Annotated in this window: 48 protein-coding genes, 4 tRNA genes and 1 other RNA gene; 19 read left to right on the forward strand and 34 right to left on the reverse strand. The window is 28.6% G+C overall.

What is annotated here, in order from left to right; translation table 11 throughout:
* Positions 1 to 33 precede the first annotated feature (33 nt).
* The 10 genes from BUA62_RS02565 to BUA62_RS02605 all read left to right on the forward strand — a co-directional run bounded on the left by BUA62_RS02565 (position 34) and on the right by BUA62_RS02605 (position 9,283).
* Entirely contained in the window at positions 34 to 378 is a 345-nt protein-coding gene (locus BUA62_RS02565) for a hypothetical protein (RefSeq protein ID WP_072863153.1), read from the forward strand.
* Positions 379 to 407: 29 nt separating this feature from the next.
* Complete coding sequence (locus BUA62_RS02570; RefSeq protein ID WP_143148307.1) at positions 408 to 1,475, forward strand: hypothetical protein; 1,068 nt, start codon at positions 408 to 410, stop codon at positions 1,473 to 1,475.
* A 41-nt stretch (positions 1,476 to 1,516) separates the two neighbouring features.
* Positions 1,517 to 5,926 carry a hypothetical protein gene (locus tag BUA62_RS02575; RefSeq protein WP_072863157.1) on the forward strand — a complete coding sequence of 1,470 codons (4,410 nt, stop codon included), beginning with the start codon at positions 1,517 to 1,519 and terminating at the stop codon, positions 5,924 to 5,926.
* A gap of 17 nt (positions 5,927 to 5,943) precedes the next feature.
* On the forward strand, positions 5,944 to 6,093 hold the full coding sequence (locus BUA62_RS11450) for a hypothetical protein (protein ID WP_159429490.1): 150 nt from the start codon (positions 5,944 to 5,946) through the stop codon (positions 6,091 to 6,093).
* Between the two features lie 41 nt (positions 6,094 to 6,134).
* The gene (locus tag BUA62_RS02580) at positions 6,135 to 6,896 is read left to right on the forward strand and encodes a metallophosphoesterase (protein ID WP_047265193.1); all 762 of its coding nucleotides are present in this window, start codon (positions 6,135 to 6,137) and stop codon (positions 6,894 to 6,896) included.
* Positions 6,897 to 6,900: 4 nt separating this feature from the next.
* Positions 6,901 to 7,191 (forward strand): hypothetical protein, encoded by a 291-nt coding sequence (locus tag BUA62_RS02585; protein WP_047265194.1) that lies wholly within the window; start codon positions 6,901 to 6,903, stop codon positions 7,189 to 7,191.
* Positions 7,192 to 7,196: 5 nt separating this feature from the next.
* Positions 7,197 to 7,577, forward strand: a complete 381-nt coding sequence (locus tag BUA62_RS02590) for a hypothetical protein (protein ID WP_072863159.1) — start codon at positions 7,197 to 7,199, stop codon at positions 7,575 to 7,577.
* 556 nt (positions 7,578 to 8,133) lie between these two features.
* Positions 8,134 to 8,433, forward strand: coding sequence for a phage holin, LLH family (locus tag BUA62_RS02595; protein ID WP_072863161.1), 300 nt, complete (start codon positions 8,134 to 8,136; stop codon positions 8,431 to 8,433).
* Positions 8,433 to 8,723 (forward strand): hypothetical protein, encoded by a 291-nt coding sequence (locus tag BUA62_RS02600; protein ID WP_072863163.1) that lies wholly within the window; start codon positions 8,433 to 8,435, stop codon positions 8,721 to 8,723. Before BUA62_RS02595 ends, BUA62_RS02600 begins: the two co-directional genes overlap by 1 nt.
* Entirely contained in the window at positions 8,720 to 9,283 is a 564-nt protein-coding gene (locus BUA62_RS02605) for a hypothetical protein (protein WP_072863165.1), read from the forward strand. The genes BUA62_RS02600 and BUA62_RS02605 overlap by 4 nt, the downstream gene beginning before the upstream one ends.
* A gap of 66 nt (positions 9,284 to 9,349) precedes the next feature.
* Here BUA62_RS02605 and BUA62_RS02610 read toward each other — a convergent pair.
* The 3 genes from BUA62_RS02610 to BUA62_RS02620 form a co-directional block, all read right to left on the reverse strand.
* Positions 9,350 to 9,424: transfer RNA gene (locus tag BUA62_RS02610), tRNA-Glu, on the reverse strand.
* Between the two features lie 43 nt (positions 9,425 to 9,467).
* Complete coding sequence (locus BUA62_RS02615) at positions 9,468 to 10,328, reverse strand: sugar transferase (RefSeq protein ID WP_072863167.1); 861 nt, start codon at positions 10,326 to 10,328, stop codon at positions 9,468 to 9,470.
* A 52-nt stretch (positions 10,329 to 10,380) separates the two neighbouring features.
* On the reverse strand, positions 10,381 to 10,905 hold the full coding sequence (locus tag BUA62_RS02620) for a DUF402 domain-containing protein (protein ID WP_072863169.1): 525 nt from the start codon (positions 10,903 to 10,905) through the stop codon (positions 10,381 to 10,383).
* A gap of 130 nt (positions 10,906 to 11,035) precedes the next feature.
* Here BUA62_RS02620 and BUA62_RS02625 point away from each other — a divergent pair, with 130 nt between their 5' ends.
* From BUA62_RS02625 to murB, 3 genes are read left to right on the forward strand one after another with little or no spacing between them, the layout of a single operon-like run.
* Complete coding sequence (locus BUA62_RS02625) at positions 11,036 to 12,655, forward strand: DNA repair protein RecN (RefSeq protein ID WP_072863171.1); 1,620 nt, start codon at positions 11,036 to 11,038, stop codon at positions 12,653 to 12,655.
* The gene (locus tag BUA62_RS02630) at positions 12,652 to 13,266 is read left to right on the forward strand and encodes a HEAT repeat domain-containing protein (RefSeq protein WP_072863173.1); all 615 of its coding nucleotides are present in this window, start codon (positions 12,652 to 12,654) and stop codon (positions 13,264 to 13,266) included. Before BUA62_RS02625 ends, BUA62_RS02630 begins: the two co-directional genes overlap by 4 nt.
* A complete protein-coding gene (gene murB / locus BUA62_RS02635; RefSeq protein ID WP_234970268.1) occupies positions 13,263 to 14,162 on the forward strand; it encodes a UDP-N-acetylmuramate dehydrogenase in 900 nt (299 codons plus the stop codon). The genes BUA62_RS02630 and murB overlap by 4 nt, the downstream gene beginning before the upstream one ends.
* Positions 14,163 to 14,211: 49 nt before the next feature.
* Here murB and BUA62_RS02640 read toward each other — a convergent pair whose 3' ends face one another.
* Positions 14,212 to 14,922, reverse strand: a complete 711-nt coding sequence (locus BUA62_RS02640; protein ID WP_072863175.1) for a tetratricopeptide repeat protein — start codon at positions 14,920 to 14,922, stop codon at positions 14,212 to 14,214.
* A gap of 140 nt (positions 14,923 to 15,062) precedes the next feature.
* Between BUA62_RS02640 and BUA62_RS02645 the strand changes: the two genes are divergently transcribed.
* Positions 15,063 to 15,494, forward strand: a complete 432-nt coding sequence (locus BUA62_RS02645; RefSeq protein ID WP_072863177.1) for a Fur family transcriptional regulator — start codon at positions 15,063 to 15,065, stop codon at positions 15,492 to 15,494.
* Positions 15,495 to 15,666: 172 nt separating this feature from the next.
* On the opposite strand, the gene rnr is transcribed toward BUA62_RS02645, so the two are convergent.
* Both rnr and dnaB read right to left on the reverse strand, forming a co-directional pair.
* A complete protein-coding gene (gene rnr / locus BUA62_RS02650; RefSeq protein WP_234970269.1) occupies positions 15,667 to 17,859 on the reverse strand; it encodes a ribonuclease R in 2,193 nt (730 codons plus the stop codon).
* Positions 17,860 to 17,872: 13 nt separating this feature from the next.
* Positions 17,873 to 19,267 (reverse strand): replicative DNA helicase, encoded by a 1,395-nt coding sequence (gene dnaB, locus BUA62_RS02655; protein WP_084670665.1) that lies wholly within the window; start codon positions 19,265 to 19,267, stop codon positions 17,873 to 17,875.
* Positions 19,268 to 19,349: 82 nt separating this feature from the next.
* Between dnaB and BUA62_RS02660 the strand changes: the two genes are divergently transcribed.
* On the forward strand, positions 19,350 to 19,541 hold the full coding sequence (locus BUA62_RS02660) for a hypothetical protein (protein WP_072863181.1): 192 nt from the start codon (positions 19,350 to 19,352) through the stop codon (positions 19,539 to 19,541).
* Between the two features lie 81 nt (positions 19,542 to 19,622).
* A complete protein-coding gene (locus BUA62_RS02665) occupies positions 19,623 to 20,093 on the forward strand; it encodes a QueT transporter family protein (RefSeq protein ID WP_407656605.1) in 471 nt (156 codons plus the stop codon).
* Positions 20,094 to 20,148: 55 nt separating this feature from the next.
* On the opposite strand, the gene BUA62_RS02670 is transcribed toward BUA62_RS02665, so the two are convergent.
* The 15 genes from BUA62_RS02670 to BUA62_RS02740 form a co-directional block, all read right to left on the reverse strand.
* Positions 20,149 to 20,877 (reverse strand): ABC transporter ATP-binding protein, encoded by a 729-nt coding sequence (locus tag BUA62_RS02670; protein ID WP_072863185.1) that lies wholly within the window; start codon positions 20,875 to 20,877, stop codon positions 20,149 to 20,151.
* Positions 20,861 to 21,703 (reverse strand): ABC transporter ATP-binding protein, encoded by an 843-nt coding sequence (locus BUA62_RS02675; RefSeq protein ID WP_072863187.1) that lies wholly within the window; start codon positions 21,701 to 21,703, stop codon positions 20,861 to 20,863. Before BUA62_RS02675 ends, BUA62_RS02670 begins: the two co-directional genes overlap by 17 nt.
* The gene (locus BUA62_RS02680; RefSeq protein WP_072863188.1) at positions 21,700 to 22,788 is read right to left on the reverse strand and encodes a branched-chain amino acid ABC transporter permease; all 1,089 of its coding nucleotides are present in this window, start codon (positions 22,786 to 22,788) and stop codon (positions 21,700 to 21,702) included. The genes BUA62_RS02675 and BUA62_RS02680 overlap by 4 nt, the downstream gene beginning before the upstream one ends.
* A 4-nt stretch (positions 22,789 to 22,792) precedes the next feature.
* A complete protein-coding gene (locus tag BUA62_RS02685; RefSeq protein ID WP_407656607.1) occupies positions 22,793 to 23,659 on the reverse strand; it encodes a branched-chain amino acid ABC transporter permease in 867 nt (288 codons plus the stop codon).
* A gap of 104 nt (positions 23,660 to 23,763) precedes the next feature.
* Positions 23,764 to 24,870, reverse strand: coding sequence for an ABC transporter substrate-binding protein (locus BUA62_RS02690; RefSeq protein WP_072863192.1), 1,107 nt, complete (start codon positions 24,868 to 24,870; stop codon positions 23,764 to 23,766).
* A gap of 213 nt (positions 24,871 to 25,083) precedes the next feature.
* Complete coding sequence (locus tag BUA62_RS02695; protein ID WP_072863193.1) at positions 25,084 to 26,091, reverse strand: 6-phosphofructokinase; 1,008 nt, start codon at positions 26,089 to 26,091, stop codon at positions 25,084 to 25,086.
* 12 nt (positions 26,092 to 26,103) lie between these two features.
* Positions 26,104 to 28,083 carry a sodium-translocating pyrophosphatase gene (locus BUA62_RS02700; RefSeq protein WP_072863195.1) on the reverse strand — a complete coding sequence of 660 codons (1,980 nt, stop codon included), beginning with the start codon at positions 28,081 to 28,083 and terminating at the stop codon, positions 26,104 to 26,106.
* Between the two features lie 122 nt (positions 28,084 to 28,205).
* Positions 28,206 to 28,637 (reverse strand): hypothetical protein, encoded by a 432-nt coding sequence (locus tag BUA62_RS02705; RefSeq protein ID WP_072863197.1) that lies wholly within the window; start codon positions 28,635 to 28,637, stop codon positions 28,206 to 28,208.
* On the reverse strand, positions 28,634 to 29,209 hold the full coding sequence (gene pth / locus BUA62_RS02710; protein WP_072863199.1) for an aminoacyl-tRNA hydrolase: 576 nt from the start codon (positions 29,207 to 29,209) through the stop codon (positions 28,634 to 28,636). Before pth ends, BUA62_RS02705 begins: the two co-directional genes overlap by 4 nt.
* A 3-nt stretch (positions 29,210 to 29,212) precedes the next feature.
* Positions 29,213 to 29,845 (reverse strand): 50S ribosomal protein L25, encoded by a 633-nt coding sequence (locus tag BUA62_RS02715; RefSeq protein WP_072863202.1) that lies wholly within the window; start codon positions 29,843 to 29,845, stop codon positions 29,213 to 29,215.
* Positions 29,846 to 29,874: 29 nt separating this feature from the next.
* The gene (locus BUA62_RS02720) at positions 29,875 to 30,831 is read right to left on the reverse strand and encodes a ribose-phosphate pyrophosphokinase (RefSeq protein WP_072863204.1); all 957 of its coding nucleotides are present in this window, start codon (positions 30,829 to 30,831) and stop codon (positions 29,875 to 29,877) included.
* Between the two features lie 4 nt (positions 30,832 to 30,835).
* Positions 30,836 to 32,185: a bifunctional UDP-N-acetylglucosamine diphosphorylase/glucosamine-1-phosphate N-acetyltransferase GlmU gene (gene glmU, locus BUA62_RS02725; protein WP_072863206.1), complete on the reverse strand. Its 1,350-nt coding sequence runs from the start codon at positions 32,183 to 32,185 to the stop codon at positions 30,836 to 30,838.
* A gap of 96 nt (positions 32,186 to 32,281) precedes the next feature.
* On the reverse strand, positions 32,282 to 32,839 hold the full coding sequence (gene ruvA / locus BUA62_RS02730) for a Holliday junction branch migration protein RuvA (protein WP_072863208.1): 558 nt from the start codon (positions 32,837 to 32,839) through the stop codon (positions 32,282 to 32,284).
* On the reverse strand, positions 32,839 to 34,155 hold the full coding sequence (locus tag BUA62_RS02735; protein ID WP_072863211.1) for a bifunctional folylpolyglutamate synthase/dihydrofolate synthase: 1,317 nt from the start codon (positions 34,153 to 34,155) through the stop codon (positions 32,839 to 32,841). Before BUA62_RS02735 ends, ruvA begins: the two co-directional genes overlap by 1 nt.
* 1 nt (position 34,156) lies before the next feature.
* Positions 34,157 to 36,781 (reverse strand): valine--tRNA ligase, encoded by a 2,625-nt coding sequence (locus BUA62_RS02740; RefSeq protein ID WP_072863240.1) that lies wholly within the window; start codon positions 36,779 to 36,781, stop codon positions 34,157 to 34,159.
* A gap of 337 nt (positions 36,782 to 37,118) precedes the next feature.
* On the opposite strand from BUA62_RS02740, the gene BUA62_RS02745 reads away from it, so the two are divergent.
* Both BUA62_RS02745 and BUA62_RS02750 read left to right on the forward strand, forming a co-directional pair.
* Entirely contained in the window at positions 37,119 to 37,316 is a 198-nt protein-coding gene (locus BUA62_RS02745) for a hypothetical protein (RefSeq protein ID WP_072863213.1), read from the forward strand.
* A 9-nt stretch (positions 37,317 to 37,325) separates the two neighbouring features.
* Positions 37,326 to 38,126 (forward strand): DUF4895 domain-containing protein, encoded by an 801-nt coding sequence (locus tag BUA62_RS02750; protein ID WP_072863216.1) that lies wholly within the window; start codon positions 37,326 to 37,328, stop codon positions 38,124 to 38,126.
* Between the two features lie 32 nt (positions 38,127 to 38,158).
* On the opposite strand, the gene rplT is transcribed toward BUA62_RS02750, so the two are convergent.
* The 13 genes from rplT to BUA62_RS02815 all read right to left on the reverse strand — a co-directional run bounded on the left by rplT (position 38,159) and on the right by BUA62_RS02815 (position 46,641).
* Positions 38,159 to 38,515, reverse strand: a complete 357-nt coding sequence (gene rplT, locus BUA62_RS02755) for a 50S ribosomal protein L20 (protein WP_072863218.1) — start codon at positions 38,513 to 38,515, stop codon at positions 38,159 to 38,161.
* A 27-nt stretch (positions 38,516 to 38,542) separates the two neighbouring features.
* A complete protein-coding gene (locus BUA62_RS02760) occupies positions 38,543 to 38,737 on the reverse strand; it encodes a large ribosomal subunit protein bL35 (protein ID WP_072863221.1) in 195 nt (64 codons plus the stop codon).
* Between the two features lie 17 nt (positions 38,738 to 38,754).
* A complete protein-coding gene (infC, locus tag BUA62_RS02765; RefSeq protein ID WP_234970270.1) occupies positions 38,755 to 39,312 on the reverse strand; it encodes a translation initiation factor IF-3 in 558 nt (185 codons plus the stop codon).
* Between the two features lie 173 nt (positions 39,313 to 39,485).
* Positions 39,486 to 39,561 (reverse strand) — tRNA-Lys (locus BUA62_RS02770).
* An 11-nt stretch (positions 39,562 to 39,572) separates the two neighbouring features.
* Positions 39,573 to 39,648: transfer RNA gene (locus tag BUA62_RS02775), tRNA-Trp, on the reverse strand.
* A gap of 10 nt (positions 39,649 to 39,658) precedes the next feature.
* Positions 39,659 to 39,732: transfer RNA gene (locus BUA62_RS02780), tRNA-Gln, on the reverse strand.
* 51 nt (positions 39,733 to 39,783) lie between these two features.
* Complete coding sequence (locus BUA62_RS02785; RefSeq protein ID WP_072863224.1) at positions 39,784 to 40,584, reverse strand: ATP-binding cassette domain-containing protein; 801 nt, start codon at positions 40,582 to 40,584, stop codon at positions 39,784 to 39,786.
* Positions 40,575 to 41,354, reverse strand: a complete 780-nt coding sequence (locus BUA62_RS02790; RefSeq protein ID WP_072863226.1) for an energy-coupling factor ABC transporter ATP-binding protein — start codon at positions 41,352 to 41,354, stop codon at positions 40,575 to 40,577. The genes BUA62_RS02785 and BUA62_RS02790 overlap by 10 nt, the downstream gene beginning before the upstream one ends.
* A complete protein-coding gene (locus tag BUA62_RS02795) occupies positions 41,354 to 42,076 on the reverse strand; it encodes a methyltransferase (RefSeq protein WP_084670666.1) in 723 nt (240 codons plus the stop codon). Before BUA62_RS02795 ends, BUA62_RS02790 begins: the two co-directional genes overlap by 1 nt.
* A 1-nt stretch (position 42,077) precedes the next feature.
* Complete coding sequence (locus BUA62_RS02800; protein ID WP_072863228.1) at positions 42,078 to 42,740, reverse strand: hypothetical protein; 663 nt, start codon at positions 42,738 to 42,740, stop codon at positions 42,078 to 42,080.
* A 21-nt stretch (positions 42,741 to 42,761) separates the two neighbouring features.
* Positions 42,762 to 42,861: signal recognition particle sRNA small type (gene ffs, locus BUA62_RS02805), an RNA gene on the reverse strand.
* Between the two features lie 43 nt (positions 42,862 to 42,904).
* Positions 42,905 to 44,230 carry a type I glutamate--ammonia ligase gene (glnA, locus tag BUA62_RS02810; protein WP_072863230.1) on the reverse strand — a complete coding sequence of 442 codons (1,326 nt, stop codon included), beginning with the start codon at positions 44,228 to 44,230 and terminating at the stop codon, positions 42,905 to 42,907.
* 92 nt (positions 44,231 to 44,322) lie between these two features.
* A complete protein-coding gene (locus BUA62_RS02815; RefSeq protein WP_072863232.1) occupies positions 44,323 to 46,641 on the reverse strand; it encodes a methyl-accepting chemotaxis protein in 2,319 nt (772 codons plus the stop codon).
* 284 nt (positions 46,642 to 46,925) lie between these two features.
* Here BUA62_RS02815 and BUA62_RS02820 point away from each other — a divergent pair, with 284 nt between their 5' ends.
* Positions 46,926 to 48,458: a hypothetical protein gene (locus BUA62_RS02820; protein ID WP_072863234.1), complete on the forward strand. Its 1,533-nt coding sequence runs from the start codon at positions 46,926 to 46,928 to the stop codon at positions 48,456 to 48,458.
* Positions 48,459 to 48,550 lie beyond the last annotated feature (92 nt).

Genomic DNA, 48,550 nt, shown 5'->3' on the forward strand with positions numbered 1-48,550 from the left:
GCTCTTTTTTTATTTAATTATGGAGGTGAAAATATGGCAAAAAGTGAAACAAGACCAAGCGAAATACAAATTATAAGTGTTATGGATGATGTTAGAAAAGGAAAAGTGAAAGTAAAATATGTATTCAATTACAATATTACAGAAGTGCAAGAAGAGGTAACAGAATTTGATGCAGCCGGCAATGAAATACAAGTAACAAAAATAATGTATGAATACGAACAATTTATATTTGAAAGTGAATTTGATTTGTTGTTTAAAAATATAATACCGCAGATTTTAAAGACTATGTATGAAGAAAAGAAAATGGAAATATTGAATAACATTGCTTTAGCAAGCACAGAATTACCAAAAGAAATAAGTATCGGTGGTGGTGAATAATGGGATTAGTAAAAACAGATTATGGATTGGTGCATAACACAGACGGTAGTTTATGTGTAACGGTTAGACCTGACGATATACCTTTCGAAGGCGTGAAAAGTTTTGCAGTAGAAGAAGGGACGACGAATTTGGTAAATCCAGATTTAACGACATGGACTATGAGTCATGGCGGAACTATTACCATGTTACCTGAAACATATATGGGTATGCCTGTTTATGAATTCAGATGCCCAGTTGGAACTATGATGTCAGTATATCAAACTTTTACACATTTAATCAATGAAAATTTTACAGGGACTATTTATTACAAGAAAATTTCAGGAGATAGAAGTTTTGCACTATATTTTAGGCAAGCTATTTTTGGAACACAATATAAGAACATTGCGCTTACAAATACAGAATGGACACGAGCAGAATTGAATTATCAATTCACAACTGATGATACTTGTATGTTTTTGATTTATCAACCAGTAGCTACTAATACACAAGAAATAATATATCATTTTGCAATGCCACAATTAGAAAAAAAACCCTTCGCAACCTCGTTCGTGGATGGAACGAGAGCGGATGGCAGATTTATAATACCATTTAATTATGACAAATTTGTAATTATGGCAACAGCAAAAATGACTCCAGGTTCTTTATCAACATCGTCATCATTGTATAAACGTATATTTGGGTTATATGGTGGCGATGGCACTAGTCCAACCGCTCGTTTTGAAGTTTTGAATAACCCTACTTTATTATCAAATTATGTTCATTTTGCTAATGGCACAACACAAGGCGTATATTTTACACGAGATTTTTCTATCACTGAATATGTTAACTATATTTGGACTTATGATGGTTTTGTTAGCAAAGTGTATATTAATGGTATTTTGAAACTTACTATGAATGTGACTATTGATTTTACTCCTTCTAAATTATTTATTGGATATCTTGGTTATTATTCTGAAAATTATTATCTTGGTAATGGTTTATATTCTAATATTTACATCGGCAACTACGACGCTAACATTTGGACTGATGCATTCATCCAAGAACTATATAATGCCAAAAAACCTTTCTCAGTCCCAGCGAAATTACCTATAATCTAATTTTAGGGGGCTTTTGCTCCCTTTCAAGTGAGGTGAAATAAATGTTTGAAGCACTTAATATAGATACAAATTTTCTAAGTTACTACAGACACAAAACAAAATACAAAAAAATATTGTTTTACGCAAAGATTGACGGCGTAAATTGGTATGATTTGAGCGATTACGTGCAAAATGTAAAAACAAATAACAAAATACAATTACTTAATAATGCGGTAATAGATACAACAACAATAACGGTAAAAAATGAGAATAACGCTTTTACTTCCACACAATATAATGACGCATTTGACCCAGTGGTCGGAAAAATAAACGGCACAATAAATGATGGATATTTAAATAAAGTATGGGAAGTTAAAATATTAGTTGAAGTAACCGATGGAATAAATACAATTCAAATACCGATTTTTCACGGTTGGAAAACACAAAGGGCTATAAAAGAAAAACATAAAAAAGCGAAAATAGAATTAAAGGATATATTATGGATAACAACACAAAAGAAAATAGAATATCCGTTACTTTACACACAAATGACACCAAACGCTATAATCTCTGATTTACTTAATAGATGTGGATTAGATACTAGCTATCAAGATTTGCAAAGTTTAACGACTGTATTCGATGTATTTATTGCAGAAAAAGATAGAACGTATTGGCAAGTTATACAAAAAATAGTAGAAGCAACGGCGGGGAGAATAAGCACAACACCAGAGGGAAAAGTAATATACAGAACAAGAATTGAAAACTTTATTGAGCCAAGTCCTGTTATAACAATTAACCAGGAAGATTTCAAAAATTATAATCTTTCAAATCAAAAAAAATATAACAGAATAAAATTAGAAAGTGAAGGTTTTGAAATAGGAGCAATAACCGAAGCGGTAATTGATACAGACTTGCAAGGAGATAATGCGATAATTGCAGCAACAAAACAAGGAAGATTTGAGCTTGAATATACGAGCGATTATATCAAAAACCCTGATACAACAGTATTTTTAACAGTATATCAAGGCGAAACTTTGGTTTCAGATGGAGAAGCTTTCACAGCTGGAAGTGATAATGGATTAATTAGATTAGATGAATTAACCGCATATCCAGACAAGTTAATTTTAAAAATAACAAATCTTTCATCGACTGTAAGTTATAGAATAGCACACGTTAAATTTAATGCAATACCAATCAAAAAAATAAGCTTAAATAATGTAATAAGACCTAACCTTACAAATGAACCTGATGCGGAAATCAGTTTAAAATCTCATTATTCATCTGAGGCAATGCTTTCAAATGTCGCTGATGTAGTAGAAAATAATTTGAGTAAAGAAATTAACTTTAATCTACAAATGAATGAATTTTACCCTGACGTTTTTGCTGGAAATCTTGTTAATCTTTCTATTGCTGCAAAAGGTATTTCAAGCGGTGTTTTCATTATCGACAAAGTGGAACATTCACTTGAAGCAAACAAATTCGAAACGAAATTGAATGTCGTAGAATGGAAAAATATAAACTTTGATATATCAAACAAAGAAATAACACAACAAATAGTTTCAAAAGAAATACAAAAACCTAATGTTGTAAAGACTGTAGAAGAAATTTCTGGGGCAGTGCAAAAGCTTCAGGCTCAAACGCAAGCAGTAGATGACAGAACAAACTTTTTGGATAGAGCAGAACCCTCAGCACCTACGAATCTTGCATTATCTACAATTAATGAAAATGGATTAAGCTTTATAAAAGCATCATGGGATGCAAATACAGAAACGGATCTTATAGGTTACGAATTGGCTTGGAGTTACGACGGTATTGATTGGAATTATATCAAAACATCAGAAACTCTTGTGAAGTTTGAAGTAGCAGGTAATAAAACAGTTTACGCAAAAGTTAGAGCATTAGATGCAGAAGGAAAAAAATCGGTATGGAGTGCAGTGCAACAAATAACAAGCGCAAAAGATGAAATGCCGCCAGCAATACCAACAGGTTTAATTGCAACTGGATTATTTCAAAAAATACAATTAAAGTGGAATGAAAACACAGAAGATGATTTCAAAGAATATGAGTTACAAGTTGCAACCGATAATACTTTTACATTGAATGTTGAAAATATCAAAATTTCGGCAACTAATTTTGTTTATGCTGGAAATACAAACACTACTTATTATTTTAGGATAAGAGCAATTGACGAAAGTGGAAATATTAGTGCATGGAGTGCAGCAGTTAGTGGAACTACAGCAAAAGTGTATGATTCAGATTTAGAAAGCCAAAGACTTACAGATGCAGAAAATGCAATAAATCAAAACGCAACAGATATTGCAACTTTGAATAATAGCACAATACCAAATCTACAGACTGATATACAAAATAATAGAACAGATATAGATAGCTTGAATAATACAACAATACCAACCTTGCAAAATGATATATCTAATAATCAAATACAAATTGATGATTTGAATAATAACACAATACCGGAATTGAATGAAAAACTTTCATACAAAGCAATAGCATTACCAGCAGGTGCAATAGGGTATTGGACTACATCTTTGCTTGATGATGTGAATAATATAAAACCGGTTGGGTATGATTATGTAAATCTAAAAAGTATTATTCAAGTAGTAGAAGATAATATACCAAACGGAACAATAACAGAAACTAAAATAGCTGATAATTCTATTTCTACGCCAAAACTTCAAGCGAATTCTATATCTTCTGATAAAATAATTGCAGGAGCTATAACAACGGCAAAAATAGCAGCTGGAGCAGTAACAGCAAATGAAATTGCTGCGAATTCTATAACAGCAACGCATATTCAAACAGATGCAATTACAGCAGAAAAAATTTCAGTAGGGGCAGTAATAGCGGAAAAGATAGCAACAGGAGCTATATTAGCAGAAAAGATAGCAACAGGAGCAATTACAACAGCAAAAATAGCAGCTGGAGCAATAACAGCAAATGAAATAGCAACAAGTGCAATAACAGCTAATAAAATAGCAGTAGGAGCTGTTACAGCGGATAAAATTTCTGTAAGTGCGGTAACTGCAGAAAAAATAGCAGCAAGTGCTATAACTTCAGATAAAATCGCAACAGGAGCTATAACGGCGGGAAAGGTTGCAGCTAACGCAATAACTGCAAATGAAATAGCGGCAGGTGCGATCACAGCGGATAAAATAGGAACAAATGAGATAATTACAAATACAGCTAATATAAAAATTGGAATAATACAAGAAGCACATATCGCAGATGCTGCAATTGCAGAAGCGAAAATACAAAATGCAGCAATTACAAATGCAAAAATAGCGGATTTAGCAGTAGATGATGCAAAAATAGCAAATTTAAATGCGAGTAAAATTACGACAGGTTTTTTGGATGCGGATAGAATAGAAGCAGGAAGCATTACAGCGGATAAATTAATAATGCAACCAGCTTTCGGACTTCCAAAAGGTGCTATTGCTTATTTTACAAATAGTCTTGTAGATGAAATTAATCAAATTATGCCAGTTGGATATACAGAAGTTAATCTTGCACCAACAATCACACTAACGCCAGAAAATGCGCCAGCGGGAAGTATAATTGGTGATTTGATGGTAGCAGATAAAATATATGCAAATCATTTAAATGTTAGTGAATTATCGGCAATTACGGCAAATGTAGGCACATTAAATACAGGAGTTTTGCAAAATTCTACAGGAACTACAAAATTAGATTTGACAAATGGGACGTTACAATTAGGATATGATGGAACAAATGACACTAATTATTTTAAATACGATGGAATAAATTTAGAAATAGTAGGAGCAACACTAAAATTGAGTAGTGAAAAAGGGGAAATACATTTTGTCGATTCAAATATAAATTTATTTGATAGTAATTATACTGGTTGGAATTCGATAACATTTGAAAATAATATTAACACACAAAGATTAAGAAGTAGTTTGTTATTCGAAACTAATAAAACAGTTTTTAGACAAGAAATATTTGATAGTGCGGACTATGTAAATATGTTAGCAGAATTTAGATTAGAAAACCCAATTCAAGCAAAAATTAGAATTATTGACTGGTATGAAAACATAAATCAGTGGATACCTACAATTTTTTTAAATTTAACTTCATTTAAAGTATATTCTTTTTCAGATTTAAATAATGATACTCCGTCACCTTTGTGGTTTGAAGTAAAAAAAGATGAAGGAATAAAATTACAGAACAATATAACTTCAGACCCAACAACAAGTGAAAATGGGCAATTATATTACAATTCATCTTTAGGAGATATAAAACTTAGAACAAAAAATTATTGGACGAAACTAAATAAACATTGGACTTTTTCATCAAAACCAGCTGCGGATCCAGGAATTTCTATAGGTGATTCTTTCTCATGGGGAACTCGCTTTTTTATAAAAACTGGAGATACAACATATGTTATACCAAACACTGGAATTTACGGAAGTTGGAGCTTATTACCAACATAATTATAAGGAGGTGCAGTATGAATAAGAAAGACAAAATTCAAATCAAGGTTATGGCTATGAATATGCATATGGAGGAAATTATAGAATTTTTGAATGAATTATTAGCAGAAAATGAAAATCTAAAAAAACAAATTAAAGAGTTACAAAAGCAAAATAATCATAATTAAAGAACCCTTCGGGGTTCTTTTTTTTATATGGAGGTGGAATTTTGGAAGTTGCAACATATGAATATAAAAAAGATTTTATTGATATTATTCCAGTTGGTGATCTTCATATTGGAAGTGAAAACTCTGATATCCATGATGTAATAAAAGCATTAGAAAAAGAAGAAGGTAAAATCATATTTCTTGGTGATCTCATTGATAATGCAATAGTTAATTCTTTAGGAGACGTGTATTCGCAAAAAGATAACCCACAAGGTACATTGAAGCAAATTAGTAGTTTATTTGACAAATTCAAAGATAGAATACTAGGAGTGGTAGGAGGGAACCATGAAAGAAGAACATGGAGAAAAGTTGGTGTTGATCCAATAGCATTATTATGTCAAGAAAAAAACATACCTTATACAGATGATCTTATGGTTATAGATATTAATTTAAAAAATGGTAAAAAATTAGTTGGACAAAAAAACAGAATTAATTACAAAATAGCTTGTCATCATGGTTCTTCAGGCGGAAGATTTCCTGAAAGAAGTATGAGGCAACATCGTTATTTTTTTGATGTAATATCCGGAGTAGATATTTACCTAACAGGACATACTCATATTCCAGAAATGCATAAATTCTCTATATTTGAATATGATTCGAAAAATAAAAAAATCAGAAAAAAAGACATAGTTGGTATAACTGTTCCATCTTGGACAGATGAAAAATATGCGGTGCAAAAGTTACTTGCACCGACAGCAAGAGGAATGTTTAAAATAAGATTGTTTGCAAACAAAACGCAAAAAATAGAAGTTTTAGCGAGGTGAAACTATGCATTATGAAAATTGTCCTTACGAAAAAAGAATAGAGCAACTTGAAAAAGAAATGAAAGATAGAATGCAACAGGATGCAATTCAAGAAACAATATTAAAAATAATAAATGAGCGTTTCGATAAATTAGAAAATAAAATAGATGGAATAGACGGAGAACTTCATAATGGTCTTATTCCCAAAAAAGCAAGTCAATGGTTTTATAGTTCGGTTGGAAAATGGGTATTGGGGTTAATAGGTACAAATGTAATTACGATCATAATTTTATTATACAAGGTTTTTCAGAGGTGATGTAAATGAATTGGGAAGATTATAGAGCAAAGCTTATTATCGCAGTTATGGGAGAAGCTGAAAGTTGTAGTTTTTTTGAAAAATATCTAATTGCTTGTGTTGGTTGGAATAGATGGTTTCACCAGAAAAAATATAATTTTAATACGTTAGAAAAAGATTTTCTTGGATACAGAAGAGAAATTATAATAAATGAAGTTTCAAGAGAGAAAATGGAAGAAAGTATAAAGGCAGTGGATCGAGCATTTATAGAACTCAATGCAGGTAATAAAAAATATAATGATCTTTTCTTTTTTAATTTATCTGGTAGAAAACCGAGTACAATTTTTAAAGTTGAACCTGTGATTTTTGATAAAGTTGTACATACTTTTTTCAGAATAATCGATTAAAGAATGAGAAATTGAAATGAAATATTTTCTTAAAACGCATAACACTCTGTAAGGGTGTTATTTTTTATTTTATATGTAAATTATCACATTTAGTATTAAAAACATCAGGAAACGCAAAATATTGTATGTGGTATGCATTTTTAGGGAAATTAATATAAAAAATAAGAGATTTTAGTTAGAAAATGAAAAATATTCAACATGGAAAAATAATTTCGTCAGGTCAAAATAACACTTAGTATAAAAATATATTGGAAAATTATAATGTTACCGAAAAATAAAAAGCTAATGGCAGATTCTGCCGTTAGCTTAGAAAAAAAAGTAGAATTTTGCAGGATCCAAAATGGAGGGTGCAAATTTAAAAATTATACAGCCAACATGCAAAAAATATCCAAATAAAAGTGACCGGAATAATATTCCGGTCATTAGCGAAATGATAAGACGTTTAGACAATGATGAATACAAATTTGTAAAAACCTACAAAATGTCGGTTTTGAAATTCCAGTATGAGGCTTGAGAAAGCCTCTTTTTTTATTACATTTTAGAAAGGAGTGAAATTATGGAAATTATTGTGTATGTATTAGTAGGTGTTGCATTTCTCTTAGGGAATTTATTACTACATTCAAAAAAGATGGAGAGCAAAATTAAAATTGTCAGAAAAATTGTTACACATGTCGTGGAATATGTAGAACAAATTGGAAATTTAAAAAATTTGCATGGAGAACAAAAGAAAAAACTTGCAATGAATTTGGCCAAAAAAACTTTATCAGAAATGCATATAAAAATATCTGACAATCTATTAGACACAATAATTGAAAGTATAGTATTTTACCTTAATCTTCAGAAAGGAGTGAAATAATGGATTTGAAAGACTGGAAAGTATGGTTAGTAATAGTTGCTGGAATTTTTGCTTTCTTATTACCTTTTGGAATAAAAACATTGCAATATCAAGAGCAAAGTACTTCACAAGTTCAGGAGTATTTAAACCAAGAAGAAGATCAGATTATTGATGTTATCATATATGATAACAATTATGAAGATGCAAAAAATCTTTTGACCATAAAATATCCGGGATATATAATAGAAGATTATGTTTATCTCGAAGGAAAGAAAGCATATCTTTTTAGATTAAAGAAGGTGGAAAAATGAAATTAGAAATAGGAGATGTTTTATTATTGCCAACAAAGAAAGTTAAAACATACAAAATTATAGCGTCTATTTTGGGACAAAATATAGCTAAATTAATAAAGAATATAACTGATCAAGATTATTTGCACGCAGAAATGTATATAGGAAATGGATATATTATGGCTGCATGGCTAAATGGCGTTCATATTGCAAAATATCCATTAGAAATACTTAGGCATTTCGATGTTTATAGACATAGAAATAAAAGAGTAAAAACAATAATAAGAGAAAAAATAAAAGAAGATTTAAAGGCATTTGTGAATGGAGAAACTACAAAATATATAGCAAGACCTTATGATCTACAAAGTTTAATATTAAATTCTATTTCAGAAATAATTGGAATAGTTGCTGATGAAGAAAAGTTTGAAGATTCATTAAATTTCGATAATCCGAATGCTTACATATGTAGTGAATTAATAGCAAGGATTTATCACGATGCTGGAGTTGATATAAAACAAAATCTTGAATTTGTTAGTCCAGATGATATAGCCAAAAGTGAAGAAATGATAAAGATATTGTAAATAAAAAAGAACTGCTCTGGATCTATCAGAGCAGTTCGTTCTATAAGTAAAAATACTTATATTGATTGGTAGCCCCACGGGGAATCGAACCCCGACTCTCGGACTGAGAATCCGATGGACTAGCCGTTATCCTATGGGGCCAAAAACAAATATATTATATCATAAAAAATTACATTTGTAAATATCATAATGAACCATTATCTTTAAAAATTGTTAAAAATGTTAAGAATATTATTTTTAAATCAAGTAAATAATTCTTGTTTTTTACATAGTAAAGATCGTATTCTGTTTTAATTTTATAATCTTCTAAGGTTGTTGTATATTTATATTTTACTTGTGCCCAACCTGTAATTCCAGGATTTACATATAATCTGTAATTGTAAAAATCTATATTTTCTTCACACATTTGATGAAATGTAAGCATTTCAGGTCTTGGTCCTATAAAATTCATGTTGCCAATTAATACGTTTATAAATTGAGGTATTTCATCTAAGCGTGTTTTTCTTAAAAACTTTCCAAATGAATGAATATTATCATTATGAATTGTTCTAAATTTATACATTAAAAATTTCTTTTTGTTTTTTCCCATTCTAATTTGTTTGAAAATAACTGGTTTTCCTATAGTAAAATAGTTTATTATAGAAATGATGATAAATAAAGGTAAGGAAAATATCAAGAAAAATAAAGCCAAAAAAATATCAAAAAAACGTTTTTCTTCTTTTTTTAGAAAAAATTCTGAATAATAATATTCAAACTTTTCAAACACACTCAAAGGAATTCTTTGTAGGTATTTTTCAACTAATTCAGGAAGTATTTCAATAACAATGCCTTGTTTTTTTAGACTTTCTAATTCCTTTTTAACATAATGTTCTAAGTTAGGATCAGCTATTAATACTCTGTCATGATATTTTATTTTTTCCAAAAAAGCTTCAGGACTTGGATTTAAAAAGTCCCCAAAGATAATTTTGCCTTTTGATTTTTTTTCTATTTCATATATAATAGTTTCAAATTCTTCTTTTTTTCCTATTACTAGATATTTTATCATTCTTCTCACCTGAAAAGTTTTATTCAATAGATATTTATATAACTTAATATGATTATCCTAAATCGATTAACCACATAATTGCATCTTTACTTGTTTCTTGGGTTAAAGTTTCAATTAAACCTATACTTTCAAATTTGTTTATTAATATAGTTTCTTCTTTTAGAATATTATAAAAATCAGCTTTATTTATATTTTTTATTTCAAATTCTTCAATTAACTCATCAATATCAAAAATTCTAAATGTGTTATCTTTTTTTATAATAATATCTAATTCTAAATCTTTGAATTCAATTATATTACCGTTTTTTGAATATTTTCCAAAATCTATATAAATAAGGTAATCTTTAATGTGAGAATCTTCTGTAGTGAGGAAAGAGGTAAGCATTATCATTTTATCAGGAAGGAGTAATCTTTTGATTTTTTTTATTGAATTGTGTCTATCTAAAATAATCCATTTTCTTTCAAGACCGAAAGAATTATTAAAATTATAAATATAATCTATATTTACTTTAACTTTTCTAGTAGGGGATACCAAATATTCTTTTTTGTTTTTTAAATCAAATTTATAATTTTTCATGATTTTTCCCTTTCTGGTTAGATTAAAAATATTATAACATATATCGAATATTGGGTCAAATAAAAAATGATTTTTATTTTTAAAGAAAATGATGTAAAATATAAATAGAAAGAAAATGTGGAGGTGCCATATGATACATTCATTGGCGATTAAAAATTTCGGTTTATTTAAAGAAGTAAGTATAGATTTTTCTGAAGGTATTAATGTAATAACTGGTGAATCTGGTGCTGGTAAATCGATGTTAATAAAAGCTTTAATTTCTTTGATAAGTGGAAATATACCGAAAAATTTAAGGAATAAAAATGGGTCTATTTCCGCATATATAACAGTTAATGATGAAATAAAAAAGGAATTAAAGGAATTTCTTGATATATCAAAAGAAAATGAAATAGTTTTAAGTGTAAATTTTAATGAAAAAAGATCGGTTTTTAGAGCGAATGGTATGATCATACCAAAATCAATTTTAGAAAAAATTGGTTCATATATAATGGAAGTCCATACTCAGGATTCTCAGGTTTTATTAAGAAATCCTAAATATCATAATCATCTTGTATATAAAATTTTTAAAGAAAATTTGGAAGAGTTAATTATTCAATATGAAGAAAATTATAAAAAATATATAGAATTAAAGGAAAAATTAAATAAAGTCCCATCAGATCCTTCTGAGTTGTACAGAAAAATAGATATTTTAAATTTTCAAATAGAAGAAATAGAAAGAATTGATCCCAAAGAGAATGAGGATGAGATATTAAAAAATGAGTATAAAAAATTAAGTAATATTGAGGAAATAAAAAGTAAATTAGAAAAATCAATGGCAATTTTAAAAGATAACGAAGAAAATATTGATGTTTTTATTGGAGAAATAATAGAAGATTTATCAGATATTTCAAGTTATGGATATAGTGAGGATTTAAATATAGCCATTTCTATTCAAGATATGATAAATGAATTGTATAGCACTTTAGAATCAAAATTATATGATCTTGAATTAGATCCTGAAAGATTAGAAGAAGTGTCTCAAAGGCTAAATGATATTATGAATCTTAAAAGAAAATATGGACCAACGTTAGAAGATGTTTTTTTAAATCTTGAAAAATTTAGAAACGAATTAAATGAGTTAAACGATTTGGAAAAAATATTGAGTGAGATAAATCCTTTAATAGAAAAAGAAAGGGCAGTGTTGTTTAAGATTGGTGATGAAATAAAGAAAAAAGGCGAAAAGGTTTTAAAAAATATTGAAGAAAAAATAAAAAAAGAATTATATGCATTAAATATGCAATATGCAGAAATAAAGTTTGAATTTAACAAACTTGATGAACCCAAAAAATTTGGTGTATATAATATCAGATTATTAGCTAAAACAACGCCACAATCGGCTTTTATGCCTTTGGAAAAAATAGCTTCTGGAGGTGAATTATCCCGGATAATATTAGCAATTGAAAAAATATTAGGTGAAATACATTTAGTTGAAACTATGTTATTTGATGAAATAGATTCTGGCGTTGGGCAAAGAATTGCAGATGTTATTGGGAAGAAATTAAAAGAATTTTCAGAAATAAAACAATTAATAGTTATCACTCATATGCCTCAAGTTGCGCATTATGCGGATAAACATTTTAAGATATTCAAATTGGAGGATAATAGTGGAGTATATTCACAAATTGCTGAATTAAATAGTAATGATAGATTAAAAGAAATCAAGGAAATGTATGGTGAAATAGTGTTTGATAAAGAGGGTGGAATAAAATGAGAAGAGAAGATGTAATACAAAGAGTAATAGAAGAAAAAGGAGTTGAAGCGATTCCTGTTTTAATAAACATGATGGAAGATAGTGATGCAGATACATATTCTTTAATTACTGATATTATTGATGTTTTAGGTTCTGAAGCAAAAAGATATTTGTTTGATGAATTTTTGAAAAGGTTTGAAAAAAATAATTTTGATGATGTTGTTATGTTGTATTTAATAGATGTTCTTTCGGAAATGGAATGTCAAGAGTTAAAACCATATCTTGAAAGAATGATGAATTTGTATTCTGATGAAAGGGCTTTTCCTATTATATTGGAAGCTTTGTTAAGAATAACTAAAGACGAAAAATATATAGATATATTAGCTACATTTTTAGATGATACCGGAGATATTCAAGAACTAGCAATAATGGCGTTAGCAGAATTACCAACCAGAAAAGGACTTAAATATTTATTGAACAAATATTTAGAAAATATTTCCAAATCTGAAAAAGCTTTGATTTTAGATTCGATACAAAAGATAATATTTAAGAATAGAGAATTGTTTGAAGAAGTAAAAAAACATCCTGCTGGCGAAGAAATATCTGAAATGTTGGAGTGGATGTTGAAGTGAATTTGGATCAAAAATATTTATATACTATTGGTTGTAATGTTCTCATAAATGAACCTATGAGTGCACATACAACCTTTAAAATTGGTGGTAAAGCGCCATATTTTATTATACCTAAAACTAAAAATGTATTTATTGAAGTTTTAAAATATCTTTCCAATAATACAATACCTTTTCGTATAATTGGTGGTGGAGCTAATTTAATTATAAAAGATGAAGAATTAGATTTTGTAGTAGTTAGTACAGAATATTTAACGGGATATAAATTTGATGGGGAAATACTTTATGCCGAAGTAGGTATTCCTTTTTCTAGATTATCATATCTTGCTATGGAAAATAATTTATCAGGTTTAGAATTTGCTGCAGGTATTCCAGGTAGTTTGGGAGGAGCTTTATTTATGAACGCGGGTGCTTATGGTGGGCAAATTAGTGATGTTGTAGAAGAGGTAGAGGTTTTCGATTTAAATGAGAAAAAAAATATAAATTTAAGAAAAGAACAATTAAGTTTTGATTATAGAAAAAGTATATTTCAAAAAAGAAGATACATTTCTTTAAGTGCTAAATTAAAATTGTTTAGAAATAAGAGAGAAAAAATAGAGGAAAAAATAAAAGAATTTTCTATTAGAAGATGGGAAAAACAACCATTAGAATATCCAAGCGCAGGGAGTATTTTTAAAAGGCCAAAGCCAGATTTTTATGTTGGAACAACTATTGAAAAACTTGGATTAAAAGGGTGTTCTGTTGGAGATGCGGAAGTTTCAAAGAAACATGCTGGGTTTATTATAAATAAAGGTAATGCAAAATTTAAAGAAGTTTTTAAATTGATTGAATATATAAAAGATGTTGTTAGGAAAAAATATAATATAGATTTAGAGGTAGAACCAGAAATATGGGAATAAATTATAAAAGACAGAAATCCACAAGTGGATTTCTGTCTTTTATAATTTGTTATTTTAAATTTTCAAGTTCTTTTTTTGATAGTTCTTTGGATTCTTTTCCTTGTTCAACCCAATCAGGATGTAGAGGCATTTTAATTACTTTATTAAACATTTCTTTTGCTTTGTCATATTTTTTCCAGGTTTTGTATAAAATACCTAATTCATAATATGCATTAACATAATTTGGTTCGATTGCAGCAGCTTTTAATAAAAACTCTTCAGATTTTTTATAATTATTTAATGGCCAAGGTACATCTCTATATCTCATTCCCATAGCAATATAAGCTGTATATAGTTTAGGATCTAATTTGATAGCTTTAGAAATATGTTCATCAAAATCACCAAGCATAAATAAGCTTGAAACAATGCCTTTGTATTGAGCAAGCCTACCAATTGCAGCGCCTAATGCATAGTGTGCATATCCGTTGTTTGGATCCATCTCCACAGCTTTCTTTCCTATTTCTACAGCCTTTTCATAAATTTGTTCTTTTTTATCTTTTTCAACACCCCAGTTAGCATATTCTGTCAATGCATTGCAGTATATAGCAAGAACAGAAGCATCATCTGTATAAGAGCTCAATGTTTCTAATAATTTTTTCATATCATCTGTTTTGTGATAACTGTTTATAATTTTAAATTCAGTATAAAGTTTTGTAAATGTTTGCCCGAAGATAATCGAAAAAACAAAAAGAAGTAGTAAAATAATAATGATTTTTTTCATTTAATCCCTCCCGTAATAAATTTATACTACAATTATATCACAAAAATGAAAATATTGTATCAAGACTTGATTTTTATTGAAAAATGGTATAAAATTAAAATAGAATTAAAATCAATTTAAATATGGAAGGAAGTGATTATATGACTGTTGAAAAAAAGATTGAATATATTAGTGAAATACTGAGAGAAAAGAATATTTCCCCATCTTTGCAACGAATACAAATTTATAAATACCTTATGGAAAATCATGTTCATCCAAATGTTGATATGATTTATAAAGTGCTTGTAAAAACTATTCCAACTTTATCAAAAACCACAGTTTATAACACATTAAAACTATTTCAAGAAAAAGGATTAGTCTCTGTTATAACTATTGAGGAAAATGAAGCAAGGTTTGATATTAACACACATTTACATGGACATTTTAAATGTATTAATTGTGGAAAAATTTTTGATTTTGAAATTAAAGAGCTAAAAATAGAATCTAATCTTGAAAAGGAAAATAAAATTGTAGATCAGCAACTTTATATTAGAGGATATTGTAAAGATTGTCTGAAAAAAATGGAAAAATAAAACTCTGCGTGAGCAGAGTTTTTTTTGTTACAATTTTTTGTTTTTGTAATATCAAGTGTTACTTTTTTGTATTTTTATGGTATAATATGTAATGAAAAGGATAAAAATACCTAGGGGGGTATAGGGGCCGCCGCATCGGTAACGAATGCCGTGCGGCTCTTTTTTATATTTTTTATCTTTTTTTATTTTTTTTGTTTTTCTTTATTTTAATTTTTGCATTTGGATATTTTTCTTTTAATTTTTTAACTTCTTCGTCTTCTTTTTCTATTATTTCAAAATCAATCTCAATAGTTAGTTTATTAGCGTTTATGACTTTTGCTTTTAGTTTATCCCCGAGTTTATATATTTTTTTTGTCCTTTCTCCAATTAAAACATTTTGTTTTTCATTATATATATAATAATCATCCATTGAAGAAACATGAATTAATCCCTGTATGAATTTGTCAGGTATTTCAACAAACATTCCAAATTTAGTAATATTAGTTATATACACTTCAAATGTTTTACCTATATGATTCATTATATACTCAACCTTTTTCATATCAGTCAAATCCCATTCTGCTTCATTAGCAACTCTCTCTCGTTTTGAACTATGTGAAGCTATTTCTGGCAATAATTCAGTATATTTTTCAATTTCTTTTCTTTTTAATGTTCCTTTATTTTTAAGATATTTTTTTAAAAGTCTATGAACAATTAAATCTGGATATCTTCTAATAGGTGAAGTGAAATGTGTGTAATTTTGAGAAGCTAAACCAAAATGTCCAACATTTAAATCTGAATATATAGCTCTTTTTAATGATCTAACTAACAATTTTTGAATGCTTTTTCTTAATGGATGATCTTTTAGATGCTCTAACATATCTTGTAATAATTTTGGATGAATATTTTTAGGGAATTTGTATTTTAAACCCATTATTTCTAGATAATTTTTTAATTGCAATAGCATATCTGGATCAGGTTCTTCGTGAATTCTATATATAAATGGTAAACCTTGTGAATCGAAAATTGAAGCTATGGTTTCATTTGCTTTAATCATAAATTCTTCGATTATTACTTCTGATATACCTCTTTCAATTGGAACTATATCTTTAACATTCCCATTTTCATCGAATATAAATTGTACTTCTCCACCTTCTATATCAAGAATAGCGCCTCTTCGTCTTCTGTTTTCTCTAATTATTTCCATCAATTCTTTCATTAATTCCAGATTAGGTCGTAACCAACCAATTTCTTTTTCAAGTTTTTCATCCATGTCATTATTTAATAATTTATTTACTTTGTTATAGGTTAATCGTTTTTTACTATTGATTACACCGTTGTATACATTGAAATTTACAACTTCGCCGTTTTTATCTATTTCCATTAACAATGACATGGTTAATCTATCTTCACCTTCAACTAAGGAACATATCCAGTCGGAAAGTTCATGAGGTAACATTGGAATGACAGTATCAATTAAATAAACACTAGTACCTCTTTTGAATGCTTCTTTATCCAAATTAGAGTTTTCTTTTACATAATGTGAAACGTCAGCAATATGAACACCTAATAGATAATTTCCATTTTTTAATTTTTTTACTTGAACAGCATCATCAAAATCCTTTGCATTATCTCCATCTATTGTTACTATAATTTCATTTCTGAAATCTTTTCTTCCCTTTAAGTCTTTACTTTGAACTTCTTGAGGGATTGCTAAAGCTTCTTTCATAACATTTTCAGGAAAAACACCAGGCTCTGGTAAATCATGTTTAATTATTACTATAGGTAAATCTACCTTAGGATCATTAACATTTCCAATAATCTTTGTTATTTTAACTTCTGGATTTTTTTGTGTATATTTTATTATTTCAGCCTCAACTATTTGACCAGGTTTTGCTTTGTTGAAGTTTTCAGGTGAAACATAAAAATCCGTATTTATTTTTTGATCTATTGGCAAAACAAAGCCAAATAATTTTTTTTGTTCAAAAATTCCAACAACTTTTGTTATACCTCTTTTTAAAACTCTTAAAACTTTTCCTTTTGGTAAATCTCTCCAGTTACCTATTATTTCTATTAATACAATGTCTTTATGCATGGCATCTTTAACATGTTCTAAAGTGATTGCAATTTCTTCACCTTTTTTAGTAGTTACAAATGCCATGCTTCCTCTTCTGGTAAATTCTATTATACCAATTTTCATGTTTTTTCCAAGTGTACAAAGTTTATTTTTGGAATTTTTATATATTTCTCCATCTTCTTGTAATTCTTTTAATATTTCTCTTATTATCTTTTTTTCTTCCTTTTTTTTAGCTTTTAGCTTTTCATATAATTCTTTTTGTAAAAGTGGTTTTTTTTCTATTAATTTTAAAATTTTTTCTTTTGTCATATTTTTTTTCCTCCTAATATGTCTCTTTATGTATAGTATCTTTTTCATAAAACAACGTTACTTTTGGGTCGAACATAAGCTTGACAGTTCCTACAGGACCATTTCGTTGTTTTCCAATAATTAATTCAGATTCATGTGGGTGATTTAAAATTAAATTTTCATTATTTTTATCTTTATTATCACTTTCCTTTTTTCTTTTATAGTAAGCATCTCTATATAAAAACATAACCATATCAGCATCTTGTTCTATAGCTCCTGATTCTCTTAAGTCGCTTAATCTAGGTCTTTTGTCTTCTCTTTGTTCAACAGCCCTTGATAGCTGAGAAAGTGCTACAATAACAACATTAAGTTCTCTAGCGAGGAGTTTTAAAGAACGTGAGATTTCTGAGATTTCTTGTTGCCTGCTTTCTGATGATCTCCCTTTTGATGACATCAATTGCAAATAGTCAATAAAAATTGCTTCAATCCCATATTCTCTTTTCATTCTTCTGGCTTTGGCCCGTAATGTTCTAGGATCTAAACCAGGTTCATCATCAACCACAATTTTTGATTGTGATAATTTATGAGCAGCATTAACTAATTTATTCCAATCTTCGTTGTTTAACATACCTGTTCTAACTTTTTGTAAATCGACTTGAGCTTCTGCACATAAAATTCTTTGAACCAATTGTTCTTTAGACATTTCTAAATTGAACATAGCTATAGGTATTTTGTATTTTAGAGCCAAGTTGCTTGCAACATTTAAAGCAAAAGCTGTTTTTCCCATAGAAGGTCTGGCAGCTATTATTATTAAATCTGATTTATGGAATCCAGAAGTTAACCTGTCTAAAGAAATAAATCCAGTTGGAAGACCAGTAACAAGAGCATTTGGTTCAACTGAAGCTCGTTTTTTTAATTCATCTAATTTCTCGAAAACATCATGAACTATATTTGGAACAGAATCGTATGTTCTGGTAGCCCTTGATTCTGCAATTTCAAAAATTTTTTTCTCAGCAAAATCCAATATTTCTTCTGCTTCACCTATGGTTCTTGTAGCTTCAACAATTTCGGTACTTGCAGTGACTAAGCTTCTTAAAAGTGATTTATCTTTTATAATTTTTGCATAATATAATGCATTTGCAGGAGTTGGTACAACTTCGGCTAAATAAATGAGTTTATCTTCACCTCCGGCTTTTTCTAATAATTTAGCATTCCTTAAATTCTCCATTACAGATATAGCATCAACAGGTAATCCTCTATCAAATAATTCTTCTATTATTCTGAATATTATTTGATGTTGTTGATTATAGAAGTCATTAGACCTAATCTCTTCTAATATATCAGGTAAAATTTGTGGATCTAAAAATATACTACCTAATAGAGCTTCTTCAGCTTCTGTATTATGTGGGGGAGTCAATTCTTTATTCAATTTTAATACCTCCTTTTACAACTCATGATATAATTATAATACTTTAATGTAAAAATTCAAAGGATATATGGGAGGCGGATATATGCTGGCAAATATTTTCTTTTTTTCAGGAGTAATATTTATTTTGAATGGGATATATTTATTTAATTTTTCTGTGAAAGAAACAAGAAAAGGATATATGAAAAATGAAGAAAAGATAAGGAAAAGCGATAAGCAAGCATTTGTCTCAATTGCAATAGGTATTATATTATTTTTTATAACTTCATTATTTTAACATAATTTTTTTTCTTTAATAATAATATTAGGTTATAATACGCTTTGGCGGTCGCGGCACCCGCCTTAACAAAACAAGGAGGTGGTTTTTTTGAAAACTAAAAACATGGTATTGGCAGGAGTGGTAGCAGCGTTGTATGTAGCTTTGACAGTTATTTTACAGCCAATTAGTTATGGCCCTATGCAAGTTAGAGTATCTGAAGCTTTAACTGTGTTACCATTTTTAAACCCTGTTTTTGTTCCAGCGTTGTATGTTGGTGCGATATTGGCGAATATTTTTGGTGGATTTGGTGCAATTGATATTTTTCTTGGTAGTGCATTGACTTTATTAGCAGCATATCTTACTTATAAAATGCCAAATAAGTATTTAGCTCCATTACCTCCAGTAATAGTTAATTCTTTTGGGGTTTCTGCTTATGTTGCACCTTTAGCAAATGTTCCATATTGGCCAACAGTATTTTGGATTGGAATAGGGGAATTAATTGCATGTTATATACTTGGTTTGCCGCTATTAATAATTTTAGAAAAAAGAGGAATTTTACAAAAAAAATGACAGTAGCTCCCATTTTGGGAGCTACTGCTTTATGCAAACGGAGTATGACGGCGTATTATGCCATACCTAAATAAGCTTTTTGAACATTTTCATCTTTTAATAATAAATCAGAATCGTTTTCGAGGATAATATTTCCTGTTTCTAATACATAACCATAGTGTGAAATTTTTAAAGCCTGTGCAGCATTTTGTTCTATTAATAATATAGTTCCACCATTTTCGTTGATTACTTTAATAATATCAAAAACTTCTGAGACTAAAACGGGAGCTAATCCTAAAGAAGGTTCATCTAACATTATTAAATCAGGTTTACTCATTAGAGCTCTACTGATAGCAAGCATTTGTTGTTCTCCACCAGATAATGTTCCGCCTAGTTGTTTTAATCTTTCTTTTAATCTTGGGAATAAATTATATACCCAGTTTAAATCTCTTTCAATTTCTTCTTTATTTGTTCTGTTATAAGCACCCATCATCAAATTCTCATAAACTGTAAGATTAGGGAAAATCCTACGACCTTCAGGAACTAAAGCAATTCCCATTTTATTGATTTCATGTGGAGGTTTTCCCGCAATATTGTTGTTTTTATATACAATTTCTCCATTTTTTGGTTTTACCATACCTGCAATTGCTGAGAGAGTAGATGTTTTCCCTGCGCCATTAGCGCCAATTAAAGTTACTATTTTTCCTTTTGGAACTTTAATGTTTATTCCTTTTACAGCATGTATAGCTCCATAAAATATATTTAAATTTTTTATCTCAAGAACAATATCATTCTGCTTTTGCATCTTTCCACTCCTCTCCGAGGTATGCTTCTATGACTCTTGGATTTTTTTGAATTTCTTCAGGTATTCCTTCTGCTATAATTGCACCGTAATCTAAAACTAAAATTCTTTCACATACCCCCATAACAACCTTCATATCATGTTCTATTAATAGTATAGATAGTTCAAAATCATCTCTAATTTGCTTTATAAATTTCATTAATTCTTCTGATTCTTGAGGATTCATTCCTGCAGCGGGTTCATCTAATAATAAGACTTTAGGATGTGTAGCTAAAGCTCTGGCAATTTCTAATTTTCTTTGCAATCCATAAGGTAAAGAAGAAGCTTTTTCTTCTGCTAAATCTAATAACCCTACCTTTTCTAAGAGCGATAAACCTTCTTTAATCATTTCTTTTTCTTTTTTCAAATAACCAATTTTTGTTAAAGCTCTTATATACCATAAAAATGAACTACCTTTAGTTTTTTTTCCATGTTTCTTTAATATTTTATCAACATCTGTATTGGATAACATATGATGTTGTGCGACTATAACATTTTCTAAAACAGTCATGTCTTGGAAAAGCCTTATGTTTTGAAATGTTCTGGATATCCCAAGATGTGTTATTTCATGAGGCTTAAAAGGGGTAATATCTATACCATCAAATATTACTTTACCTTTAGTTGGTATATAAATTCCGGTTATAACATTAAATGCGGTAGTTTTACCAGCGCCATTAGGGCCGATTAATCCCAATAATTCGCCTTCATATAATTGGTTGTGAAAATCATCTACAGCGATTAATCCTCCAAATTGCATTGTAATATGATTCATTTCAAGGATTTTTTTCATTTGGTTTCACCTTCTTTTTTCATATATATATCGACTAATGATTGTTTCTTAACTTTTATACCAAATAACTTTAAAAGCTTTTCCCAAGAAAATTCAGCTCTACCCATAATACCTTTTTGCCAGAATATCATAATGAAGATAAATATAGCAGATATTACCAACATTCTCATTCCAGGGATACCAGGGACACGTATTCCAAAAAAGTTAAACGGTTCTTCTAAAGATCGTAAATATTCAAACATTAATGCAAATACACCTGCTCCTATTATGGAACCAGTAATACTTCCTAAACCACCAAGTACAACCATAATTAAAACATAGAATGTTAATAAAGGACCGAATGTAGTAATTCTTGGATCTATAGTTGTTAACCAGTGAGCATATAAAGAACCTGATATACCAGCAAAAAAAGCACCAAAAACAAAGGCCATTAATTCATGTTTAAATACATTAATTCCCATAGATTCTGCGGCAATAGAATCTTCTCTAATAGCAATTAATGCACGACCATAAGAACTTTTGATTAAACTAATTATCGCAATTAAAGTTACTAAAAGCCAGCCCCAGGACCAATAAAGATTAGTATAATTTGGAAGACCTTTTAACCCTAAAGGTCCGTTGGTAACGCTTATAACATTATTTGCTAAAACTCTTGCAATTTCCGCAAAACCTAAACTAGCTATTGCTAGATAATCACCAGATAATTTTAATGTAGGCCAGCCTATTAAAAATGCAAAAATTGCAGCAACTAATCCACCTGCTAATGTGGCAACAAGAAAGTTTGCATGTAAATTTAATAACCAAGGTTGAATTGGAACAATAATATATGAAATTTCTTTTTGAAATGGTTCAAGTGTTAATAATGCAGATGTATAGGCGCCTAATAAAACAAATCCCGCATGACCTAAAGAGAAGATACCTGTTATACCGTTTATTAAATTTAAACTAACAGCCATAATAGCATATATAGGAATAAGCATAAAAATTCTTAAAGTGTAATCACTAAAATTACCTTGAGCATAAGATAAGAACAAGAAAAACAAAATAATAAAGATTAAAGTTAAATAATAATTAATTTTCTTCATACTATCACACCTTTACTACGGACTTTTTACCTAATAGTCCATCTGGTTTTATTAATAATATAACTATAAGTATAATAAATGCAAAAGCATCTCTATATCCAGCAGCAGCAGGCATAAGTGCAACAAGAAAGATCTCTAATAATCCTAATAAAAATCCACCAACAACAGCACCAGGTATGGATCCAATTCCTCCTAGAACAGCTGCGATAAAAGCTTTTAATCCTGGCATAAATCCCATGTAAGGTTGAACATTAGGATATCTCATTGCCCACATTATTCCTCCTGCGGCAGCCATAGCCGAACCAAGAGCGAATGTAAATCCGATAACCATGTCTACATTAATACCCATCAAGGAAGTTGTAGGAATATCAGAAGAGATAGCTCTCATAGCCATTCCTATTTTTGTTTTGTAAACTACCCAAAACAATAATAAGAATAACAATGCAGTAATAAAAAAAACGACAAACGTTAACACAGGAATTCTTGCACCTGCAATATTCCATGTTTTATCTAAAAGCCATCTATTGCTTTCATTAAAGACAGAAGTAAATGATTTAGGTACTGCTCCGAAAACAACAACAGCAAAGCTTTCTAAGAAAAAACTCATACCAATTGCAGTTATTAAAGCCGAAATTCTTGGAGCATTTCTTAGAGGTTTATAAGCTATTCTATCAATTAAAAACCCTAAGAATGCTGCTCCAATTACACCAATAATAACAGCTAACCATAAAGGCGCTCCTGCCAGTGAGGCATAAAGAGCAAAATATACACCCATCATCATAATGTCACCATGAGCAAAATTAATAAGTCTTAAAATCCCATAAACCATTGTATAACCAACAGCTAAAAGAGCATACAAGCCGCCAAACATTATACCATTAAACAGATTTTGTAAAAATATAGCACCACTCAAAGCCGACACCTCCGTTTTTTAAAAAAATCCCCGGATTCTCCGGGGATTTTTATGAATTTTTATTATTCAGCTGCAGGATTTACAGTTGTAACATATGTGAATTCGCCGTTTTTAACAACGTCAATAACAACAGATTTTTCTGCATCCCCGTTTTTATTTATTGTAATCATTCCAGTAGCACCTTCGAAATTTTTAACTTGCCTTATAGCAACAGCAATAGCTTTAGGATCTGCTTTTCCGGCTATTTCTATTGCTTTTCTCAAGACTAAATATGCATCAAAACCTAAAGCATGTAATGCACCAGGTTCGAATCCGAATTTTTCTTTAAACTTTTCGACAAATACTTTTGTCATTTCAGTAGCTGCACCTTTAGGATGGAAATGTGTAGTATAGTATAATCCTTCCACAGCATCTCCTCCGATTTTTATCAATTCAGGAGCTTCTGCACCATCACCTGCTAAAATAGGACCGTTAAACCCTAACATTCTTGCTTGTCTTGCGAATAATGAAATTTCAGGGTAGTAACCTGTAATGTATAAAACATCAGGGTTTTTACTAATAGCGTCTGTTAATTGAGCGCTAAATTCTTGGTCACCAGTTTTAAAGAATTCGATGAAATAATTTCCACCTAATTCCTGGAATTTCTTTTTAAAGAAATTAGCTAAACCAACACTATAGTCTTGTTCAACATCAATAAATACAGCAGCTTTTCTAGCGTTTAAATTTTTAAATGCAAAAATTGCAGCTGCAGCTCCTTGATATGGATCGATGAAACAAACACGAGATACGTATTTTTTTCTGTTTGTTACTAAAGGATTGGTTGAAGATGATGTTAACATCGGAATGCGCTTTCTTTCTGCAACAGCACCACCAGCCAATGAATGAGCACTAGCAACTTCACCAATAATAGCAACAACCTTTTCTTTATCAATAACTCTACTTACAGCATTTGCGGCTTCAGTTTTTTCTGATCTGTTATCTACCAATACTAAATCAATTTTTTCACCTAAGACTTCTGGATACATTTCTTGCGCCAATTCGATACCTTTCCATGTCATATCTCCGAATGCAGCGATTCCACCAGTCATTGGTAAAACAACACCGATCTTAATATTAGCGAATAATACTAATGAAAGAACTAAAACCATTGCCAAAAAAAACTTTCTCATAGAATCCCTCCCTACTCAAAATAAAGAATTGTAAAAACTTGGTTATATTTTACTATAAATTAATATATATGTCAAGTATGAAAGAAATTTCATTTCTTATATTAACATAAGAAATAAATTATTAACTTTGCGAACTATTATATATATTAAACTTATATATATGAAGAATAAAGAATTTGATGCATAAAAATAAAAAAGCCCGTACGGGCTTTTTTAGAAAAAGATTTTCGTCATTTCATAAATTCTGGAATCTATGTCTTTGTTTTTTAATAATTCTTGTGAAAACGGTGTGGTTGAAATTTCAAAGCCTTTTAATCCTAAGGCGATGTTGACTTTTCCTTTTTTTATATAATCAATAGCTTTTGTTGAAAGCATTGTAGCTATTAATCTGTCAAAAGATACAGGGGTTCCACCACGTTGCATATATCCTAAATTAACATTTCTACATTCTACATCTTTAATGTTTTCTTTTATGAATTTAGAAATAATATCAGAGGGAGTACCTTCTGGAATATTTTCTTGAATGATTTTTAATCTTTCGGATAATTTGCATTTTTCTTGTACAACAACAATAGAAAACTTTTTTCCTTCATCATATCTTTTTTTAATATTTTCAATTAATTTATCTGGGTTAAATTTAATTTCAGGAATTAAAATATAATCTGCACCACCTGTTAATCCGCCTAATGTTGCCAACCAACCAGCTTCATCTCCACCAACTTCAACAACAATAACTCTATGTCCAGCGCTAGCAGTAGAATGTAATGCATCTAAAGTTTTTGTAATAGTTTCTAATGCAGTAAAGAATCCTATACTGAATTCTGTCCAGGGTAAATCATTATCAATTGTAGCAGGTATTATAATTGATGGCATACCTTCATCAGAAAGTTTTATAGCGATTTCAGTACCAGTATGACCGCTCAATATGATAAATGCAGTTATTTGGTATTTTTCAAAATTTTCTTTAACCTTTGCAAGATCTTCCGGTTTTTTTGTAGGATCAAATTTTGAAGAACCTAAAATTGTTCCTCCACGTTCAAGAATTCCAGAAACATGTTCTTTTGTCATAACAAATACTCTATCTTCGATAAACCCTTTAAACCCATCATATACACCAAGGACATCAATATCTTCAATAGCAGATTTTCTAACAAGTGCTCTAATTGCACTATTTAAGCCAGGACAATCACCACCAACGTTCATAATAGCAATTCTCTTCATAATGATCCTCCTTTATTCAAAAATTTTTATTAATATTGGGATAACCACAATAGATACAATAGACATAAGTTTAATTAAAATATTTATTGCTGGACCTGCTGTGTCTTTAAAAGGATCACCAACAGTATCTCCAACAACTGCGGCTTTATGTGCAAATGTACCTTTTCCACCAAAATTTCCTTCTTCTATATATTTTTTTGCGTTATCCCATGCACCACCAGCATTAGCCATAAAAATAGCAAGCATAACACCAGAAACAGTGGTTCCAACAAGCATTCCAGCAACAGCTTCTTTACCTAATATAAAAAACATGAATATAGGCATAAATACAGCTAATAATGATGGTAAAATCATTTTTTTCAATGCACCCTTTGTAGCGATTGAAACACAAGAAGAATAATCAGGATCGGCTTTTCCCTCCATTAAACCAACTATTTCTTTAAACTGTCTTCTAACTTCTTCCACCATAATTTCAGCAGCATCTCCAACAGCTTTCATTGCCATTGAAGAAAATAAGAAAGGTAACATTCCTCCAATTAATGCGCCAATAAATACTTGAGATTTTGATAAATCAATTACGTTCAAATTTGTAACTTTTGTGTATGAGGCAAACAAAGCTAAAGCTGTTAAAGCAGCAGAACCTATGGCAAAACCTTTACCAATTGCTGCAGTTGTATTTCCAACAGCATCTAATTGATCAGTTCTTTCTCTAACATAATGTTCGAGGTTTGCCATTTGAGCTATTCCACCGGCATTATCGGCAATAGGTCCATAAGCGTCTATGGCTAATGTAATACCTAAAGTAGATAACATTCCGACACCTGCTAATGCTATACCGAATAAACCAAGTAAATTATAAGAAATTATAGTAGCAAAAGAGATTAAGATAACAGGAATAGCAGTTGATTCCATGCCAATAGCCATACCACTAATTAGTAAAGGTGCAGCACCACTAACAGCGCTTTTAGCAAGATTTTTAACAGGGGTTTTAGCAGTATAATATTCAGTGATATTTCCTATAGTCATTCCAACAATCATTCCAAGAAAAATAACAAAAAATAGATTAATATTTTTAAGGAATGATAAAGATAAAAACAACACACCTATTAAAGTTAATCCATTAGCTATATATGTTCCGAAGTGTAAAGCTTTTGAAGGATCCACATCTTTTTTATTTTTCAAACTGAAATTAAAAAATAAAATTCCAATAATGGCAGAAAAAATACCTATAGATACAACTAGGAATGGTAAAACAGCACCTTTTTCTTTGAAAGTGAGAACTCCGAGAGCAGATGCGGAAAAAATTGATCCTACAAATGATTCATATAAATCAGCACCCATTCCAGCGACATCCCCAACATTATCTCCAACATTATCAGCTATAACAGCGGGATTTCGTGGGTCGTCTTCTGGTATTCCAGCTTCTGTTTTTCCTACAAGATCGGCGCCCACATCAGCAGCTTTTGTGAATATACCACCACCAACTCTTGCGAATAAAGCAACTAAAGAAGCTCCCATGGCATATCCACTCATAGAAATTGTATCACCGTTTGTTAAGTAATAAATTAACCCCAATCCGAATAAACCTAAAGAAGCAACGGTCATTCCCATTACAGCTCCACCATTAAAAGCTATTTTTAAACCTTTGCTAAGTGATTCTATGGCACCTTGAGCAGTTCTGGTATTTGTTTTGGTAGCAATACTCATCCCAAAAAAACCTGCAGCAACGGATAAAGTAGCTCCCAATAAGAAAGATAAGGACATTTGCCATCCGTTGATAAAACCAAGTAAAAGAAAAATAATTATAACAATAATATACAAGATCTTGTATTCAGATATTAAAAAAGCTCGGGCTCCTGTTTGTATCGCTCCAGATATTTTTTGCATTTTTTCATTACCTGGAGAATTTTCTAAAACTTTAAATGTAAGAAATACTGTGAAGATAATACCGATTAAACCAAATATAATACCACTTAAATTAAGAATTAGCATTAAAATCCTCCCTTCTCCCAAATTTTTTATACTTGTATTATATCATAAATAATATTTACTTTAACTATTATGCATAAAAAAAACAATCAGCAAAATCGCTGATTGTTTTAGGGATTATTTACTTATAATAAGTTTTTGATTTTTTTTATAATTTTTTCTATAGCTTTCATTCTTTTTTCATCGAATTCGTTTTTTGCCATTTCATATTCATTTGTCCAAAAATCTAAACCTCTTTTAATTATTGTTTGAGCATCTCTAATTTTAGAATTTTCATCATCTGTAAAAAGTAATTTTTTTACATATATAGGGTGTTCAATTAATATTTTGCTTTTGATATTTTTTAAATCAATATTTTTTTTATTGAAATGATATGTGTTTTTAAAAAATAATTTTGTAGAAAATAAACTTATAGTATGTTTATTGATTTTTCCCAGATGAAATTTTTTAAGTTCTTTTAAACAATCATGACAATATCCAATTTTGGTTTCAATACCATCGTAATAAAATTTTTGTATTATATTAGCTTCATTTTTTTTACAAAGAAGACATTTCATAAGGATTCATCTCCCGTTAAATCCTTGTTGTTAAATTTATTCATAGCGTCTGTTATTTTTCCTTCTATTATTAAATTAATAGCAGGTATAATTTTATCTATAACCTTATTAATTTTATAATATTCTTCATTTGAAAATTCACTTAATACATAATCAGCTAAGTCAATATGTTCAGGTTTAGGGCCTATTCCAACTCTAATTCTTGGGAAATCTATGTTTTGAAGAACAGATATAATGGATTTTAATCCATTATGCCCTCCAGCAGAGCCATTTGGTCTTATTCTTATTTTTCCAAGATCTAAAGTTATGTCGTCATATATAACAATTAAATCTTTTGGACTATCAAATTTATTTTTTAATTCAAACAAAACCTTTCCACTTAAGTTCATATAAGTAAGAGGTTTTATTAACATAATATCGTTATTATAATATCCTTCAAATGTTCTTTTTTCAAACTTTCTAAAATTATCTTTATTCAATTCATAGTATCTGTCTATAACCAAAAACCCCACGTTATGCTTTGTAAAAACATAACGTGGGCCTGGATTACCTAAACCAATAATAATTTTCATAAATTAAGCTTCTTCTCCCGTTTCTTCTTCAATTTCTTCTTCGGATGTTTCAACAGTTTCTGAAACTCTTCCTGCAACTGGAATAGCTACAATAACTTCTTCAGGATCTAATAACACATCAATTTCTTCTGAAATATTTAAATCTTTTACAGTTATATGATCGTCTACGTCTAAATCTGTAATATCAACAACAAACTTTTCCACAATATCTTTTGGTAAAATTTCAACAGGTAATTCATGATGGTGAATATCTAACATTCCACCTTTTGATAATCCTTTAGCTTCACCAACGAATTCGATCGGAATGTTAAGATGCATTTTATGACCTTCAGCAGGAACATAAAAATCAGCATGAATAGGTTTATCTGAAACTTTATGTCTTTGAACTGTTTTTAAAAATGTGGTAATTGTATATGTTTCGCCATTTTCTTTTTCGATATTTAATTGGATTGGAGTTGTTTCTTCAATTTTATCTAACATTAACAGCGTATCAACTGAAGAAATTTTTAAATGAATGTTTCCTCTGTCCAAACCAGGTCCGTATATAACTGCTGGTATAAATCCTTCTTTTTTTACGTGATTAGATTTTTCTCCTTCTTTTCTTTCAATAGCTTTTAGTTTATATACTTTTGCCATTTGAATCCCTCCTATATGAATAAATTATTTTATTTAAATAAAATACTTACAGATAAATTATTTTTTATTCTGGCAACAGTTTCCCCAAGTAGTGAAGCAACTGATAATACATGAAATTTATCTGGCAAATCATTATGATATATTGTATCTGTAACATATATTTTTTCAATTACAGAGTTTTGTAACTTTTCTTTTGCATTTTTGGAAAGAACACCATGAGTGGCACATGCAATTACTTTTTCAGCTCCTTTTCTCTTTAACATCTCAGCTGCACCAACAAGAGAACCACCAGTATCAATAATATCATCAAAAATAATAGCAGTTTTCCCTTCAACATCTCCAATAATATTAACAATTTCAGCAACATTATCCTTAGGTCTTCGTTTATCTAATATAGCTAAAGGTAAATTCAATTTTTCAGCTAATTTTCTGGCTCTTTTAACGCCGCCAACATCCGGAGAAACAACAACTGATGCATCTTTATCAAAATTATCACATTCATTTTTGAAATAATTTACAAAAACTGGGAAACCCATTAAATTATCTACAGGAATATCAAAAAATCCCTGTATTTGTTCTGCATGAAGATCTATAGTAACAATTCTTGTTGCACCAGCAACTGTTAATAAATTTGCAACTAATTTAGCAGAAATAGGATCTCTTCCTCTGGCTTTTCTATCTTGTCTGGCATATCCGAAATAAGGAATTACAACAGCTATTGAATTAGCAGAAGCTCTTTTTAAGGCATCTATCATAATCAATAATTCCATTAAATTCTCATTTACTGGAGATGATGTGGATTGTATAACGAAAGTATCCAATCCTCTAACAGTTTCACCTATTCTAAGATTTACTTCACCATCCGCAAATCTTTTTAATTCAACTTCACTTAATCTTATACCTAAATATTGAACAATTTTTTCAGCTAAAGGTTTATTGGAATTTCCAGTAAAAATCTTTATTTCATGGGCCATTGAAAAAGGCATTTTTTTACTCTCCTTTCTCCCTCTTTTTGAATACCCAATCGGCTTTGTTAATTTGTTTTGCTCTTCCAAGAGCTAAACTGCCTTTTGGAATATTTTCTGTTATTGTTGAACCTGCCCCAATTAAAACATCATCATCAATATTTATTGGAGCTACTAAAGATGAATTACTACCTACAAATACTCTATTTCCGATATATGTTTTATGTTTGTTTTTTCCATCATAATTACATGTTATAGTTCCAGCACCAATATTCACATCTTCACCTATTGTAGCATCACCTAAATAACTTAAATGCTGAGCTTTTGTATTTTTATTTATAATGGATTTTTTTGTTTCTACAAAATTTCCAATTTTAACATTATCTCTTAAAATAGTTCCTGTTCTTAATCGAGAGTATGGCCCAATAGAAACGTTATTTCCAATAACAGCATCTTCACATTCTGAACGTACTATTTTTACGTGATTCCCAACTTTACAGCTTGAAATTCTTGTCATTGGTCCGATTTCGCAATCATCTCCAATTATAGTTTCACCGAAAATAAATGTCATTGGATGAATAATCGTATCTTGTCCGATTTTAACATCGGGAGATATATAAGTTGTACTAGGGTCTATTATGGTAACACCATTTAACATCAAGTTTTTCAAAGTTCTGTTTTTCATAATTTTCTCTGCTTCAGCAAGCTGCAATCTATTGTTTATTCCTAAAGTTTCTGAGAAATCATCTAAAATATAAGTTTTAACATTATCTAATTTTTTTGGGACGTCGGTTAGATAGTATTCCCTTTGATTGTTATTTGGTTTTATTTTAAATAAGGCGTTTTTTAATTTTTTTCCATTAAAAATAACAAAACCAGAATTTATTTCTTTAACCTTTTTCTGAATTTCATTGGCATCAGCTTCTTCAACAATATCAATGAAATTTCCATCTTGATCTTTTATTATTCTACCATAACCAGTAGGATCATTCAAAATAGCGGTTAAAATTGTAGCATCTGCATTTGTTGATATATGTTTTTCAATTAAATTTTTAAGAGTATTTTCTGTGATTAAAGGAGTATCACCATATAATATTAAGATATCTTCGTCATTTAAAAACTCTTTTGCAGACATTACAGCATGTCCTGTACCCAATTGTTCTTTTTGATAATATATATCAATATCTGAAGGAAGTATTTCCTTTACCATTTCACTTTTATGACCTAATACAACCCCGATTTTTGAAGGATTCAAATTTTTAGCAGTATCTATGACCCAGTTTATCAGTTCTTTGCCCATTATTTTGTGCATAACTTTAGGGTATTTTGATTTCATTCTTTTACCAAGTCCAGCAGCTAAAATCAAGACACGCATAATACACCTCCAATTAAATAAACACCCAATATTTAAAATAAATTTTTGTCCATATATATTTTAACATTATTTTCATTAATTAAAATTAAGATATTATCACAATTTCTTCAAAGCTTGTGTAATAATATTTTCTAAAGATAGATTTTCTATATTCATTTCTTTTAATACCTTATAGATTTTATTTCTTTCGAATCCTAAAGCTTCAAGCGCATCTAATGCATCATTTAATTTTGAATTATTTCCAGTTGTTACAAATGAATCAAAAATATTTTTTAATTCGTTTGCAATTCTTTCTGCTGTTTTTTTCCCTACACCTGGTAATTTAGATAAACCATTAATGTCATTTGCGGAAATCATAGTAGCTATATTTTCAGCGTCAGCATTTTGGAGTATTTTCAAAGCACTTTTAGACCCCAATTTTGAAACTTTTTTCAAATTAAGAAACATATTTCTTTCAAAATTATCATAGAATAAATATAAAGAAATATTCCATTCGTTTATATCAAGAATCGTTTCGAATATATATTCTTTATTTTCTTCGCAATTTTTTAATATTCTATATGTAGGAATGCTTTCAAAGAAGAAATTTTCAGATTGTATAATAATTTCATTTATATCTAATTTATTAACAACAGCTTTGATTTTTCGTATCATTAGATTTCCTCCAAATTAAGCATATATCCACGTATTTTTCCTACTAAATATAATGAGCCTGTGATAAAATAATAATCATAAGGAACTGATAACAATCTTTCAAAGGCTTCAATAGGGTTCTTTATAAATACAACATTTTTATTGAATTTTTTTAATATTTCATATGCAAGTTCTGGATTATTTGAACGCTTGTTTGGAACTTGAGTAATAATTATATAATCAAATTCATTAGAAATAATTTTCAACATACTTTCAATATCTTTATCATCTAATATACCAACTAAAGCAGCTTTTTTAAAATTTTTAATATAAGTTTTTATTGAATTTTTTAAAGCTAAAGCTCCTGAAATATTATGAGCACCTTCAAGTATAACATTTTTGTTGTTATATTCTAATAATTCGAATCGGCCTTCCCAGGTGAATTTTCTCAATCCTTTTTTTGTTTTTTCAATATCAATTTTTTTATCTCTTTTTTCAAAAAAACTCTCTACAGCCATTATTGCTGTAGAAATATTATAAGGTTGATATGTTCCATTTGCTTTGAATATTATGTCGTTAATTTCATTAAATGGGCTTTTATATGAAATAGAATTCCAATTTAAAGAAAAAGCAGGATTACTAAAATTATAATTCTTGTCAAATTCAAAAAAATTTTTTATTCCGACTTCAGTTGCTCTATCAAAAATAACTTTTTTTGATGAATTATTTATTTTTCCTAAAACAACATTGTTATCTTTTTTTATTATTCCAGCTTTTTCAAAAGCAATTTCTTCAAGTGTATTTCCTAATAAGTTCATATGATCATATTGAACTGTTGTTATAACAGACACATCAGATAAAACAACATTGGTGGCATCCAATCTTCCACCAAGACCAACTTCTAATACAGCAACATCTATTTTATTATGTGAAAAATATTTTAAAGCCAATGCTGTAATTATTTCAAAAAAGGAAGGAGACATTTCATCTTTTATAGAATCCATCTTTTCAATAGGAATAACCATATCATTTAATGTTTCAATAAAATCTTTATTTGTTATAGATTTTCCATTAATTCTTATTCTTTCAGATATATGAGTTAAATGTGGTGAAGTAAATATTCCTACCTTTAATCCATGTTCTTTTAAAATGTCATGAATGGCTCTTGATGTACTTCCTTTTCCATTTGTTCCTGTCACATGAATTACAGGAAAATCCTTTTGTGGATTTCCTAATAATTCGCATAATTTATTAATTCTTTCTAAGCCGTATTTTATTCTTGTACCACCACGTCTGTTATATATATATTCAACAGCATCTTTTAAATTTGAAATCATTTTAATTTAACTCCTCTATTAGTTTTTCTAATTTTTTGATTTGAGATTTTATTAAAGTATGGTTTTCTTTTACTTCTTCGATAACCTCTTCAGGAGCTCTTGAAATAAAGTTTGGATTATTTAATTTTTTGTCGTATTTCGTAAATTCCTTTTCTAGTTTTTCTTTCTTTTTGTTTAGTCTTTCTTTTTCTGCATTTATATCAATTAATTCCCCTAATTTTACATATGCTTCTATAGTATCATCAACATATGAAGTGGCAGCTTTTTCAGGTTTTTTATCAACAATTATTATGTTAGTCACAAAAGCTAATTCTTTAATTAACGATTCGTTATTTACAATCCAACTATCATTATCTAAAGCTTTATATGCTATTTCAACTTTTGTAATTTGAGGTATGTTAATATCCGCTTTAACGTTTCTAATACCTCTTATAAATGCTTTAATTTTTTCAAATTCAGCTTCTTCTTTGTCAAATACAAAATTCTTATCATAAACTGGCCATTTTGCAGTTATTAGATATTTTTCATCATTAATTTTTGGAAGGTTTTGCCACAATTCTTCTGTTAAAAATGGCATAAATGGGTGTAAAAGTCTTAATGATGAGTCTAAAACTCTAACAAGGACATTTTGAGCTACAACTTTATTTTCATCTGATTTTAGTCTGTTTTTTACAGCTTCTATATACCAATCACAATATTCATTCCAAAAGAAATCATATAATTCTCTTGCTGCAATATTGAATTCATATTTATTTAAAGACTCTGTGACTATTTTTATTGTTTTGTTTAATCTTGAAAACATCCATTTATCTTCTAATTCTAACATTTCTGGTGTAAGATCTATCTTTTCAAAATTATCCATATTTAAAAGAACAAATCTTGTTGCATTCCATATTTTATTTGCAAATTTAGAATAAGATTCTAAAGTTTTAGGATCTAATTTTATATCTCTGCCTTGAGCAGCCAAAATGGCTAAGGTAAATCTCATCGGATCAGCGCCAAATTTTTCTATAATTTCAAGTGGATCTATTCCATTTCCTAAGGATTTTGACATTTTTCTTCCATGTTTATCTCTAACCAATTGATGAATATAAACATCGGAAAAAGGCTTATCACCCATAAATTTTTCTCCCATAACAATCATTCTTGCAACCCAGAAGAAAATAATGTCAAAACCAGTTACAAGTAAATTTGTTGGATAATATTTTTTTAATTCGTCGGTTTCGTTAGGCCATCCTAATGTTGAAAATGGCCACAAAGCAGAACTAAACCATGTATCTAAAACGTCTTCATCCTGTCTTATATTTTCAGAACCACATTTTTGACATATGTGAATATCTTCTTCTGAAACATTAACATGTCCACAATCATCACAATACCATACAGGAATTCTATGTCCCCACCATAGTTGTCTTGAAATACACCAATCTCTAATTTCATTCATCCAGTTTAAATATACTTTTTTCCATCTATTAGGGTAAAATGTAACGTCAGATTTTTCAACAGCTTCTATAGCTTTTTCTGCTAAAGGCTTCATTTTAACAAACCATTGATCTAATAAGAAAGGTTCAACAACAGTATTACATCTATAACAATGGCCAACAGAATGTTCTAAATCTTCTATTTTTACTAAATAACCTTCTTTTTCCAAATCTTCAACAACGGCTTTTCTAGCAGTCTTTCTATCCATTCCAGCATATTTTCTGCCATTTTCATTTATTTTTGCGAATTCATCCATAATTTGAACGGTTTCTAAATTATGCCTTTGACCCAAGAGATAGTCGTTAGGATCATGGGCAGGTGTAACTTTTAATGCACCAGTTCCAAATGAAGGATCCACATATTTATCTGCAATTATAGTTATTTCTCTTCCGATTAATGGCAATATTGCAACTTTTCCTACATAATCTTTATATCTTTCATCAGACGGATGAACAGCAATAGCAGTATCTCCTAACATTGTTTCAGGTCTGGTTGTTGCAATAATTATATAATCATCTTCATCTTTTATAGGATATTTTATATGATATAATGATCCCTTTTCATCTTTGTGTTCAACCTCTTCATCTGATAAAACAGTTCCACAACTAGGACACCAATTTACTATATATTTCCCTTTATAAATTAACCCTTCATTGTATAATTCAACAAAAACTTTTTTAACAGCTTTATTTAAGCCTTCATCTAACGTGAACCTTTCCATTGACCAATCAACAGAAGCACCAATAGCCATTATTTGTTTTTTTATATGTTCTCTATATTCGTTAGCCCATTCCCACACTTTATTAAGAAATTCTTTTCTCCCATAATCTTCTTTTCTTTTTCCTTCACTTTTCATTAAGAACTTTTCTACAACATGTTGTGTCGCAATACCTGCATGGTCTTCACCGGGTAACCATAAGGTATCTTTTCCTAACATTCTATTAAAACGTGTTATTATATCTTGTAATGAAATATTTAAAGCGTGACCCATATGTATTTTTCCAGTAATATTTGGTGGAGGTATAACCATTGAGAATTTTCCGTTTCCTTCTCCTTTTGCTTTAAATAACTCTTTATCAATCCAAAATTTATACCATTTTGTTTCAATTTCACTTGGAATATATTTTTTTCCGATATCCATAATTTTACCTCCTAAATGCATATTTTAATACAATTATACTTTAATAATGTTAATAATTCAAGGGATTTTTTGATAAATTATAGAAAAAACAAATAGGGAGGTGAGGTAAATTAAAAAGAAAAATATTAAATATGCTTTTATTGTTATAATAACTTCAACCTTAGTAGTTATATTAACTCTAACATTTATATATATTTTTTATTTAAAAGATTTATTTCAAATAAATCTTACTGATGAAGAGTATATAAATTTAACAAAAAATAGTTCATTTTTTGGATATCCAAATAAAAAAATTGGTCCATATTTTGATTCATTTTTTTCTAATACAAAATGGTATTGTGTGAGGAATTTAGGTAAAATTAATGTTGTATTTGAAGGTGATGCATATTACTTTGGTAAATTTGCAAGATTTAAAATAGTTTTTGATGTAAAAAAAATGATTAAAACAAAGACTATACAACCTGTTGAATATACAGCAGATAATGAAAAAATTTTGTATACAGATTTTCTTAATTTGATTAATACAATATTTAAGTGAGGTGAAAACTTGATATACGAAAATTCTTTTAAAGAATTAAAAAAAATATCAATAGAATATTTTAATGAAAAAAAAGATAAGTTAGATGATGCATATGAACATTTAATAGCTTTTTCTATATTCGACATAAATAATAGATTTCCTAGCCTGAATTTATTTTTTGATAATAATGGAAGAAGTTTCCTTTCTTTAATGCCAGGTAAACCATCAATGTATATGAGTGCTTTATACCCAACAAAAATTGATAATAAAGAGATTGATATATTAAAAGAACGGTATTATAGGTTATCTAAAAAATATAATAAAAATGTCAATATAAATATAAATATGTCTATTTATCAATCACCATTAATAATTCCAAGTTTTTTTATTGAAGGAAATGAAAATATTATCAAAAAGTATATATTATCAGAAAAATTAAAAGGGGTAAAATACATATCTCTTAGTAAATATATTGATACAGTATTATTAGATTTTATTTTAAACTCTTATAATACGTGGTATTTCCAGGGAGTATATTTATATTATACTTTAAATGAAGTTCATTTTGTTTTTGATATACCAAATGATTTTAATAATAAGACTTTAGCTATTGAATTAGGTAAATTAACAAAATTATATGTAATAAGGAATAATCCTCTTTTGTCAGAATCATATAAAATTCCTGATATGAATATAAAGAAACCTGTTTTAATGGTTCTGAAAACGAATGTATGGAATTTAAAAGAATTCGATTTAGAATATATAAGAAAAGATATTATTGATAAAATTAATAATTCCTATCAATGTGTTTTAAATGTGTTTAAATAAATATTTGAGGCACCCCAAGGTGCCTCAAATATTTATTTGGATAAAAATTCTTTAGCAATATTTACATATTCTTTGAAAGCTTCATAATCATTTACAGCAAGTTCTGATAACATTTTTCTATTAATAGTTACACCTGCTAATTTTAATCCGTGTATTAAATCATTATATTTTAATCCTTCATTTCTAGCAGCGGCATTAATTCTTGTAATCCAGAGTCTTCTGAAATCTCTTTTCTTTTGTTTTCTTCCAGCATAAGCATATTTTCCTGATCTGAAGAATTGTTGTTTAGCTAATACATATCTTCTGCTAAGAGCGCCTCTATAGCCTTTAGCAGCTTTTAAAAATTTCTTTCTTTTTTTTCTAGCGTGAACAGCTCTTTTTATTCTCATTTATGTATCTCTCCTTTCGATTGTTTATTATTTCAACCCAAGTAATCTTTCAACTTTTTCGTTTAATCCTGTTGGAATATCTTTGTATTGATGTAATCTTTTCATTCTTTTTTTACCTCTTATTCTTGTATTATGACCAACATTTGATCTTCTCATTCTTATTCTTCCAGAGCCAGTAACTTTAAATCTTTTTGCGGATGAAGAATGTCTTTTAATTTTCATAGTTAATCCTCCTTTAATTATTTTTGTTTTTTTGGAGATAAAATCATATCCATATCTCTTCCAGCCATTTTTGGTTCTCTGGTAACTTCAGCTATATCCTCAACGTTTTTAATAACTTTATTTAAGATTTCTTTTCCTTTATCTGTAAACATAATATCTCTACCTAAAAACATAACAACAACTCTTACTTTATTACCATCTTCAAGGAACGTTCTAATTCTTCTAACTTTTGTGTTGAAATCATGATCATCGATTCTTAGTCTGAATTTCATTTCTTTCAATACTTGTTTTTTTTGCTTTTTCTTGGCTTCTTTTTCTCTTTTCTCTTTTTCGTATTTATATTTTCCAAAGTCCATTATTTTTGCTACTGGAGGATTGGAATTTGGGGAAACTAAAACTAAATCGAGTCCTTCTTGATATGCAATTTGTAAAGCTTTTTTTGTTTCCATAACCCCTAATTGTTCTCCAGAATTACCAATAACTCTAACTTCTCTAACTCTTATTTCTTCGTTTCTCAAAGTTGTATCTTTCGATCTCTTAATACTTATCCCTCCTATTCTTTTTTCGCAATTCAAAAAAATCTGCGAAAAAATATTAATAATTTTTGGATATTTTAATTATAAAATAAAAATGGGTGGAGTACACTCCACCCATGTATTTCCCTTTAAATCACAACCCCTGACGGCATATTTACCCGAGGTGGGAAGCTACTGGGTGGCTTCCGCTTTACAATAAAATTTTGTAAACATGGTGGGCCATGCGGGATTCGAACCCACGGCCTACTGATTAAGAGTCAGCCGCTCTACCAGCTGAGCTAATGGCCCACATAAAAATATGGCACGCCCGGAGGGACTTGAACCCCCAGCCTGCGATTTTGGAGACCGCCGCTCTACCAATTGAGCTACAGGCGTGTTCTTATTTTGGCTGGGAGGGGAGGACTCGAACCTCCATCGGCGGATCCAGAGTCCGCTGTCCTGCCATTAGACGACCTCCCAAGACAGATAGTATTATAACATTATTTTTTTAATTAGTCAACGTCTATCTTTTCAATATTGAAATAATTTTTCTAATTTTATATTATTTTTTAATGAACAGTAGTATAATTTTAGTTTTTCAGAAAAAACAATATTTTTTTTCCTTAATTCATCTTCACCTAGTAATATAAAGTTATCAAATGTTCCAATATACGATATTTCATGATTATGGATGTGTAAAATATTTGGTTTAAATGGAATTAATTCATCTAACCAATGTGTTATTATAATGATAGTTTTTCCTAATTTTTTTAATTCATCTATGATTTTCCATATTTTTTTTCTTCCGTCATAATCCAATCCAACAGTTGGTTCATCAAATATAATATATTTAGGGTCATATGATAGTACAGAAGCAATAGCAACTCTGCGCATTTCGCCACCTGATAAAGCAAAAGGATTTCTATTTAAAAAATTTTTATTTAATCCGATTAAATTTAAAATGCTATATAGTTTATTAGGAGAGATGTTTTTATTAAAATTTTTTGGAGCGAACATTAATTCTTCTAAAACAGTAGGAAGAAAAAATTGACTTTCTGGATATTGAAAAACCATTCCAATTTTTTCTCTGATTTTTTTTATATCTGTTTTTTGATTTTTAGTAGATAAACCATCAATGATGATTTCTCCTGTCTTAGGTATTAAAAGTCCATTTAAAGTTTGAATTAAGGTTGTTTTACCAGATCCAGTTTTTCCCAAAATAACCCACATTGAACCTTCATCTATATTCCAATTTATATTTTTTAAAGCTACTGATTCAAAAGGAGTTCCTTCTGCATATATATATGAAACATTATTAATTTCTATAGGCATATATTTCTCTCCAACTCTTTTAATGATTTACCTGTATATTTTTTTACAATATTTTCAAAAGGTATTTCAACGTTAAACCTTTTATTTTCTGACCAGTTATAGAATTTTTTTCTTTGATCATAAAACATTATTTTTCCGGAATCCAAAGCTATGATTTTCTCCACAAAACGTAAATCTTTCGCATGATGAGACGCTATAATAATAGTTTTTCCTATATTAATAAGATTTTTAATTACTTTATATATTTCTTCTCGTCCTTCAGGATCAAGCATTGTTGTAGGTTCATCCATTAAAATAAAATCTGGTTGCATAGCAATCATAGATGCAATTGCAAGGCGTTGTTTTTGCCCACCAGAAAGGGTGTTAGGATCTTTCTTTTCTAACCCTATTAAATCAGTTACGTTCAAAGCCCAATTTATTCTTTTTTTTATTTCATTTCTATCTAATCCAAGATTTTCCAGGCCAAAAGCAATATCTTCTTCTACAGTAACTCCTACAATTTGATTTTCAGGGTTTTGAAAAATGTATCCAACATGTTTTTTTAAATATAAAAGTGAATTTACATTGTTGAAATTTATTTTTTTTCCATACAAAAAAATTTCACCATTTTGTGGAGATAAAATACCGCATAAAAGTCTTAGTAAAGTAGATTTTCCACTCCCATTTGAACCAACCAATCCAATAGGAATTTTGCTTTCTAATATAATATTAAGATTATTGAAAATTCTCTTTTCTTTATAATTGAAATCTATATTTTTAGCTTCTAACATTATACTTTCACCGACTTATATAACCTAATTCCACCTTTTTTTACTACTTCTGAGACATTGCCAAAAATTTTATTCATATAATTTTTTATTCTGCTTCCACCTTTATTATGGAAGGCTACTAATTGAAGAGAACCGTCTTTTTTTAGATGTAGAAATGAATCTTCTATTAGTTTCATCCAAATTTTTTTACCAGCAACAATTGGAGGATTTGATACAATTTGATCAAAAATTTCGTTGTTCCAAGGTTCAAATAAATTTCCCTGTCTTATATCAGCAAAAATATTATTATTCTTTGAATTTATTTTAGAAAATTCAACAGCTCTTTTATTGATATCACTCATATAGATTTCGATATCTGGATATTCTTTTTTTAAAGTAATTCCAATTATTCCATAGCCACAACCAATATCTAAAATTTTTTTTCCAGTTATTTCAATATTTTCAAGTAGAACTTTTGTTGCTTTATCTATTTCTTTTTTTCCATAAACACCAGAAGGTGCCTTAAAAATATATGTGTGTCCATTTTTAAGAGTAAGGGTTAAAGTTTTTATAGTTAATTCAGATTCAGGATTTTCAACATAATAATGTTGAAATTTGACAATTTTTTTCTTTTTTTCTTTTTTTTCGTTTTTATATTGTTTGCCATATAGTTTTATTACCTGTTCAGGTGTTAAGTCTTTCAAATCTTCAGGCCCAAAGATTTTTTCATTTTTTTCTCTCATATTATTCCTCCTGTTTAAACAGCTCGTTTAAGGTCAACAATACACCAAAATTATAATTATTTTTAAATTGATATAAAGTTAAGCCGTTTGGAAAACTTATATAGTTAGCTCCGAAATTAAAAAACAACACAACTTTATTATCTTTTATGGGAATAAGATAATTCAAACCAATGTTTAAGGAAACAGCATCTTCAAAAGTTCCTTTAAAAGATGGCAAATTGGTTATTATATCACCTGTTTTGATCCAGTTCAAAATCTTTATATTCATAGAAATATTAATTTTAAAATTGTTGATAGTGGTTGAAATACCAGTAAAAAAACCCATATTTCCAATATTTATAGTACTTGTTGATTCTGTTGAATTATTTGTATCAAAAACATTCCAAAAACCGGAATATATGTTGGCATTTTGTAATTTAATGGCAATGTTAGAAGAAATGTAATTATTTAATTGAGGGTTGTTTAGATTAAAATCTGTGACAATATTATAATTAAAATAATTATCACCACCTCTGTAGGATATTCCAAAGGTTGGATAGCCTGCCTTTACTGTTAAATTTTCAGCAGGGAATTCAAGAAAAATGCCATTTGAATATATACCTAAATTTAAAGAGAAAATTGAAATAGGTATTATAATTAAAAAAATAAAAAATCCTTTTTTCATAAAAATCCCCCTTAAAATAAAGATGGCCGGGCACCCCCGCGGCACACAGGAAGTACCGCTTATGGCTGCTCCCTTCCGGGCCTGACCAGGTTCGCGGGTTCCCGTTGCGCGGGACCCAGCCTATAGTAGGTCCCTAGAACCAATAATATTATAATAGAAAAATGTTACATAATCCATAAATATTTATTAATTTCCCAATCACTTACATTAATAGAATACTCTCTCCATTCTTTTTCTTTTAATTCTATGTATTTTTCAAAGATATGTTTTCCGAGAACATCTTTTATCAAATCATCCTTCTTCAATTCATCTATAGCTTCTTTCAAGTTTGTTGGTAAACTATCAATACCAACTTTATCTCTTTCTTCAGGTGTCATATGATAAATATTTGAAATAATTGGTTCTGGTGGCTCGATTTTATTTTCAATTCCTTCAAAACCAGCAGCCAGCAAAGAAGCAAGTAAAAGATAAGGATTTGCAGTTGGATCAGGGCTTCTAACTTCTATTCTTGTGCCCATATTTCTGGCAGCAGGAACTCTAATTAAAGCGCTTCTGTTACTTGGGGACCAGGCTATATTAACAGGAGCTTCGTATCCTGGGACTAATCTTTTGTAACTATTTATGGTTGGATTAGCTATAGCTGTAATTGCTTTTATATGTTTTAAAACTCCACCAACAAAATAACGTAAAGTATCACTTAATTCAAACTCATTATTTTCATCAAAAAAAGCATTTTTTTTATCTTTAAATAAGCTTAAATGTGTGTGCATTCCAGAACCGTTTTCTCCAAAAAAAGGTTTTGGCATAAATGTTGCATGTAATCCTTTTAATAGTGCAATTGTTTTTACAACTAATTTAAATGTTTGTATGTTGTCAGCAGTTCTTAAAGCTTCATCATATGTAAAATCTATTTCGTGTTGTGAAGGAGCAACCTCATGATGTGAAGCCTCGACATTTATACCCATCTCTTCTAAAGCCAGAACTACATCTTTTCGCGTTTCTTCACCTTGATCTATTGGCAATAAATCAAAATATCCACCTTTATCAAGGAATTCTAAAACAGGTTTATGTGTTTTTTCATCCTTTGGTAATAAAAAAAATTCGGGTTCTGGACCAACATATGCAGAATATCCTTTTTCTTTTAATTTGTTTAATACAAGCTTTAATCGATATCGTGGGTCTCCTTCAAAAGGGGTTCTGCTAGAATTATAAACATCACAAATAATTCTTGCTGATTTGTATCCACTATCTGTCCATGGGTAGATAGCAAATGTTGCTGGATCAGGCTTTAAGTACATATCGGATTCTTCAATTCTAACAAAACCTTCAATAGAAGAACCGTCAAACATTGTTCCTTTTTCAAATGAGTTTTTTAGTTCATCCCAAGGGATTTCTACGTTTTTTAACAGTCCGTTTATATCTGTTATCTGTAGTCTAATAAATTTAACCTTCTCTGATTCTACTAATCTTAAAACTTCTTCCCTCTCCACAAAAAAACACCCCCTATATATAATATACAGGGGGATTATATCATAAACCGAGAAAAAATTCAATATTTAAATTTAATTAAATTTAAATAAGTTTAATTAACCTTGAAGAAGGATATTATAGCAGTCAATTTTTCAGAACTTTTTTGTAATTTTTCAGATTGATTAATCAGTGTGTTAATAACTTCAGTTTCATCATTTATTATTTCAGAGAACCCTAAAATTTCTTTTTTTGATATGTTTAAGAATGAATTTATTTCATCTTTACTTTTATCAAAAGATTTTAAAACAGTATCTTGCTCTTTTATTATATTTTTCAAAATATCAAAAACTCTATCTAATTCTATAGTTAGATTATTGATGTTTTCCATATCTTTTTCAAATTTGTTCATTATCTCATCTAGGTTATTGATATTTTCTTTTGATGATTGAACTTCATCAAGTAAAATTTTCATATCGTCTCCTATTAATTTAATTTGATTTGAGATATCTTCTGCGATATTATTTGTTTCAATTGATAAACTTCTTATTTCATCCGCAACAACAGCGAATCCCTTTCCAGCTTCACCAGCTCTTGCAGCTTCAATTGCAGCATTTAAAGCTAAAAGATTTGTTTGTTTAGCAATATTGGTTATTTTTTCTACAAATTCAAAAACATTTGAAACTTTTTTATTAAAATCTTCAAAGCTTGAAGCCAAATTTATAATAAGATTATTAATTAATTCAGTTGTATCTTTTGTTTCGTTTGTCATTTTTTTAGTTGTAGAGTTAAATTCGCTTAATTTATCAATAGTTTTTTCTATTGTAATAGATTCATGCATTATATTATTGCTATTATCAAAAAGTATAGATATGTTTGCGTCCAGAGAACCAAGAAATTTTTCAAGATCATCCATTAAATTTCTAACACTTTCAACAACTTTTTCAATAGTAGTTTTTGTTTTTTCTAATTTTTCAGATGAAATATCTATTTCATCTGAAGCCACATTTAATCTATTTATATTTTCATTTAAATCTTTAAACATGGAAATTAAAAAGTCTATTGTATTATGAATTTTTTTCATCATTAAACCAATTTCATCATTTTTGTTTCTTTCTAATTTTATAATATCTTTTAAATTTCCTTGTGATATATTATTTAGATTTTTCACTACAATATTTAAATCATTTGAAAATCTTTTTCCCATATAAATAGATATTATTATTGAAATCACAATTATCATTAATATAATCAATATTATAATATTTAAAATTTTACTCATATCTATGTTAAGTTTAATATTGATAGGTTCAGTTTTAAACTCAGGGAGTGAAAAGTCACTTTTTAGGCTAATATTTAAATTTGTTTGTGTTTTTAATAATGGTTTCGAAATTTGAATATACATTAAAGGAAAAAGTTGAGATGTAGAATAAAAACTACGAGTTTCTTTTTTTAACAATATTTCTGTAACAAACTTATTTGTTTTGGAGAGATCAAATTTCAAATTGGAAATAGGAATATTACCGAATAATGGTTCACCTGTAGATGAGTAAATAACAATATAAGCATCAATTAAGTTTCCTATTTCAACTATATCATCATATCCAAATTCTTTTAAACCAACAAGTATTCCAGTCATTTTTTGGGTTGAAATTGGATCATATATAGGAGTTAATACAATGAAAAAAGGTTTATTTTCAATAAAAGTAATTTTGCTTAAGCCATAAGCTAAATTTTTTGAGATTAATTGGATAGCATTTACTTTAATTAAATTGATAATATTAGTGTTTTTTAAACCATCTTTACCTGGCATATAACTTTCAGCCTTCTTCTGGATTTTATAATTAATATTTTTTATAGATATTTGAAAGGAATTCTTTTTCATAAAGATTTTTGGATTTATCATCCAAAGTTGAATTCCATCAAACTTTTGTAAATCGGCGTATGGTTGTAACAAACTATATCTTTCAATAATGGAGATACTTTTTGAAGCTGTTTTTTTCTTTAAATCAGAACTTCTGCTAATAGCATTTAAAAAATCTTCAAGGTTTTTAATATTTTCTTTTATTTTATTTTCAAATATAGAAAATAGAGTGGATAAATTTTTATCATAACTTTCGATGAAAAAATCTTCAAATTTTTTGTTTACTTCATCATTTAAAAGTTCAATTTGTTTTGATATATTTTGATTGTATTCATTAATTTGTTTTTCTAAGATTTTATTATATTCGTTAAATTGATTTTTATAATTATTTTGTACTATGGATAGTTGAGAGTTAACATTTTTTATGATTATTTGTTCTTGGTTTTTAATAGAATAGTTCACAAAAAATGTAACTATTAATAATGGAATAATAGAAAGTAAAATAATAATCATACCAATTTTAAACCCCATAGAATTAAAAAAATTAATTTTGAATTTTGAATTTTTCAATTTTATCCCTCCAAATATGCTATTTATATTTTTATTATATAACAATTATATTATTATATAACAATTATATCAGAATCTAACATTAAAATACAAGTATAAAATTAAGATTTTTGAGAGAAGTTTATAATAATTGTTAGTAAATAATATTAACAATTCATAATAATGAATAAGTTCATTCTTTTTTTTATTGTAAATAATATTTATTTCAGTGAGTAATCAATTTGTTTATTTTATGATATAATATTAATTGAAAAATTTATTTTTCAAAGGCGAGGGGGAGTAGTATGAATAATGGTGAATTTAAAAAAGAAGAAAGATTAGAGATAAGTATGCCTCGAAATGAAAAGACAGACAATAAAAAGAATAATCAATCTTCAGGAAGAAACAATAATTTTTTATTTTTAGTATTGTTAATAAATATAACTGTTTTAGGTGTTTTGATTTATCTAATTTTGAATCAAAGTTCTTTTAAGATGTCAATGGAAAAAAATATAGAAGAAATACAAAATAAAGTAAATAAATTAGACGGATTAAATAATAATCTTGAAAAACTAAATAATAATTTTCAGATTTTAGATATTATAAATTCAAATACAAGACAAATTCCAGATGTTTTAATGGTTTTGGAAGAAAATAAGAAAATCTTAAAAAATATTGATATAAATAGAATTAACGAATTATTTGAAAAACCAAACTCCCCAAGTGTTAATGCTTCAGAAATTAATATAAATTTTTCCAAAGAAATCAATGAATTAAGTGAGAAATTAAAAACAGATTTAGAAACTATTTTAAATGAAAAAATGGAAAATATTTTAGATAATCTAAAAAAAGATTATAATGAAAGTTTAAAATTAGATGAGCTGTCTTCAAAAATAGATAATATGCTTAAAAATATGCAGGATATAAATAAGGCTTTATTGGAATTTAAATCGAAAGAAAATGAAATATTACAAAATGAAAATTTAACCAAAGAAATCAAAGCAATACTTTTAAATACGGAACTTTTAATAAAATCATCTAATGATACCATTCAAGTAATAAATAAAAAATATGAAAGTCTTGATATTAAAATCTCATCTCTTAATGATAGATTGGATAAACTTGAAAGATATAATGAGCAGTATAATAATAATTTTGTAAATATAGAGAACACACTTCGCAATATTGAAAAGAAATGGATTTCTGTAGAAAAAAATTTTTATAATATACAAAATCAATACTATGAAAAAATCGAACATATAATAAATAAAAACAATATTTTATTTTTAATGAATAAACTTAATGATTATATGGATAGTTCAGATTTTAAATTAATAGAAATGGTAAATTTATATAAAGATATAGTTTCAAAATATTCACTTTTTTCTGATGATTCTGAGGTAAAAAGAATATTTAATGAATTATCCAAAGATGTATATAATAAGTTTTTTTCTATTATTGAAAATGAGAAGATTTATTTAAAAAGTACGGGTTACAGCGAGAATATAAAGAAAGATATAAAATATTTAAATTATGTGTTTTCTAAATTTCCAAAAATGGATGAAAAGGAATATAAGCAAATAAAGGAATCTTTAGAAGAGTTAAAAAAATTGGAAAAAGAAAAAATGAGTGAATATAATAATAGAGCTATAAATGAAATTAATGATTATTTAAGTTTATTTAGTAAAAAAGTTGTTCTTCAGGAAGAAATAATATATAATTTCAAATCTAAAATATTAAAGATTAACCCTGAATTGTTAGATGATAAAGTAAAAAAACGATATTTTGAAGTGGTGGAAAGAACAAAAGAAATATTAAAAGATAAATATGTGTGGTAAAAACAAAGAGGAGGTTAAATTAACCTCCTCTTTGTTTGGTGTGCCCGACTGGATTTGAACCAGCAACCTTTGGATCCGCAGTCCAATGCTCT

This window comes from Marinitoga hydrogenitolerans DSM 16785 (genome assembly GCF_900129175.1).
Classification (GTDB): Bacteria; Thermotogota; Thermotogae; order Petrotogales; family Petrotogaceae; genus Marinitoga; species Marinitoga hydrogenitolerans.

Excerpts from the sequence above, each read along its gene's own strand:
- BUA62_RS02565 (WP_072863153.1), top strand. The coding sequence starts at position 34 with ATGGCAAAAAGTGAAACAAGACCAAGCGAAATACAAATTATAAGTGTT.
- BUA62_RS02575 (WP_072863157.1), top strand. The coding sequence starts at position 1,517 with ATGTTTGAAGCACTTAATATAGATACAAATTTTCTAAGTTACTACAGA.
- BUA62_RS11450 (WP_159429490.1), top strand. The coding sequence starts at position 5,944 with ATGAATAAGAAAGACAAAATTCAAATCAAGGTTATGGCTATGAATATG.
- BUA62_RS02585 (WP_047265194.1), top strand. The coding sequence starts at position 6,901 with ATGCATTATGAAAATTGTCCTTACGAAAAAAGAATAGAGCAACTTGAA.
- BUA62_RS02590 (WP_072863159.1), top strand. The coding sequence starts at position 7,197 with ATGAATTGGGAAGATTATAGAGCAAAGCTTATTATCGCAGTTATGGGA.
- BUA62_RS02595 (WP_072863161.1), top strand. The coding sequence starts at position 8,134 with ATGGAAATTATTGTGTATGTATTAGTAGGTGTTGCATTTCTCTTAGGG.
- BUA62_RS02600 (WP_072863163.1), top strand. The coding sequence starts at position 8,433 with ATGGATTTGAAAGACTGGAAAGTATGGTTAGTAATAGTTGCTGGAATT.
- BUA62_RS02605 (WP_072863165.1), top strand. The coding sequence starts at position 8,720 with ATGAAATTAGAAATAGGAGATGTTTTATTATTGCCAACAAAGAAAGTT.
- BUA62_RS02615 (WP_072863167.1), bottom strand. The coding sequence starts at position 10,328 with ATGATAAAATATCTAGTAATAGGAAAAAAAGAAGAATTTGAAACTATT.
- BUA62_RS02620 (WP_072863169.1), bottom strand. The coding sequence starts at position 10,905 with ATGAAAAATTATAAATTTGATTTAAAAAACAAAAAAGAATATTTGGTA.
- BUA62_RS02625 (WP_072863171.1), top strand. The coding sequence starts at position 11,036 with ATGATACATTCATTGGCGATTAAAAATTTCGGTTTATTTAAAGAAGTA.
- BUA62_RS02630 (WP_072863173.1), top strand. The coding sequence starts at position 12,652 with ATGAGAAGAGAAGATGTAATACAAAGAGTAATAGAAGAAAAAGGAGTT.
- BUA62_RS02640 (WP_072863175.1), bottom strand. The coding sequence starts at position 14,922 with ATGAAAAAAATCATTATTATTTTACTACTTCTTTTTGTTTTTTCGATT.
- BUA62_RS02645 (WP_072863177.1), top strand. The coding sequence starts at position 15,063 with ATGACTGTTGAAAAAAAGATTGAATATATTAGTGAAATACTGAGAGAA.
- rnr (WP_234970269.1), bottom strand. The coding sequence starts at position 17,859 with ATGACAAAAGAAAAAATTTTAAAATTAATAGAAAAAAAACCACTTTTA.
- BUA62_RS02660 (WP_072863181.1), top strand. The coding sequence starts at position 19,350 with ATGCTGGCAAATATTTTCTTTTTTTCAGGAGTAATATTTATTTTGAAT.
- BUA62_RS02670 (WP_072863185.1), bottom strand. The coding sequence starts at position 20,877 with ATGCAAAAGCAGAATGATATTGTTCTTGAGATAAAAAATTTAAATATA.
- BUA62_RS02675 (WP_072863187.1), bottom strand. The coding sequence starts at position 21,703 with ATGAAAAAAATCCTTGAAATGAATCATATTACAATGCAATTTGGAGGA.
- BUA62_RS02680 (WP_072863188.1), bottom strand. The coding sequence starts at position 22,788 with ATGAAGAAAATTAATTATTATTTAACTTTAATCTTTATTATTTTGTTT.
- BUA62_RS02685 (WP_407656607.1), bottom strand. The coding sequence starts at position 23,659 with ATGTTTGGCGGCTTGTATGCTCTTTTAGCTGTTGGTTATACAATGGTT.
- BUA62_RS02690 (WP_072863192.1), bottom strand. The coding sequence starts at position 24,870 with ATGAGAAAGTTTTTTTTGGCAATGGTTTTAGTTCTTTCATTAGTATTA.
- BUA62_RS02695 (WP_072863193.1), bottom strand. The coding sequence starts at position 26,091 with ATGAAGAGAATTGCTATTATGAACGTTGGTGGTGATTGTCCTGGCTTA.
- BUA62_RS02700 (WP_072863195.1), bottom strand. The coding sequence starts at position 28,083 with ATGCTAATTCTTAATTTAAGTGGTATTATATTTGGTTTAATCGGTATT.
- BUA62_RS02705 (WP_072863197.1), bottom strand. The coding sequence starts at position 28,637 with ATGAAATGTCTTCTTTGTAAAAAAAATGAAGCTAATATAATACAAAAA.
- pth (WP_072863199.1), bottom strand. The coding sequence starts at position 29,209 with ATGAAAATTATTATTGGTTTAGGTAATCCAGGCCCACGTTATGTTTTT.
- BUA62_RS02715 (WP_072863202.1), bottom strand. The coding sequence starts at position 29,845 with ATGGCAAAAGTATATAAACTAAAAGCTATTGAAAGAAAAGAAGGAGAA.
- BUA62_RS02720 (WP_072863204.1), bottom strand. The coding sequence starts at position 30,831 with ATGCCTTTTTCAATGGCCCATGAAATAAAGATTTTTACTGGAAATTCC.
- glmU (WP_072863206.1), bottom strand. The coding sequence starts at position 32,185 with ATGCGTGTCTTGATTTTAGCTGCTGGACTTGGTAAAAGAATGAAATCA.
- ruvA (WP_072863208.1), bottom strand. The coding sequence starts at position 32,839 with ATGATACGAAAAATCAAAGCTGTTGTTAATAAATTAGATATAAATGAA.
- BUA62_RS02735 (WP_072863211.1), bottom strand. The coding sequence starts at position 34,155 with ATGATTTCAAATTTAAAAGATGCTGTTGAATATATATATAACAGACGT.
- rplT (WP_072863218.1), bottom strand. The coding sequence starts at position 38,515 with ATGAGAATAAAAAGAGCTGTTCACGCTAGAAAAAAAAGAAAGAAATTT.
- BUA62_RS02760 (WP_072863221.1), bottom strand. The coding sequence starts at position 38,737 with ATGAAAATTAAAAGACATTCTTCATCCGCAAAAAGATTTAAAGTTACT.
- BUA62_RS02785 (WP_072863224.1), bottom strand. The coding sequence starts at position 40,584 with ATGCCTATAGAAATTAATAATGTTTCATATATATATGCAGAAGGAACT.
- BUA62_RS02790 (WP_072863226.1), bottom strand. The coding sequence starts at position 41,354 with ATGTTAGAAGCTAAAAATATAGATTTCAATTATAAAGAAAAGAGAATT.
- BUA62_RS02795 (WP_084670666.1), bottom strand. The coding sequence starts at position 42,076 with ATGAGAGAAAAAAATGAAAAAATCTTTGGGCCTGAAGATTTGAAAGAC.
- BUA62_RS02800 (WP_072863228.1), bottom strand. The coding sequence starts at position 42,740 with ATGAAAAAAGGATTTTTTATTTTTTTAATTATAATACCTATTTCAATT.
- BUA62_RS02820 (WP_072863234.1), top strand. The coding sequence starts at position 46,926 with ATGAATAATGGTGAATTTAAAAAAGAAGAAAGATTAGAGATAAGTATG.